The sequence below is a fragment of the Pseudomonadota bacterium genome (assembly GCA_016195085.1).
GTDB lineage: Bacteria > Pseudomonadota > Alphaproteobacteria > SHVZ01 > SHVZ01 > JACQAG01.
On record JACQAG010000075.1, the window covers coordinates 1 to 44,321 of the forward strand.

45 protein-coding genes are annotated in these 44,321 nt (G+C 64.6%); 23 read left to right on the forward strand and 22 right to left on the reverse strand.

Annotation, left to right across the window (positions count from 1 at the left end):
* Nucleotides 1-488: 488 nt before the first annotated feature.
* Complete coding sequence (locus tag HY058_20215) at nt 489-1,346, forward strand: hypothetical protein (protein ID MBI3499627.1); 858 nt, start codon at nt 489-491, stop codon at nt 1,344-1,346.
* Here HY058_20215 and HY058_20220 read toward each other — a convergent pair.
* Nucleotides 1,318-2,130, reverse strand: a complete 813-nt coding sequence (locus tag HY058_20220; protein ID MBI3499628.1) for a hypothetical protein — start codon at nt 2,128-2,130, stop codon at nt 1,318-1,320. The genes HY058_20215 and HY058_20220 overlap by 29 nt on opposite strands.
* Before the next feature lie 261 nt (nt 2,131-2,391).
* Nucleotides 2,392-3,192, reverse strand: a complete 801-nt coding sequence (locus HY058_20225; GenBank protein ID MBI3499629.1) for a hypothetical protein — start codon at nt 3,190-3,192, stop codon at nt 2,392-2,394.
* A gap of 156 nt (nt 3,193-3,348) precedes the next feature.
* Between HY058_20225 and HY058_20230 the strand changes: the two genes are divergently transcribed.
* Both HY058_20230 and HY058_20235 read left to right on the forward strand, forming a co-directional pair.
* Nucleotides 3,349-4,377: a histone deacetylase family protein gene (locus HY058_20230; GenBank protein ID MBI3499630.1), complete on the forward strand. Its 1,029-nt coding sequence runs from the start codon at nt 3,349-3,351 to the stop codon at nt 4,375-4,377.
* A 214-nt stretch (nt 4,378-4,591) separates the two neighbouring features.
* Entirely contained in the window at nt 4,592-4,795 is a 204-nt protein-coding gene (locus HY058_20235; GenBank protein ID MBI3499631.1) for a cold-shock protein, read from the forward strand.
* 65 nt (nt 4,796-4,860) lie between these two features.
* Here HY058_20235 and aspS read toward each other — a convergent pair whose 3' ends face one another.
* The 7 genes from aspS to rfbC form a co-directional block, all read right to left on the reverse strand.
* Nucleotides 4,861-6,639, reverse strand: coding sequence for an aspartate--tRNA ligase (gene aspS, locus HY058_20240; protein ID MBI3499632.1), 1,779 nt, complete (start codon nt 6,637-6,639; stop codon nt 4,861-4,863).
* Between the two features lie 273 nt (nt 6,640-6,912).
* Nucleotides 6,913-7,290 carry a type II toxin-antitoxin system VapC family toxin gene (locus tag HY058_20245; GenBank protein MBI3499633.1) on the reverse strand — a complete coding sequence of 126 codons (378 nt, stop codon included), beginning with the start codon at nt 7,288-7,290 and terminating at the stop codon, nt 6,913-6,915.
* Nucleotides 7,284-7,499, reverse strand: a complete 216-nt coding sequence (locus HY058_20250) for a CopG family transcriptional regulator (protein MBI3499634.1) — start codon at nt 7,497-7,499, stop codon at nt 7,284-7,286. The genes HY058_20245 and HY058_20250 overlap by 7 nt, the downstream gene beginning before the upstream one ends.
* 365 nt (nt 7,500-7,864) lie before the next feature.
* Nucleotides 7,865-8,737: a glucose-1-phosphate thymidylyltransferase RfbA gene (gene rfbA / locus HY058_20255; GenBank protein MBI3499635.1), complete on the reverse strand. Its 873-nt coding sequence runs from the start codon at nt 8,735-8,737 to the stop codon at nt 7,865-7,867.
* A complete protein-coding gene (gene rfbD / locus HY058_20260; protein MBI3499636.1) occupies nt 8,734-9,633 on the reverse strand; it encodes a dTDP-4-dehydrorhamnose reductase in 900 nt (299 codons plus the stop codon). The genes rfbA and rfbD overlap by 4 nt, the downstream gene beginning before the upstream one ends.
* An 18-nt stretch (nt 9,634-9,651) precedes the next feature.
* A complete protein-coding gene (gene rfbB, locus HY058_20265; GenBank protein ID MBI3499637.1) occupies nt 9,652-10,722 on the reverse strand; it encodes a dTDP-glucose 4,6-dehydratase in 1,071 nt (356 codons plus the stop codon).
* Between the two features lie 12 nt (nt 10,723-10,734).
* Nucleotides 10,735-11,307 (reverse strand): dTDP-4-dehydrorhamnose 3,5-epimerase, encoded by a 573-nt coding sequence (rfbC, locus tag HY058_20270; protein MBI3499638.1) that lies wholly within the window; start codon nt 11,305-11,307, stop codon nt 10,735-10,737.
* 138 nt (nt 11,308-11,445) lie between these two features.
* On the opposite strand from rfbC, the gene HY058_20275 reads away from it, so the two are divergent.
* From HY058_20275 to HY058_20285, 3 genes are all read left to right on the forward strand, one after another.
* A complete protein-coding gene (locus HY058_20275) occupies nt 11,446-12,366 on the forward strand; it encodes a glycosyltransferase family 2 protein (GenBank protein MBI3499639.1) in 921 nt (306 codons plus the stop codon).
* 102 nt (nt 12,367-12,468) lie between these two features.
* Nucleotides 12,469-13,113: a methyltransferase domain-containing protein gene (locus tag HY058_20280; protein MBI3499640.1), complete on the forward strand. Its 645-nt coding sequence runs from the start codon at nt 12,469-12,471 to the stop codon at nt 13,111-13,113.
* A gap of 11 nt (nt 13,114-13,124) precedes the next feature.
* Nucleotides 13,125-13,751: a class I SAM-dependent methyltransferase gene (locus HY058_20285; GenBank protein MBI3499641.1), complete on the forward strand. Its 627-nt coding sequence runs from the start codon at nt 13,125-13,127 to the stop codon at nt 13,749-13,751.
* Between the two features lie 67 nt (nt 13,752-13,818).
* On the opposite strand, the gene HY058_20290 is transcribed toward HY058_20285, so the two are convergent.
* Complete coding sequence (locus HY058_20290; GenBank protein ID MBI3499642.1) at nt 13,819-14,013, reverse strand: hypothetical protein; 195 nt, start codon at nt 14,011-14,013, stop codon at nt 13,819-13,821.
* Between the two features lie 102 nt (nt 14,014-14,115).
* On the reverse strand, nt 14,116-14,355 hold the full coding sequence (locus tag HY058_20295) for a DUF1127 domain-containing protein (protein MBI3499643.1): 240 nt from the start codon (nt 14,353-14,355) through the stop codon (nt 14,116-14,118).
* 115 nt (nt 14,356-14,470) lie between these two features.
* Here HY058_20295 and HY058_20300 point away from each other — a divergent pair, with 115 nt between their 5' ends.
* The 5 genes from HY058_20300 to HY058_20320 all read left to right on the forward strand — a co-directional run bounded on the left by HY058_20300 (nt 14,471) and on the right by HY058_20320 (nt 23,434).
* Nucleotides 14,471-15,868 carry a PLP-dependent aminotransferase family protein gene (locus HY058_20300; protein MBI3499644.1) on the forward strand — a complete coding sequence of 466 codons (1,398 nt, stop codon included), beginning with the start codon at nt 14,471-14,473 and terminating at the stop codon, nt 15,866-15,868.
* Between the two features lie 66 nt (nt 15,869-15,934).
* Complete coding sequence (locus HY058_20305) at nt 15,935-17,326, forward strand: CRTAC1 family protein (GenBank protein MBI3499645.1); 1,392 nt, start codon at nt 15,935-15,937, stop codon at nt 17,324-17,326.
* Between the two features lie 1,845 nt (nt 17,327-19,171).
* Complete coding sequence (locus HY058_20310; protein ID MBI3499646.1) at nt 19,172-20,314, forward strand: NAD-dependent epimerase/dehydratase family protein; 1,143 nt, start codon at nt 19,172-19,174, stop codon at nt 20,312-20,314.
* 420 nt (nt 20,315-20,734) lie between these two features.
* Nucleotides 20,735-21,865 carry a DegT/DnrJ/EryC1/StrS family aminotransferase gene (locus tag HY058_20315; protein MBI3499647.1) on the forward strand — a complete coding sequence of 377 codons (1,131 nt, stop codon included), beginning with the start codon at nt 20,735-20,737 and terminating at the stop codon, nt 21,863-21,865.
* A 324-nt stretch (nt 21,866-22,189) separates the two neighbouring features.
* Nucleotides 22,190-23,434 (forward strand): pyridoxal-phosphate dependent enzyme, encoded by a 1,245-nt coding sequence (locus HY058_20320; protein ID MBI3499648.1) that lies wholly within the window; start codon nt 22,190-22,192, stop codon nt 23,432-23,434.
* 9 nt (nt 23,435-23,443) lie between these two features.
* Here the strand turns inward: HY058_20320 and HY058_20325 are convergent, their stop codons facing one another.
* Nucleotides 23,444-24,427 (reverse strand): succinylglutamate desuccinylase/aspartoacylase family protein, encoded by a 984-nt coding sequence (locus HY058_20325; protein MBI3499649.1) that lies wholly within the window; start codon nt 24,425-24,427, stop codon nt 23,444-23,446.
* A 3-nt stretch (nt 24,428-24,430) separates the two neighbouring features.
* The gene (locus HY058_20330; protein ID MBI3499650.1) at nt 24,431-25,636 is read right to left on the reverse strand and encodes an aminopeptidase P family protein; all 1,206 of its coding nucleotides are present in this window, start codon (nt 25,634-25,636) and stop codon (nt 24,431-24,433) included.
* A 187-nt stretch (nt 25,637-25,823) separates the two neighbouring features.
* Here HY058_20330 and HY058_20335 point away from each other — a divergent pair, with 187 nt between their 5' ends.
* From HY058_20335 to HY058_20365, 7 genes are all read left to right on the forward strand, one after another.
* Complete coding sequence (locus HY058_20335) at nt 25,824-26,858, forward strand: extracellular solute-binding protein (GenBank protein MBI3499651.1); 1,035 nt, start codon at nt 25,824-25,826, stop codon at nt 26,856-26,858.
* 117 nt (nt 26,859-26,975) lie between these two features.
* The gene (locus tag HY058_20340) at nt 26,976-27,905 is read left to right on the forward strand and encodes an ABC transporter permease (GenBank protein ID MBI3499652.1); all 930 of its coding nucleotides are present in this window, start codon (nt 26,976-26,978) and stop codon (nt 27,903-27,905) included.
* Nucleotides 27,902-28,696, forward strand: a complete 795-nt coding sequence (locus tag HY058_20345; protein MBI3499653.1) for an ABC transporter permease — start codon at nt 27,902-27,904, stop codon at nt 28,694-28,696. The genes HY058_20340 and HY058_20345 overlap by 4 nt, the downstream gene beginning before the upstream one ends.
* Nucleotides 28,693-29,820 carry an ABC transporter ATP-binding protein gene (locus HY058_20350; GenBank protein ID MBI3499654.1) on the forward strand — a complete coding sequence of 376 codons (1,128 nt, stop codon included), beginning with the start codon at nt 28,693-28,695 and terminating at the stop codon, nt 29,818-29,820. The genes HY058_20345 and HY058_20350 overlap by 4 nt, the downstream gene beginning before the upstream one ends.
* 6 nt (nt 29,821-29,826) lie before the next feature.
* Nucleotides 29,827-30,627 carry an SDR family oxidoreductase gene (locus tag HY058_20355; protein MBI3499655.1) on the forward strand — a complete coding sequence of 267 codons (801 nt, stop codon included), beginning with the start codon at nt 29,827-29,829 and terminating at the stop codon, nt 30,625-30,627.
* Between the two features lie 10 nt (nt 30,628-30,637).
* Complete coding sequence (locus HY058_20360; protein ID MBI3499656.1) at nt 30,638-31,390, forward strand: FadR family transcriptional regulator; 753 nt, start codon at nt 30,638-30,640, stop codon at nt 31,388-31,390.
* Between the two features lie 76 nt (nt 31,391-31,466).
* Complete coding sequence (locus tag HY058_20365) at nt 31,467-32,243, forward strand: phytanoyl-CoA dioxygenase family protein (GenBank protein ID MBI3499657.1); 777 nt, start codon at nt 31,467-31,469, stop codon at nt 32,241-32,243.
* An 82-nt stretch (nt 32,244-32,325) separates the two neighbouring features.
* Here HY058_20365 and HY058_20370 read toward each other — a convergent pair whose 3' ends face one another.
* The 9 genes from HY058_20370 to ruvX form a co-directional block, all read right to left on the reverse strand.
* Nucleotides 32,326-32,658 carry an EamA family transporter gene (locus HY058_20370; protein ID MBI3499658.1) on the reverse strand — a complete coding sequence of 111 codons (333 nt, stop codon included), beginning with the start codon at nt 32,656-32,658 and terminating at the stop codon, nt 32,326-32,328.
* Nucleotides 32,659-32,663: 5 nt separating this feature from the next.
* Nucleotides 32,664-33,659, reverse strand: a complete 996-nt coding sequence (locus HY058_20375; GenBank protein MBI3499659.1) for a glycosyltransferase family 2 protein — start codon at nt 33,657-33,659, stop codon at nt 32,664-32,666.
* Nucleotides 33,652-34,365 carry a class I SAM-dependent methyltransferase gene (locus HY058_20380; GenBank protein MBI3499660.1) on the reverse strand — a complete coding sequence of 238 codons (714 nt, stop codon included), beginning with the start codon at nt 34,363-34,365 and terminating at the stop codon, nt 33,652-33,654. The genes HY058_20375 and HY058_20380 overlap by 8 nt, the downstream gene beginning before the upstream one ends.
* Nucleotides 34,366-34,369: 4 nt before the next feature.
* Nucleotides 34,370-34,567: a twin-arginine translocase TatA/TatE family subunit gene (locus HY058_20385; GenBank protein ID MBI3499661.1), complete on the reverse strand. Its 198-nt coding sequence runs from the start codon at nt 34,565-34,567 to the stop codon at nt 34,370-34,372.
* A gap of 57 nt (nt 34,568-34,624) precedes the next feature.
* Nucleotides 34,625-35,437: a transporter substrate-binding domain-containing protein gene (locus HY058_20390; GenBank protein MBI3499662.1), complete on the reverse strand. Its 813-nt coding sequence runs from the start codon at nt 35,435-35,437 to the stop codon at nt 34,625-34,627.
* A gap of 49 nt (nt 35,438-35,486) precedes the next feature.
* Nucleotides 35,487-36,869 (reverse strand): dihydroorotase, encoded by a 1,383-nt coding sequence (gene pyrC, locus HY058_20395; GenBank protein MBI3499663.1) that lies wholly within the window; start codon nt 36,867-36,869, stop codon nt 35,487-35,489.
* Nucleotides 36,815-37,780: an aspartate carbamoyltransferase catalytic subunit gene (locus HY058_20400; protein ID MBI3499664.1), complete on the reverse strand. Its 966-nt coding sequence runs from the start codon at nt 37,778-37,780 to the stop codon at nt 36,815-36,817. Before HY058_20400 ends, pyrC begins: the two co-directional genes overlap by 55 nt.
* 172 nt (nt 37,781-37,952) lie before the next feature.
* The gene (locus HY058_20405; protein ID MBI3499665.1) at nt 37,953-38,342 is read right to left on the reverse strand and encodes a VOC family protein; all 390 of its coding nucleotides are present in this window, start codon (nt 38,340-38,342) and stop codon (nt 37,953-37,955) included.
* A complete protein-coding gene (ruvX, locus tag HY058_20410) occupies nt 38,323-38,787 on the reverse strand; it encodes a Holliday junction resolvase RuvX (GenBank protein ID MBI3499666.1) in 465 nt (154 codons plus the stop codon). Before ruvX ends, HY058_20405 begins: the two co-directional genes overlap by 20 nt.
* Before the next feature lie 100 nt (nt 38,788-38,887).
* Between ruvX and gatC the strand changes: the two genes are divergently transcribed.
* From gatC to HY058_20435, 5 genes are read left to right on the forward strand one after another with little or no spacing between them, the layout of a single operon-like run.
* Nucleotides 38,888-39,175, forward strand: coding sequence for an Asp-tRNA(Asn)/Glu-tRNA(Gln) amidotransferase subunit GatC (gene gatC, locus HY058_20415; protein MBI3499667.1), 288 nt, complete (start codon nt 38,888-38,890; stop codon nt 39,173-39,175).
* Nucleotides 39,175-40,632: an Asp-tRNA(Asn)/Glu-tRNA(Gln) amidotransferase subunit GatA gene (gene gatA, locus HY058_20420; GenBank protein MBI3499668.1), complete on the forward strand. Its 1,458-nt coding sequence runs from the start codon at nt 39,175-39,177 to the stop codon at nt 40,630-40,632. Before gatC ends, gatA begins: the two co-directional genes overlap by 1 nt.
* Nucleotides 40,629-42,185, forward strand: a complete 1,557-nt coding sequence (gatB, locus tag HY058_20425; protein ID MBI3499669.1) for an Asp-tRNA(Asn)/Glu-tRNA(Gln) amidotransferase subunit GatB — start codon at nt 40,629-40,631, stop codon at nt 42,183-42,185. The genes gatA and gatB overlap by 4 nt, the downstream gene beginning before the upstream one ends.
* A 34-nt stretch (nt 42,186-42,219) precedes the next feature.
* Entirely contained in the window at nt 42,220-42,840 is a 621-nt protein-coding gene (locus HY058_20430; protein MBI3499670.1) for a glutathione S-transferase family protein, read from the forward strand.
* Nucleotides 42,837-43,982 carry a PLP-dependent transferase gene (locus tag HY058_20435; GenBank protein MBI3499671.1) on the forward strand — a complete coding sequence of 382 codons (1,146 nt, stop codon included), beginning with the start codon at nt 42,837-42,839 and terminating at the stop codon, nt 43,980-43,982. Before HY058_20430 ends, HY058_20435 begins: the two co-directional genes overlap by 4 nt.
* Nucleotides 43,983-44,321: the final 339 nt, after the last annotated feature.

A 44,321-nucleotide genomic window follows, 5' to 3' on the forward strand; every position in this document is an offset into this window, starting at 1 on the left:
ACACCGACCCAAACCCAGCGCCGCGCCTTCGATCTGCTCGCCCTCCAACCGACGCTGTAGTCAGGACCCGCAACCAAATGCGAGTCACATCAGCGCCTTGCTCGAAAAATGGGTAAAGTTCGGGCTAAGCCGCACCGCACCCGCAGAGCCATCGAATCAACGCAACTGCCGGATTTATGGGCAGTCTCGCAGCCGCCAAGGGCGCGCCGCGCAAGCAAGAGCCGGCGCCGCAAAGGCGATGTAGACCTCCTTGCTCCTACAAGATGTTGTGGGCAGGAACTTTGCGCGATCTATATATCGTAGTCTTGGCGCAATATTCAGTTTGTCGCGCATCCGTCCTATGTTGCTGGCAATTCCGCGCCGCTTCTGCTTGCGTATTCAGCGGCGCGGCTGAGGTATACTCGTGAAATTGCCGCGAATGCCGCAGGCATTTGCGAAGTGCGGACGATGAGCCTGTCCGGGAGGGAACGGGAGGCTTTGGGGAGGCGATGACGATCCTCACCTTTTTGGTCGATGAAGCGGGCGACCTTTGGAACGCCGATTCGACCGATTTCCACCACCGGCTCGGAGTGCGCAACCCCGATTTCGACGTCGCTGCCTTCGCGGTGAAGAATTTCGGCTGGGTTGAGATCGCCTATGGCACGCGGCGGATGACGGTGCGCCTCCGCCCGGCCACCGCCGAGCCCAATGCCGTCAAGTTTCTCAAGGACGTGCTCAAGGGCACGGACAAGCCGGAGGTCCTGCTGACCTCCTGGCACGAGTCCTGGAAGAAGGAGAAGTTCTCGAGCCCGGGTGCTGCCTTGGCGCGGCTCGAAGCGCTCTTGGCTCCCACGCACATCCGTCAGAACGCTCGATTCGGTGCGAGTAGGGTGCCAATCGAGCAGATATTCCGGGACAAGCAGTTAAGTCTCATTGAGCATTTTCAAATGTGGCGATCAAAGGGAGCCACGACCGAACTTCCTGATGCGATCCGCCTGGCGGTAACCGCCCGCGAAGGGCGTACCGGTCTGATCGAGCGATCGGACGTGTACGACTCTTATGTGACCCGACACGTTGGAGTCGCACTCCGCTTCCATAACGACGAAAGCCGCAGACGGCTTATTGGTCGGGATTTTCGCAACGCTCCGGATCCCGACTACGCAACGTGGTGCGGTTTGGCGTATGGGTCAGCGATTTTCGAGAACGAGCCCATCGTCGAAGATGTTCTCGCGCACGTCCGCGGCACCAATGGGATGCTGTTGACGATGAACTATCGCCGTCTCCTTACGAATTTTCGGACACCGAAAGGTGCAAATCTCGTCATGGTGTCGTCCCTGCTCATTCCGCAGCGACAAGCGGCCGCGTGAGCGGACCGCCCATCGCGATCTGACGAGCGTCGTCCAGCAATTCAGCGCGCGATGACCACGCGAGGACATCGTCCACCGCTCCGCAATATGGAAACGTCATCGTTACACCGGTCTGAACATTGGGCCAGCCATACGAGGCGACGACTCCTTTGCGCGCCAGGATCGTCTGAGCGAATGAAAAAATGTAGTCGGGAGACCATGTCGCAAGAATGATATTGCGAGTGATCCGTCCGAGGATCTGCGAAAGCCGCAATCCGTTCGGTCCGACGCCGCGATACCGGGGATGCACCCAAATGCCGCCGCTATGAGCGCAAATGCCGGTTATATTCATGGCGAATGGGCTCTCGATACGGCATCGTACCCCTGCATCGGCGCTTGGTGGGTTGTCGTAGAAGAGCGTCAGATTGTTTCCTGCTTCACGCAGGTTCGTGCCGGTGAAGTTGAATAACTTGCCCGATTGAGTGGTTACGATGTCGCCATGCTCGTCAAGGCCGGCAAGCCAAAGGCTGTTTTCGGGGCCAAGCTTGCAATGGATAGGGTCATACATGGGCGCAAGGCCCGCCTTGGTGTTCTGGTTGGCTTCCATGCAGACCTTGAAGAGGTGGAAATCGTGCTGCGGGTACAGGTGAATGCCATGGTCCCGCACCAACTGGTCCATGCGGAGGATTGATTGCGATAGGGCGATGTCCTGACCCGGCAGCGCCGAAAACCAATCGGGCAGGCGTACGGCCTGGGGCCTCTCGGAGACGATATCGGTAATTTGATGAGCGAATGTCTGAGACACGGCCTTCCCCCATATCTGGTAGTTCAGAAAGGGGAAAACGCTACCACTTGTGGGTGTACGTGTGGAGGGGCCCTGTTCGCAACCATGGTTGCCGCGGACCTTCAATGGTCCAGCAAGCTGTGCACGGCACGGAATTGAGCGAATCGGGCGCGTGCAAGGTCAAAGCCGAAAGGTGTAATCGCCACGCGAGGCCGTTAGCGCAGGGGATCGAGCGGGCGCGCGGTTAGGGTCTGCCGGCTCATTGCGAGTCGGCTCTTTGATTCAATCAAGCTGCCTGAGGTGACCATCCTCGACGATCGTGCGAGCGTCCTCTTGCAGCTCGGAGCGATCCATCCAATTCAGACACACGTCCAACTCCTCGCCCGCGAGTAGCTTGAGCTTCAGTCCAGGTTCGAAACGGCTATAGCCCAACGTAGAGAGCACGCCACGATCCACGAGAGTTTGCCGCGTCAGCGAAAAATAAAAATCAGCGTTCCATAATGCGAGGCCGACCATCCGAGTCAGGCGTCCAGTGAGCTGCGAGATGCGAATTCCATTGGACAATTCGCCTCGATGCTGTGGATGCCTCCAAACTGTGCCCGAATGGAACACGAAGCCAGAAATGCGACGTGCGATAGGTGAGTCTATGTGACAGAGGTCGCCGGCAGGAGCTTGCGCGGGGTCATCGTAGACCAAGCGCAGGCTTCGCGCTTCTGCCTCCAAATTTGTCTTACGCCAATCGAACAATTTGCCGCTATTCGTCGTGACCACACGGCCCGACGCATCGAAGCCGGCGAGCCAGAACGAGTTGTTCAGCACCAATCGGCAAAATCTGGTGTCATGCATCGGTGACAAGCTGGCGCGGTTGCCCCGATTTGCGTCGACGACGTCACGAAGCAAGGTGAAATCATGCTGTGGAAGAATGACGGCGCCGCGTTCACGTATCATCCGATCGAGGATCACAATGGCGCGGGAGACGATCCTGTCACCTTCTGGCAGAGCGGACAGCCAATCAACCAAGGATACCGATGCGATACGCCGATCATTCGATAGATTTGGCGCGACGATCGCGTTCTGAGGCATGCGTGACCTGTCGCCTCTGTATGGGTGGACGAGCCCAACAGGATTAGGTGATCTGGCCGAGTCGGGCATGCCCCAGGCGGCAATTGAGGCCACTAACCTTCCCAGCAATGACGATTGAACCCGTCGTCCCACATTGATCCTACCGGAGTCGGCTTAATGCAAATCTTCTTCAGCCCGACCCAGCAGCGCCACGCGCCGAAGACCTTCCTCTTGCGCGGGCGCCTGGTCGAGAGCCCGGAGCGGGCCGAGCGCGCCGATGCGCTCCTGGCCGCCGCGCGGAGCGCCGGGCATGAGGTGGTGCAGCCACGCAGCTTTCCTCGCGATGCCGTGGCGGCGGTGCACCGGGCCGACTATCTGGCCTTCCTGGAGACGGGATACAGCGCGTGGTCCGGCTTGCCCAACGCCGCGCCGGAGATCACCCCCAACATCCACCCCAATCGCCACATGAGCCGCCGTCCCCACGGCATCGTCGGGCTTGCCGGCTGGTATCTCGCCGACACCGGGACGCCGATCGGGCCGGAGACTTGGGTGGCCTCGCTGGCCGCCGCCGACACCGCGCTCGCCGCCTGCGAAGCGGTCATGGCGGGCGCGCCGGTCGCTTACGCCTTGTGCCGACCGCCCGGGCATCACGCCTATGCCGACATGGCCGGAGGCTTCTGCTTCCTCAACAATGCGGCGATCGCCGCCGAGCATGCCCGGAGGCGCCGCGACCGCGTCGCCATCCTCGATGTCGACGTGCATCACGGCAATGGCACGCAAGGGATCTTCTATGAGCGCGCCGACGTGCTGTTCGCCTCGCTGCATGGCGATCCTGCCGGCTTCTATCCGTTCTATGCCGGCTATGCCGAGGAGACCGGCGCCGGGCCCGGTGCGGGGTTCACCATGAACCTGCCCTTGGCCCATGGCAGCGGCGATGAGGTCTATATGCAGGCGCTGGCCCGCGCGCTCGGGCGCATTCGGAGCTACGCGCCCGGTCTCTTGGTGGTCTCGCTCGGGCTCGACGCTTCGGAGGCTGATCCCTTGGGTGTGCTCAAGATCAGCACCACCGGCTTCGAGCGCATCGCCGGCGCCATCGCCGGGCTCGGCCTGCCGACCGTGCTGGTGCAGGAAGGCGGCTATCTCTCCAGCGTTCTCGGCGCCAACCTCGCGGCGTTTCTCGCAGGCTTCGAGGCGGCCGGCGGCTGATCCCGCGCCTATTGGGCGAAATGCGTGGGAGCGCTGCTACTGGTAATCCTCCGCCCGCCATGCCATATTGGCTGCAGCTAGGCTTTGCTTCGGCTACTTGCCGTCGTCCGGTCCCCAGAGACCGCGCCGCTACAAGATATCCATGAAGCCAGACCTGCCTCGCGCATCGCGGATCTCGCGGAGCGCGAGTTTCTACATCTAAACGGAGGCCATCATGGCTATCGGTACTGTCAAGTTCTTCAACAATCAGCGTGGGTTCGGTTTCATCCAGCCCAAGGACGGCTCCAAGGACGTGTTCGTGCACGTAACCGCCGTCGAGCGCGCTGGCATGACTACGCTGACCGAAGGTCAGACAGTCAGCTACGACCTCGTGACCGAGCGCGGCAAGGTCGCCGCCGGCAATCTCAAGCCGGCCTGAACCAGCCTTAGGGCTGAAAGACGAACGGCGGCCTTCGGGCCGCCGTTTGCATTTGTGCGCCCGGCTCACGCCTTCGGCGGCGCCACCACGCGGATGTGCAACTCCTTCAGCTGCTGGGGCGAGACCTCCGAGGGCGCGTTCATCATCAGGTCCTCCGCCCGCTGGTTCATCGGGAACAGGATGACCTCGCGCAGATCGGGTTCGTCGGCCAGCATTCTCACGATCCGGTCGATGCCCGGCGCCGAGCCGCCATGGGGCGGGGCGCCGTAGCGGAACGCATTCAGCATGCCCGCGAACTTGGTCTCCACCGTCTGGCGATCGTAGCCGGCGATCTCGAAGGCTTTGATCATGGTGTCGGGACGATGGTTGCGGATGGCGCCCGAGGACAGCTCCACGCCGTTGCAGACGATGTCGTACTGGAATGCAAGCACGTCCAAGGGATCCTTGGTCATGAGCGCGTCCAGCCCGCCTTGGGGCATCGAAAAGGGGTTGTGGCTGAAGTCGATCTTGCCGGTCTTCTCGTCCCGCTCGTACATCGGGAAGTCGACGATCCAGCAGAAGCGGAACTCGCCCTTCTGGATGAGCCCCAGCTCCTCGCCGAGGCGGGTGCGGGCCGGGCCGGCGAACTTGGCGGCGTCCTCGCGCTTGCCGGCGGCGAAGAAGACGGCGTCGCCGTCGCCCATCCCGGTCAAGCCCTTGAGCTTCGCCAGGCGCTCGCCCTCGAGGAACTTCGCGATCGGCCCCTTGCCCTGGCCGCCCTCGAAGATGATGTAGCCCAAGCCCGGCGCGCCCTCGCCGCGCGCCCATTCGTTCATCTTGTCGAAGAAGGAGCGGGGCTGGCTCGCGGCTTTCGGAGCCGGGATCGCGCGCACCACGCCGCCGGATCCCAGCACCTTCTCGAAGATGGAAAATCCGCTGCCGCGGAACACCTCGCCCACCTCGGCGATGACCAGCGGGTTGCGCAGATCCGGCTTGTCAGAGCCGTACTTCAACAGCGCATCTCCATAGGCGATGCGCGGGAAGGGCGGCTTGGTGACATTGCGGCCGTCGGCGAACTCCTCGAACACGCCGGCCAGAACCGGCTCGAGTGCTGCGAACACGTCCTCCTGCTCGACGAAGCTCATCTCCACGTCGAGCTGGTAGAACTCGCCCGGAGAGCGGTCGGCGCGCGCGTCCTCGTCGCGAAAACAGGGCGCGATCTGGAAGTAGCGATCGAAGCCCGCCACCATGATGAGCTGCTTGAACTGCTGCGGGGCCTGCGGCAGCGCGTAGAACTTGCCGGGATGCAGCCGGCTCGGCACCAGGAAGTCGCGGGCACCCTCGGGCGAGCTCGCCGTCAGGATCGGCGTCTGGAACTCGATGAAGCCCTGCTCGATCATGCGCCGGCGGATCGAGGAGATGACCTGGCTGCGGAGCACGATGTTGCGATGCAGCCGCTCGCGCCGGAGATCGAGATAGCGATAGCGCAGCCGCGTCTCCTCGCCCGAGTCCTGATCGGCATTGACCTGGAGGGGCAGGAGCTCGGCCGCCGACAGGATCTCGAAGGCATCGATCACCACCTCGACTTCGCCGGTCGCGAGCCCGGGATTCACCGTCTCGGCCGAGCGCGCCACCACGCGGCCGGTCACCGTCACCACGCTCTCGACCCTTGTGGCTTCGACCGGCGCGAAGGTCGGCTTCGAGGAGTCGACGACGCATTGGGTGATGCCGAAATGGTCTCTCAGATCCACGAACAGCAGCTGGCCGTGATCGCGCTTGCGGTGCGCCCAGCCGGAAAGCCGGACGGTCTTGCCGACATCGGCCAGCGTCAGCTGGCTGCAATTGTGGCTGCGGTAGCGGTGCATGGGACTGGCCTTGGGTCTAGGGCGGGCGGAGTATGCACACTAGAAAGTCCCGCGCAACCGGCGGCTCGGTCTCGGCGCGCTCCGCGCAATGCCCCCACCCCGACCCTCCCCCGCCTGGCGGCGGGGAGGGAGTCGAAACGGACCTCCGCTCCCTCCCCCATGCGTTAGCGTGGGGGAGGGTTGGGGTGGGGGCACTTCGCATGTCGGCACCTAGCGCCGATCGGTCAGGACACGCAGCAGATCGTCGCCATAGTCGGATCTGCGCAAGGGCGATCAGCCTCCGGGCCTGAGCGCGTAGGGCGCGCGGACGCTCGGATCGCTGGCCGGAAAATCCTTCGTATTGCGCGTCACCAGCAGCATCGCATTCGCTTGCGCCGAAGCCCAGATCACCGCGTCAGGCAGCTTGATCTTGCGGGTCCGACGCAGATCCACCGCCGCTTCGGCGACGCTCCGGTCGAGGCCGATGATCTCGAACCCGTCGAGAAAGCGTCTGGTGGCCGCCTCGAGCCCGGCCTTGACGCCGGCCATGACCTCCATCCAGGTGATGATGCTGATGGCCTTGTCTTCGTACCGCTGCAGCTCCTCGCGCGCCTCGGGAACGGCATTGAGATAGTCGATCAGCACGTTCGTGTCGAAGAGCGCCTTCACCATTCTCCGCGCATCCGCTCCTGATACGCCAACCCATCGACCCTGTGGTTGCCCCACAGGCCGAAGGCATCTCGTTCCTGGGCGTGGCGGTGCTTGCCGAGATACTCGGCGATCGCCTGACGAATGAGGGCGGCGCGTGAGCGCTTTGCTTTCCGCGCCAGCTCGTCAAGCGCCCGGATCTCGCTCTCTCCGATATCGACCAACGCCTTCATGGGCCGCGCCTGTAATCTAATATGCGATATCTATATTATATATTACCTCCGCGCCCGCGAGAATAGGCAGGCGGGCCCCAGGACGTGCCGTAGCGCCGCCGGAAGGGCCGAGCCGCCTCGGGACACCGGGCAAAGCCCAAAAAACGTTCACTAATAAATAGTTAGGTTCCATGAAGCGGCGCTGTCCCAGCGTCCCAGTCCCGGGCACGCGCGGGGTGGGACAGCCATAGAGTGCACCCCGCCGGATGCCCCCACCCCGACCCTCCCCCGCCTGTCGGCGAGGGAGGGAGTCGAAACGGACCTCCGCTCCCTCCCCCATGCGTTAGCGTGGGGGAGGTTGGGGTGGGGGCGTTTGGTGGCGGCGCCTAGCGCCGATCGGTCAGGAGACGCAGCAGGTAGTCGCCATAGCCGGATTTGCGCAAGGGTTCGGCCAGGCGGCGGACCGCATCGTCGTCGATAAAGCCCATCAGATAGGCGACCTCCTCCGGGCAGGCGATCTTCAGGCCCTGGCGCTCCTCCACGGTGCGGACGAACTCGCTCGCCTGCAGCAAGGATTCGTGCGTCCCGGTGTCGAGCCAGGCGAAGCCGCGGCCGAGCTGCGCCACGTCGAGCTCGCCCATGGCGAGATAGGCGCGGTTGACGTCGGTGATCTCCAGCTCGCCGCGGGCGGAGGGCTCGATCGAGCGGGCGATGTCGACGACGCGGTTGTCGTAGAAATACAGGCCGGTGACCGCCCAGTTGCTCTTCGGCCGCTTCGGCTTCTCGACGATGTCCTGCGCCTTGCCGGCGCCGTTGAAGGACACCACCCCGTAGCGTTCTGGGTCCCGGACCCAATAGCCGAAGACGGTGGCGCCCCGCTCGCGTTGGCAGGCCTTTCGCAGGAGTGCGGTCAGCCCGTCGCCGAAGAAGATGTTGTCGCCAAGCACCAGGGCGACGCTGTCGCGGCCGATGAATTTCCGGCCGATGATGAAGGCATCGGCGAGGCCCCGCGGCTCCGGCTGCACCGCGTAGTGGAGCCGGATGCCCCAGCGCGCGCCATCGCCCAAGAGCCGCTTGAAGCTGCTTTTGTCCGCGGGCGTGGTGATGATGAGAATGTCGCGGATGCCGGCCAGCATCAGCGTCGACAAGGGATAGTAGATCATCGGCTTGTCGTAGACCGGCAGGAGCTGCTTGCTCACCACCTGGGTCAGCGGGTGCAGCCTGGTGCCGTGGCCGCCGGCGAGCACGATGCCCTTCATGCGGCACCTCGTTTGGGCAGGGCGAGAAGCAGGTCGAGCACGTCCTTGAGGCCCGCCTGCCACGGCCGGCGCGGCGGGGCGAAGGCAGCGATGACCTTGCTGCAATCCAGGACCGAGTTCTGCGGACGGCGCACCGGCGTCGGATAGGCGCTGGTCGGGATGGCCTTTACGGTCGGCCGCTTGCCGGTGACCATGGCCGCGCGCTCGACGATCGCCCGGGCGAAGCCGTGCCAGCTTACCTGGCCTTCGGCGGTGTAGTGATAGGTACCCCACCTTGCGGTGGCGGGCTCGAGGAGCTGTGGTGCGATCGCCAGCACGGCCCCAGCGATGTCGTCGGCCGCCGTCGGCGCGCCCACCTGGTCGTCGACGACGCCCCACTCGCTGCGCTCGCCCGCGAGCCGGAGCATGGTCTTGACGAAATTCTGCCCGTGGGCGGAGTAGACCCAGCTCGTGCGCAGGATCACGTGGCGGTCCCAGGCCGAGCGCACGGCCCGTTCACCCGCTTCCTTGCTGCGGCCATAAACGCCGAGCGGAGCCACAGGGTCGCCCTCGACATAGGCGCCCGCTTTGCTGCCGTCGAACACATAGTCGGTCGAGATATGGATGAGCGGCACGCCGCGGGCGGCGCACGCATCTGCGAGGTAGCCAGGCCCCGAGGCATTGACCGCTTCGGCGGAAGCCCGTTCGGTTTCGGCGCGATCGACCGCGGTGTAGGCGGCGCAGTTGACGACGATTTCCGCCGCGCAACGCCGGACGGCGGCGGCGACGGTCTCGGGTCGGGCGAGGTCGAGCTCAGCCCGGCTCGGATGCTCGACTGCAGCACCGGCGAACGGGCCCAAGCGCCCGAGCGCCTCACCCACCTGGCCGGTGCCGCCGGTGAGGAGAAGGCGGATCATGTCGGTCGCCGCATGGGTTCAGCCCGCGGCCCGGCGCTTGGATCCGAGACCGACGCGGGCGACCGCGCTGGCGCGCTCCAGGATCGGCCGCCACCACGCTTCGTTCTCGAGATACCAACGCACGGTGCGCGCCAGCCCCGATCGGAAGGTCTCGCGGGGCCGCCAACCGAGCTCGCGCTCGATCTTGGAGGCGTCGATCGCATAGCGCTGGTCGTGACCGGGACGGTCGGCGACGAAGCCGATCAGGCTCTCATGGGGACGCTGGGGCGATTGCGGCCGAAGCTCGTCCAGGAGCCGGCAGATCGCGCGCACCACCTCGAGATTGGTCTGCTCGGCGCTGCCGCCGATGTTGTAGGTCTCGCCGGGCCTGCCCTGCTCCAGCACCAGCACCAGGGCCGCGGCATGGTCTTCCACATGCAGCCAGTCCCGCACATTGTCGCCCTTGCCGTAGACCGGCAGGGTCTCTCCTGCCATTCCCTTGATGATCATCAGCGGGACCAGCTTCTCGGGAAACTGGTAGGGGCCGTAATTGTTCGAGCAGTTGGTAAGGAGAACCGGCAGCCCGTAGGTCTCGCCCCAGGCGCGCACGAGATGGTCGCTGGCCGCCTTACTGGCCGAATAGGGGGAGTTCGGCTGGTAGCGGGTGGTCTCCGAGAAGAGGCCGGCGGCGCCCAGCGAGCCGAAGACCTCGTCGGTGGAGACGTGATGGAAGCGGAAGCGCCGCCGATGCGCTTCCTCGAGCCCCTCCCAATAGGCGCGGGCTGCTTCCAGCATGGTGTAGGTGCCGACCACATTGGTCTCGACGAAGGCGGCCGGGCCATCGATCGAGCGGTCGACATGGCTCTCGGCGGCGAGGTGGATGACGGCGTCCGGCCGATGCTCGGCCATGATGCGCTGGACCGCCGGTCCGTCGCAGATATCCGCCTTCTCGAAGCGATAGGTGGGCCGCTCGGCGACCGCGGCCAACGCTTCCGGGCTCGCCGCATAGGTGAGCTTGTCGAGGTTGACGACCGCGTGGCCGTCGGCGACGAGCTTGCGCACCACCGCACCGCCGATGAAACCGGCTCCGCCGGTGACGAGGATCTTCATCGCCCTTGGCTCCTACGCGCCGATGCCGCGCCAGACGAAATGCCGGGGCAGCTCGGCCAGGCGCGGCAGCACCGCGTCCTTGGCCGACAAGACCGCGCTCGCCGGGTCCACCGGCCAGGCGATCTTGAGATCCGGATCGTTCCACATGACGCCCACCTCATGCTCGGGGCTGTAGAGCGATGTAACCTTGTAGATCACCTCGGTATCGGGCGCGAGGGTGCAGAAACCGTGGGCGAAGCCTTCGGGAATGTAGACCTGGTTCCAGGAATCGGCGCTGACCTCGACGGCCACATGGCCCCCGAAGCTGGGCGAGCCGTGGCGAATGTCGACGGCAACGTCGAGAATGGCGCCCTTGGTCACCCGCACCAGCTTCGCCTGGGCAAACGGATCGCGCTGATAATGCAGCCCGCGCACGGTACCCTGATCGGCCGAAAGCGAGTGGTTGTCCTGCTGGAAGACGACGTCGATGCCCGCTTCCGCGAAGGCGCGGCGGTTGTAGGTATCGGAGAAGAAGCCGCGGTTATCGCCGAATTTGCGCGGCCAGATGATCTTGACCTCCGGGATCGCGGTCGACTCGATTTTCATGGCCATGGGCACTGTGGCAAGGGACGATGTCAGAAGGGCGGCGGCCTATAGCATGGCGCATCCCGACGCGGCAAGCTGGCCACGCCGCATGACACCTCGTTTATGATGCGGGTCCAAGCACTTCGCCAAGGCTCGCTTATGTCAGCCGCGCCGCTCGAGGGCACCAGCGTCATCGTCGTCTCCTACCGCACCGGCCCGGCGCTCCGGGACTGCGTCGAATCCGTGCTCGCCCAGGAGGGTCTGGCCGAGCTCATCGTCGTCGACAACGGCAACCCGGCCGAGAGCCTGGCCTGGCTCGGCCAACGCGCCCTTGCGGACCGGCGGCTGAGGATCCTGAGCGGCCACGGCAATGTCGGCTTTGCCGCCGGCTGCAACCGGGGCGTGGCGGCGAGCGGGGGTGCGATCATCTTGCTCTTGAACCCGGACTGCGTGCTGGCGGAGGGAACTCTCAGCCGCGGCGCAGCGTTGTTGGCGGGGCACCCCGGGGCCGCCCTCCTGGGCGGCCGGCTCGTCAATCCGGACGGCAGCGACCAGCGCGGCGGCCGTCGGCACTTGTTGACGCCCGGCAGCGCGATCATCGAGGCCTTGCGGCTCGATCGGTTGATCCCCGGCGTGAAGCGGGTCAATCGCCACGAAGAGCCGCTTCCGGAGGCCGCCATCCCGGTCGATTGCATTTCAGGCGCGTTCATGCTGATGCCGCGCCCGGTGTTCGAAACGGTGGGTGGCATGGACGAGGGGTATTTTCTCCACGTCGAGGATGCCGATTTCTGCCTCAGGGTCGGGCGCCAGGCCGGATCCATCCTCTTCGCCCCGGACATCCTCGTCCGCCATCGCCAGGGCACCAGCGCCGCTCCGGCCATCCTTGTTGAGTGGCACAAGGCGAGGGGCTTTATCCGGTACTTCCACAAACATTTTCGCTCGAGCCACGGCCTGGCGATTCTCGCTCTCGTCGACCTCCTGGTTCTGGCCCGTTTCGCCGTCCGGGGGCTGGTTATGGGCCTCTTCCGGGCCATGGCGAGGCCTGGGCTCATCGCCCTTCCGTTGCTCGCGATTCTGTGATCATCTAATTGCCGGTGGGGTGGCAGAAGGTCGCTGCGCCAAACGATAATTAAAGCACGTCAACGCCCACGGAAACCCCATCAGCGGCCGGTCGCCACCATGTTGAACCTATCCGCAGCCCGCGCTGCCTATCGCCGGCTGTCGCCCCTCTACGATGTTCTCGAAGGGGCCATCTTCGAGCAGGGCCGCAAGCGCGCGGTCGATCTCGCCAACACCACGCCCGGCCAGCGCATCCTCGATGTCGGCGTCGGCACCGGGCTGGCGCTCCCGCTCTATCGGCCGGATGCGACCGTGGTGGGCATCGATGCCTCCCGTCATATGCTGGAATATGCGCGCCGGCGGGTCCGTCGGAAGCGTCTCGGCAATGTGGTGGGCCTGCTCGAGATGGACGCGCTCAGCATGGGCTTCGCCGACCACTCCTTCGATGCCGTCATCGCCATGCACATCGCCTCGGTGGTGGCCGACCCGATGCGGCTCCTGGCCGAGATGAAGCGGGTTTGCGTGCCCGGTGGCGACATCGTCGTCGTTAACCATTTCGCCTCCGGCGGCGGCGTCATGCGGATCATCGAGCAGGCCTGCCTGCCCTTCGGCGAGGTCTTCGGCTTCCGGCCGGATGTGCGCATGCTGCACCTGGTCAACGGCGCCCGGCTGCAGGTGGTGCAGGTGCGGCGCGTCAATCTTGGCGGCTATTGGCGGCTCATCCATTTCCGCAACGAGACGCCGTCCACCTCTGGCCTCGCCGACTGATTTCCTGACCGGTGGCTGATCACGCCGCGATTCGCCGGCTGTATGGCTGGGGCTCGGCCGTCTACGACCTCGTGTTCGGCTCGGTCTTGGAGCCGGGCCGGCTGCTGGCCGTCGATGCGGTCAATCTGAGCCGGGCCGCCCGCGTCCTCGAAATCGGCGTCGGCACCGGCCTCTCGCTTCCCCACTATCGCGCCGGCCTCATGGTCACCGGCATCGATCTCTCGCCCGAAATGCTGACGAAGGCGCGGGCGCGCGCGGCAACGCTGGGGACGGTCGAGGCGCTCCTCGAAATGGACGCGCAGAACCTGACCTTTCCCGATGCCAGCTTCGATGCCGTGGTCGCCATGTATGTGGTGGCAGTGGTGCCCGACATGAGGCGCCTCTTCCACGAGCTGAAGCGCGTGACCCGCCCCGACGGCGATGTCTACGTCGTCAATCACATCAGGGCGGAGACGGGCATCCTGGGCTTGGTCGATCGGCTCGCCCAGCCGCTCACCCGGCGCTTGGCGGTGCGCTCCGATCTGACCTTGAGTCATCTAGAGGAGGTGGCCGGAATCGAGCGGGTCCAGGTCAGCGACGCCAATCTCGGCGGCTACCTCAAGCTCGTGCATTTCCGCAACCGCGCCTGCCCGCGGTGAGCGGGACGGCCATCGGCGAGGAATCGGGTTCCGGACGGGACGCTGCCCGTCCGGCCCGATCTAGAAGCTAGGCGAAGAGATTGACGTTCTGGCCGCGCCCGCTGCCCGGCGGCGTTGGGCCAGGCGTGGCGGCAATCTGCGCGGCGTTGTCAGCCGCGCTCGTGACGAGTTGTGCCAGTGCTGCTTGAGATTTTTCAGCGGACTTCAGGGCAACGATCCCAAAAGCCGTGATATCCCCGGAACCGACGGGGGTTGTGGACATGGATTCTCCTTCCAACACCAGGGCCGCATTTTGCGGCCCCCAACGCCTAGCATGTCCTGGGCCCGGCCCGCAGCAAAAATCGCCTGCCGGCCGCTAGCCCGCCTAAACCCGCCAGAACGGCTTGGTGTATTCACCCCGGGCGGTCAGTCGATCGACGCCGATGTCGCGCAGCATGCGGTCATCCATGGTCAGGAGCTGATGGCGCTCGCGGGCCCGATCTTCCCATTGGATGAGGATCTTAAGGAACCAGCGCCCACATTGAAGCGGGCTGGGGAGCCAGCCGCGGTTGGGCGCGGTGGAACTCTCGGGCTGCCGTTCGACCGGTTTCAATATTGTAGGCATACAATCTATCCTTTTCATATATTGTCATCTAACAATATGCCAGAGGATCGCTCCGTTGAGGTATGACGATAGTGCATACTAGCCTTCGGCCAGTGACCGTCTTACGTTTGTAACCATGACAAGTTGGCAACCGAGCCTTTCTGGTCGGCCGGGACCGCGCTATCGCGCCATCGCCGATGCGCTCGCCGATGCGGTGGCCGAGGGCAAGCTGCAACCCGGAGACCAGCTCCCCACGCATCGCGAGCTGGCCCAAAGCCTGGGCGTGACCGTGCCGACGGTGAGCCGGGCCTACCGCGAGGCGGGGCGGCGGGGGCTGCTTTCCGGCCAGGTCGGGCGCGGCACCTTCGTGGCGCTCGCAAACGACCGGCGCTCGGCGGCCGCGATGGTGCGCTTGCGCGAAGAGGAAGCAGGCGAGATCGACCTCGACTTGAACCAGCTCCCCGCCGCCGGGGAGCAGACGGCCGCCTTGGCGGAAGTGCTGGCGGAGCTTTCAGGCGAGCCCGGGATCAGCGATCTGCTTCGCTATCGTCCCAATCTCGGCTTGACCCCGCATCGCCGCTCCGGGGCTGCCTGGGTCGCTGGCAGCGGCCTCAAGGCGCCGGTGGAGCGCGTGGTCCTGACCGGCGGCAATCAGCATGCTCTGGTGATCGTGCTGCGGGCGCTGGCGCGGCCGGGCGAGGTGGTGCTCTGCGAGGCTCTCGCCTGGCCCGGCATCAGGCGCGCCGCCGACTTCCTGGGGCTTCGCTTGGAAGGTGTGGCGATCGATGCGGAGGGCCTCGTTCCCGACGCCCTGGCCGAGGCTTGCAGACGCTTTCGGCCCAAGGCCCTCTATTGCGCGCCGACGGCGCAGAACCCGACGACGGCGACGATGCCCAAGGCGCGGCGCGAGCGGATCGCCGAGATCGCCCGGCGCTTCGATGTCGCCATCGTCGAGGACGACGTCTACGGCCCGCTCATCGAAGGAGCTCCGGCACCGCTCGCAAGCTACGCTCCGGACCACGCCTTCTACCTCGCCAGCCTGTCGAAGGGGCTCGCGGCCGGCCTTCGCATCGGCTATGTGCTGGCGCCTTCGGCCCATATCGGCCAGCTCGCCGCCGGCGTCGGCGCCACCACGATCACGGTCGCACCCTTGATGGCGGAGATCGCCGCCCGCTGGATCGGCGACGGCACGGCAGAGCGGCTGCTCGCCGCCCAGCGCCGCGAGATCGGCCGGCGCCTGGAGTTGGCGACGAGCCGGCTTGGGCCAGGCAACTGCCGGTGGGTCCGCTACGCCGCCCATATCTGGTACGCGGTTCCCTCGCCCTGGCGGCCGGCGGAGCTGGCCGCCGCCTGTCAGCGTCGCGGACTCAGGGTGACGCCGAGCGAGGTCTTCGCCATGGCGGGCGATGAACGGCCGAGCGGGCTCCGGCTCGCCTTGGGCGGCCCCTCCAGCTTGGCGCGCCTGGAAGCGGCGCTGGGCACGTTCCTCGATGTGGTTAATGCCGGGCCCGGCCAGGCATTGGGGACGGTTTAGCACCGGCGGGCTAGAGCCTCGGTGTAGGATCGACTCAGTCCCGTTCGCCCCGACCCGAGCGCCTCCATGTTCCGCGACGCCAGTGCTGAGCTCATCGATAACGCTCCGGCGCTGCGCTACGGCATCGCCGTCACCGACATCGACGGCGATGGGAAATTCGAGGCGGTGGTGGCGGGCCACGATGGTCCAAACCAAGTCTTGAAATGGACCGGCAAAGGCTTCGAGGACATCGCCGACCGGACCATCGCCGATGCCGAGCGGCAAGCCATCGGCGTCGCCGCCGGCGACATCGACGGCGACGGGCGCGAAGAGATCTACGTGCTGAACGCCGACAGCGACTCCGGCCCGAAGGAGCAAGGAGATCGGCTCTTCGCCTGCTTCGGGAGCGCCGGTGCGGCCGGTCCCTGGCTCGATCTGTTTCAGATTCCCGACAACCGGGCCGCCACCAATCAGATCGCCGGGCGCTCGGTTGCGGTCGTCGATCGGCTGGGCTCCGGGCGCTATGGCTTCGTCGTCGCCAATCATGGCGGTCCCTTTCGCCTGTTCGAGCTCACCGAGGGCAAGCTCGTCGATCATGCTGCCGTCGCCGGCATCGATCGCGTGACCGGCGGACGCGGGCTCGTCGCCGGTCCCATCGTCAGCCCCCGAATGGATATCTTCGCGGTCAACGAGAACGGCCCGAACTTCCTCTTCGTCAATCGCGGCGACGGCAGCTTCAGCGAAGAAGCCGAGCGGCGCGGGCTTGCCGACGCGGAGGAGCATGGCCGCGGCGTGACCGCGCTTGATCTCGACGGCGACGGCCGGCTCGATCTCGTCTATGGCAATTGGGAGGGGCCGCACCGGCTGTTCCTCCAGGATGCGAACGGCCGTTTCAAGGACACGGCACCGGCGCCCCTCGCCCAGCCGAGCCGGGTGCGCACCGTGCTCGCCGCCGACTTCGACAATGACGGCGTGGCCGAGCTGTTCTTCAACAACATCGGCCAGGCGAACCGGCTGTTCAAACCCCTGGACGGCGGCTGGGTGCAGATCCCGACCGGTGCCGCCGAAGAGGCGCGCGGCCTCGGCACCGGCGCTGCCGTCGGCGATTTCGACGATGACGGGAGGCTCGAGCTCCTGATCGCCCATGGCGAGTCCAGGACCCAGCGCCAGCGCCTCAGCCTGTTTCGCCCGTTGGCGGCAGCGGCGAATTTCCTACGGGTCATGCCGCTCACCCGCTACGGCGCGCCGGCGCGAGGCGCGCTCGTGCGCCTGGAGGCGGGGGAGACGGTGCAGGTCAGGCTGATCGACGCCGGCTCGGGCTATCTCTGCCAGATGGAGCCGGTGGCGCATTTCGGCCTGGGGCCGTTCCGCACTGTGGACCGGCTGACGGTGCGCTGGCCGGATGGCGCCTTCGCCGTCATCGAGCGCCCCCAGGCCAACCAGCGAATCGTGGTGCGGCATCCCGCCGCAGTCGGCTAGCCCGACACGGACGCTCAACCAAGCATTAACGTCTTGTGGGCCACCTCGCGGGGCCGCCGGGTCTCGCTGGTCGCCCGTCGAGCGCGCCCCCGAACCCGCCTGCCGATCACCCAACGGTCACCGGACCGCCTTGGTTCGGCCTTGATGTTATTGACAATGTGCGTTGCTTATCGGAAAACCCATGCAATTAACACAAGCTCTCCGCAATTCGACGGGTGCGCCCCCGGGGTCGGGGACCAGGGGGAACGCGGCGGGCAACCCGAGCCATTCCTTGTCAGCTCAGACGATCACTCTCTCCGCGCAGTGGCGCAGTCTCCCCGAGCGGCTCGGCCGGCTCACGGCCGATCACGCCTCGCTTGCGCTCCTCATCGCCCTCACCGGCCTGGTGCTGGCGACGGTCGGCGACTACGGCATCACCTGGGACGAGGACGTCCACAGCTACTATGGCAACCTCGTCCTCAACTATTACACTTCTGGCTTCCAGGACACCGAAGCGCTCACCTGGTGGAACCTCTATGAGTACGGCGCCGCCTTCGATGCGCTGGCCGCTCTCCTCAATCAGATCTCCCCCCTCGGCCTCTACGAGACCCGCCACCTGCTGAATGCCGCGGTCGGCTTGCTCGGCGTGCTTGGCACCTGGAAGCTGGCGCGCACCGTCGCCGGCCCGAGGGTCGCCTTCTGGGCGGCGCTCTTCCTCGCACTGGCGCCGACCTATTACGGGCACATGTTCAACAACCCGAAGGACGTGCCCTTCGCCGCCGGCATGGTCTGGGCGACCTACTATGTCGCGCGCATGCTGCCCTCGCTGCCGGCGCCGTCCTTCTCCCTGGTGCTCCGCTTCGGCTTGGTCGTCGGCGTCACCGCCGGCGTGCGCGTGGGCGGGCTCATGCTCATGGGCTATCTCGGGCTCGCGATTGCCGCCTGCGCGCTGTGGCGCGCCTCCGATGCGCGGAGCCTCGGCCGCTTCCTCGGCGACGGCGTCCGCGGCCTCATGCGGGCTTGGCTCCCGGCCTTGCTGGTCGCCTATCCGGTCATGCTGCTGGCCTGGCCTTGGGCGCAGCAAGCGCCGCTCGCCAATCCGTTCCAGGCGCTCTGCGACTTCTCCCATCACACATATCCGTGGAAGACGCTCTACAACGGCGATTATTACTGGGCCGACCAGACTCCTTGGTCCTACCTGCCGGTGCACATCCTCCTGAAGACGCCGGAGCTGTTCGTGCTCCTCGCGGCGGCGGCCTTCGGCTGGGCCTGCTGGCGCGTGGCGCAGCGTCGGTGGTGGCAGGACCGCACCCACGCCCTCGGCCACGCGCTGGTCGGCTTCGCCGTGCTGTTTCCCGTCGTCTACGCGGTGGCCATCCGCGCCATCCTGTTCGACGGCATGCGGCACTTCCTGTTCGTGATCCCGCCGCTCGTCGTGCTGGCGGCGGTCATGTTCGAGCATGGGCTCGCATGGGCACGGACCTGGCGCTGGCGCTACGGCGCCTACGCGGCGGTCGCTCTCTATTTCGGCTATCTCGGCTCGGTGATGATGCGGCTGCATCCCGATCAGTACGTCTACTACAACGCATTCATCGGCGGCGTCGACGGTGCCGAGGGCCTGTTCAAGCTCGACTACTGGGGCAACTCCTACGCCGAAGCGGTGCACGGGCTGGAGAACATCCTGCGCGAGAGCTATGGCGACGAGTTCGAGTCGCGCAGCTTCAAGATCCGGGTATGCGGCCCGAAGGTGCCGGCCAAGTATTATTTCCCCGCGAACTTCGTCGAGACCTTCGACGACGACCAAGCCGATTTCGCCATCGCCATGTCGAACTACGTGCCGAACGGCATCGACACCGCCGAGCGCGAATGCGCCCGCGCGCTCGCCGGCCGCGAGATCTATCGGGTCCAGCGTCTCGATACGCTGCTGTCGGTGGTGGTCGACCGGCGCGAGCTCAAGATCGGCCAGAGCCTCGCCTTGCGCGCCTCGGGCCGCCTCTCCAACCCCAAGCAGTGAGCGAAGACCCGCGCTTCGCCTGGTTCGCCGGCAGGCGGGCGCTCATCACCGGCGGGCTCGGCTTCATCGGATCGACCTTGGCGCACCGCCTGGTTGCGCTCGGCGCCCGCGTCACCGTGGTGGACAGCCTGATCCCGGAATATGGCGGCAACCCGTTCAATCTGGATACGCTTGCCGACCGGGTGCAGGTCAACGTCTCCGACATTCGCGACGTCTACAGCTTGAGCTATCTCGTCGCCGGCCAGGAGGTGCTGTTCAACCTTGCCGGCCAGACCAGCCATCTCGACTCCATGCACGAGCCCTTGGCCGATCTCGAGATCAATTGCCGCGCCCAGCTCACGCTGCTGGAGACCTGCCGCAGCCATTGCCCGGGGATCAAGCTCGTCTTCGCCTCGACCCGCCAGCTCTACGGCAAGCCCGACTATCTGCCGGTCGACGAGCGGCATCTGCTGCGGCCGGCCGACGTCAACGGCGTCAACAAGATGGCAGGCGAGTGGTACCACATCCTCTACAACAACGTTTATGGGCTGAAGGCTTCCGCCCTCCGGCTCACCAACACCTACGGTCCGCGCATGCGCATCAAGGACGCGCGCCAAACCTTCCTTGGCGTGTGGATCCGGCTCTTGCTCGAGGACAAGCCCTTCGAGGTCTGGGGCGGCGAGCAGCTGCGCGACTTCACCTATGTCGACGATGCGGTCGATGCGCTGCTCTTGGCCGCGACCGTGCCCGAAGTCGAGGGCCAAGCGCTCAACATCGGCGGCTTTCCCCCGATCTCGCTCAATCGCCTGGCAGAGCTCTTGATCGGCGCCAACGGCAAGGGCGAAGCGGTCCTGCGAAACTTTCCGGCCGAGCGCAAGCGCATCGACATCGGCGACTACTACGCCGACGATCGCCGTTTCCGCTCCTTGACCGGCTGGGCCCCCAAGGTCGATCTGGCGGAAGGGCTCAAGACCAGCCTCGACTATTATCGCCGCAATCTTCCGCACTATCTCTGACTAGGAGCCTGTCCGAGTAATCGAAACGGCGAAAGAATGATTCAACATCGCCCTCGCCTCCGGCAGATTCATTGCGCCATGCTCACCATGCGCGCAGCCAAGTTTCAATTTTTGAGCTCCGTCTCCATTACTCGGACAGGCTCCTAGCCCCTATTTCTCATACCAACCGGGTCAGCGATGGGCTCATGCGATCACAGGCAAGGAAAGGCGCGAAGAGCGATGCAGCGCATCGGTCGAGCGGCTTGACGCGGCATGTGATCGCAGGAGCCCATCCCTTCGGGTCGCCCGGCGAGGGGGCGCCCGACGTCGTCACGGGTCTCGACCGTAGCTTTGGCTACGCTCTTCGACCCGTTCCTAGCGGATCGCCCCCTCGCCGGGCGACGCTGATCCCGGTTGGTATGAGAAATAGGGGCTAGAGCCATGGCGGGCTTGAGCGTGCCGCAGAGCGATCCCAAGGCCGGCTATCTCGCCCACAAGGCCGAGATCGACGCGGCGATCGCGCGCACGCTCGACAGCGGCTGGTACATCCTCGGCCGCGAAGTGGCCGCCTTCGAAGAGGAATTTTCCCGCTTCGTCGGCCTCGCCCATGGCATCGGGGTTGCGAACGGCACCGATGCGCTGGTCTTGGCCCTGCGCGCCCTCGATATCGGTCCTGGCGCCACCGTCGCCACGGTCTCGCATACCGCCGTGGCCACGGTGGCGGCGATCGAGCTCGTCGGCGCTACCCCGTTGCTGATCGACATCGATCCCGGCCGTTACACGATGGACCCGGGCGAGCTGGAGACGGTGCTCGCGGGCGAAGGCAAGCGGATCAAGGCCGTCATCCCCGTGCATCTCTATGGCCAGCCTGCGGCGATCCAGGACATCCAGAAGCTGGCGGACCGCCTCGGTGTCGCCGTCATTGAGGATTGCAGCCAAGCGCATGGCGCCATGGTCGGCAACACCCAGGTCGGCCGCTTCGGCCGCATCGCCTGCTATTCGCTCTATCCGACCAAGAATCTCGGTGCCCTGGGCGATGGCGGCGTGGTGCTGAGCGACGATAAAGCCCTGGCCGGCCGCGTGCGCGAGCTCCGGGAGTATGGCTGGCGTGAGCGCTATGTGAGCGCCATCGCCGGCACCAACAGCCGGCTGGATGAGCTGCAGGCGGCGATTCTCCGGGTCAAGCTCAACCATCTTGCCGCCGACAACGAGCGGCGCCGGCGGATCGCCACGGACTACGATAGCGGCTTGGCGGGGTTGGGCTTGGGCTTGCCCGTGCGCGCCGCCGGCGCCACCCATGTCTATCATCAATATGTCGTCACCACCGCGGTACGAGCGCGGCTGCGCGAGCTCCTCAAGGAGCGCGGCATTGCCACCAACATCCACTATCCGGTTCCGGTGCACCGCCAGCCGGCCTATGCGGGGCGCGTCCCCTTGGGCCCGGCCCAATGCCGGCAGACCGAGCGTCTGGCCGAGAAGATTCTGAGTCTTCCCATGTATCCGCAGCTGAGCCGGGCGCAGATCGACCATGTGATCGGCAGCTTGCGGGATACGGTTCAACGCACTCAGTGATTGGAGCTAGCTAGGGCGCGGCACGGTCGTTATGAAGAGGCGCGTGCGCTCATCGAGGCTGCAATCACCGAGGGTCGGATTGTCGGCAGCGACGGCGATTTGACAGCATCAACGTGATGACGATGCGCAAATCCAAGAGCAAGAAATTTGGTGGCGTAGTCATCCACCCGATCCGGACAGTCGCAACCAATTCTTTGGCCGCCGTCGAGCGCGGCCCCCACCAAGAGTGCAAGCGGAGATCGACGCGCCATCGCTGAAGCGAGGCCTTGACAAGCATGGCGTGGTGTTTCCCTATTTGTCAGATCATTGTTTCAAGGATCGTCGATGGACGATTCCGCCGGCGATGGGTGGCAGCTGGTCTGCGATCTTTGCGAAGCGAGCTACCCGCTCGGTCCAATGAGCATGGGTTGTCCCCGCTGCGCAGAGCGCGGCGCGATTGGGGTGCTGAATTCGGTCTTTCGGCCAAGGACGGCGCCACCGCCGCTTGGTATCCGGCACGGCACCGGCTTAGGTCGATATCGCGACTTGCTGCCGTGCGGCGCGATGGACGGATGGCTCTCGCGCGGCGAAGGTGGGACGCCTCTCATCGAATCGCGCCACATTGGACCGCGACTGGGTCTTTCCAGGTTGCTATTCAAGTACGAAGGCTCAAATCCCACGGGATCCTTTAAGGATCGATATGTCTGCGTTGCGATCAATCTGGCCCGCGCCGCGGGTTATCACCGAATCGTTTCCTCATCCACGGGAAATCTTGGCGTATCGGTGGCCGCCTATGCGGCAGCTGCCGGAATGGAGTGTGTCATCGTCGTGCCGCGCGGCGCCCCACCGCGCGTTCTCGATGAGCTTCGTGGATTCGACGCGAAGGTGGTCGTTACGTCTGCCGAGCAGCGCCAGTGGGTCTTTGAGGCCATAGCGGGCCGGAAGGACTGGTTTCCGATCGCTGCTACGTTTCGTCGCTCCGTTCAAACGCCGGTCGGAATCGACGGGTACAAGACCTACGCCTATGAGCTAGCCGAGCAGCTTGGCGCGGCGCCCGCGGCCATGGTGTTTCCTTGTGCACGGGGCAATGGCTTGCACGGGGCATGGAAGGGTTTTTGCGAGGCGATGAGCTTCGGATGGATCGACCGATTGCCCGTCATGGTGTCATGTCAGCCCTCCGGCTCGAACTCGCTCGAAGTGTCGCTCCAAGGTGGCGCCAACGAACCTGTCGAGGTGCCGCGGCGGCCGAGCATAGCGTCTTCCGCCGCCGAGATCGTTTCGAGCAAGTTTGCGCTTTCGGCCCTGCGGGAGTCCAAGGGCGCGGCGCTCTCAGCCGACGATGTTGAGATTGTCGCAGCCCAGAAACTGCTCTGCGCCGAGGGCCTATTGGTCGATCCGGCATCGGCGCTGCCGGTCGCCTGCCTGCCGCGATTGCTGCAGCGGATCAAGGTGGAACCCGACGCGCCGATCGTTTGCCTGTTGACCGCTGCCGGGCACCGCTGGGCCGGTGTATCGGCGAGTGAAGGTGCTGGGGTCATCGCGGTCGAGGGTCCGGCGGACCTCGACAAGATCCCGGCCTTGATGGCTTAGGTGCCGCGCCTATTCCGCAAGCGGCGTCCAGATCCGAGCCAGCACATCCCCTGGGCGCACGCCCGCATGAAAGCGAAGCAGTCCGATCTTGCCGTCCACCGGGGAAAGGACCTCAGTCGCCTGAGCTCCATCGCGATCGAGGATGCGGCCGAGGCACCCTCCCTTGCCGACGCGGTCGCTCAATTCCACTTCGCGAACGAAGATACCAGGGGATTTTGCGACCACGTCATTGTTGCGCCAGATCGACGAGCGCGATGTTCCGATTGCGGCGGCGCCGGAATTCAGTAGCCCGCCATGCCGCAGAACGGCCCGCACCCGGTCTAGATAAAACCCGATGTTGCGCTCATGAATCTCGCCGCGCCCTCCTACCTCGGCTTCGATGACGGGGACACCGAGCTCGGCAAGGCTTCCTAATAGGAAGCCCGGCTTGCGCTTATTCGCGATCAGGTCCGTAAAGCCCGACGCGACGGCTGCAGCCCGCGATGCTTGCCCAAGATCACTGGGCTCGTCCAGGAATTCGATCCAGGGGCAGAGAAGATTGACGGAGCGCGCGCCGTGCATCGTGAGGACCAAATCCATGTGCCGGAACACTCCATGCAATAGGATGTGCGCCAGCCGCTCGGTTACGCCACCATCCGATCGCCCGGGAAACACCCGGTTCAGGTCGACACCGTCGATCGGCGTTGGACGCTGACCTGCGCCGAAGGCGGAAGGATTGGCATGTGTGATAACCACGAGCGTGCCGGCAATTGCGCCGGGGTCGACCTCCGCTAGGAACCGTCTCAGCGCAACGATGCCGTCATACTCGTCGCCGTGTACGCCGGCGACCAGGGCCACGCGTGGCTTTGGCGACGTGCCGGCGATCACGTGCACGGGCACTTCGACGGCCGCGCCGACTTCATGCGCATCGACACGCAAGAGGAAGCGGCGACGGTTTCGGGGTGGCGTGCCGAGGTCGACCGCGGCGGCCGAGGTGTAAATCGCCTCGGTCATGGCTCAGCCGGACACTGGAATTTCGCGTGGCGCGCGCTTGCTCAAGATTTCGCAGCCATGCTCGGTTACCGCAACGTTTTCTTCATGCAGCATGATCCGCCGTCCGCCATCCTCCGGCGCTATATAGGCCGCGCCCGGCTCGATATTAAGAATCATGCCGGCCTCTATGATCGTGTGATCGGTCTCGTTGATCGAAGGCGGTTCCGGCAGGACTAAGCCCATGCTGTGCCCCATGCGACCGACCTTCGTCTTGAGAGCGTCCGCTCCGCCCGAGGCAACCACGTCGGCCATGGCGCGCCAAACATCCGATACCGGTCGTCCCGGACGCACCGCTGCAATTCCCGCCTCGGTCGCCCGCCATACCAGCTCGTAAGCCCGACGGGTCGCATCGCTAGGCGGTCCAAACGCAAAATGGCGGTCAAAATCGCACCAGTAATGATCGAACTGGCAACCGGTATCTATGAACAGCACATCGCCCCGTCCCAGCACGCGGTCGGTCGGTCCCGTATTGGTGCGGTTGTACCCGCCCGGACCGGACAGCCCGGTCAATTTGAAGGTCTTCGTAGCGCCTCGCTTCATGATCTCGAGCTCGAGCTTCCGGCAGGCGCCCCATTCGGTATCCCCCTCGGAAAGCAGCGGCGGCAACGCCTCGAAGCCCTCCGACACGATGCGGCAGATCGTGCGCACCTTGGCGACCTCGGCCGGGGATTTGATCATCCGAAGCCGGCGCATCACCGGCTGCTCGGCATCGACAAAACGCACCGGCTCAACGAGCTCGCGAATGCGCAGGAAATCATTCACCGGGAAGCCCATCCGTGACTCCGGACCAAGCTCGGTTCCGACGCGGCCGAAGCGTTTTGCCGCGCTCCGCAGAGTGTCGGCCACAAGGCTCACGCCATCATCCGCCGGCCGGGGCGCCGGCCAAGTCCGGATGTCTTTCAGCCAGGTGGTCAGGCCGAGGCCGATCTCTGCGCCTTGCGCAACGATGGCGCAGGGCTCGCCCACCAGCGGCAGCACAAAGAATTTGGGCCTCGTCATCTGGAACGGCGAGAGGGTGATATCGCCGGTGAAGTAGCGGAAATTCCCTTCGGAGCTGACCAACAGAGCATCCATTTGTTGCTCGTCCATCAGCATACGCGCCCGTTCCAACCGCATCGCGTACTCCGCGGCGGGAAAGCTTGGCACGCTCGGGGCCTGGACTTCAGTCATCGCGAACACCCTTTCAATCCGGCAATCGGATCGTGGCATGCACCATCCAGACACGCACAGGAACCAGCTTGCGGAGACGCCCAGCGCTTGCATTGTCTGACGAATGGAGTAATGATCAAACCTGACCTTGGGCGCCGCTCCTGTCAAGGCACACCGATACGGCGCCAGAGACGGGGAGGATCGTCAAATGCAAAAAAAGCCATGCGGCTGGATTCTGTGTCGTGCATTGGCCCTGGTCGGTTTCGGCGCGGTGCTTGCTGGGCTCAATGTCGCCCACGCCGAGGAAAAACTCGTCCTGATGACCTGGGGCGGATCTTGGCTCGGGCATATCAAGAAGAACATTATCGAACCGTTTCAGCAGGAAACCGGAATCAAGGTCGAGCTGCGCCTGCAAGCGACCTCGCTTGAAGCATTGCCTATATTCCGTGCCGAGCGCGACAAGCCGACCATCGATGTTTGGACCGCGAGCCCGGTGTCGGCGATCTTTGCAGCCAAAGAGAATCTGCTGACGCCGATACCGAAAGAAGCGATCAAGAACGCCGCGCATATTCCGCCGGAGCTCGTTCATCCGGAATGGATCGGGTGGTACCGGCTGTTTTGGGGTCTCTGTTACGACAAGCAGCGGGCTCCCTTCGAGCTGAAGGAATGGAAGGACCTGTGGGACCCTCGTTTGAAAGGCGGGGTGGCTCTGCCGTCGGCTGTGTACTCTCAGGCGAAATTCATTACGCTTGCGGCCTGGTTGGCGGGCAGCGACGAACGCAATGTCGATCCGGCCTTCGCATTGTTGAAGCAGCTCAAGCCGAATGCCGGCGGCTACTACACCGGCGATCCGGAGGGCTGGCGCTACATGGAAGCGGGTGAGCTTCCGGTGATGGGGTTCTGCCTGGCCGGCGCATACATTCCACGCTCGAAGGCGAATCCCAATTTTCGATTTGTCGCTCCCAAGCCGACGCTGGCAAGCGTCGACACCTTCAGCTTAATGAAGGGGCCGAACCAGGCAAACGGGCTGAAGTTCATCGATTTCGCGCTCGGCAAGAAGGCTGAAGAGGCATTTTCCCAGGACGCGGTCGTAATGCCGGCGAACCGCACGGCCGAAGCGCCTCCATCGATCAAGCAGGTCGCGCCGCCGGAGGACAATTTCCGCTATGTCGACGAGGCTCATGTCTCAACGGTGATCAACACTTGGGTGGAGCGGTGGAATCGCGAGATCCAGGGGCCATAAGCGGGCGTTTTGCCGCGCTCCCGGCCGGGTCTCGCGAAAACTGGAATGGCGGCGTTTCTGGCGTAGCGCGGACGCGCTGGGATGGGCTGAACTGCCGAGCACGCGAGATCCGCTGCCATGGGCTTTGCCGGAATGCACGCAACGGCCTCAGCTGAACCGGAGGGGCAGATTGCTCCCCGTCGGGCGCCACGCCGGCCGGTCAGGTTCCGCCCGGCGGGGGTTCCCTATCTTCTAAGCCTGCCGGCCGTGCTGCTGACCGCCATGCTCCTGTTGTCGATATGGAACTTGGTATCGATGAGTCTTGGCACCGACGGCCCGTCCGGGTCGTTCACCCTCGATTATTACGCCAAGGCCATTCTTGATCCGTACTATCGCAACATCTTCTGGGTCTCGCTGTCTCTTGCGGCATGGACGACGGTCGTCTGCGCCCTTCTGGGATATCCTGTTGCTTATTACATGCATTGTGCATCCCCGGTCGTCCGACGCCTCGTCCTGATCATCTTGGTGGTCGTCAGCTTCAGCGATTATGTGCTGCGCATGTACGGCTTGATCCTGGTGATCGGACGAAACGGCCTTCTCAATCAATTGCTGGTGGCGAGCGGCCTCATTGGCGCGCCAGTCAAAATGATGTACTCGCAGCTCGGCGTCGTGATCGGGATGGTGATGGGCAATATTGTCTTCATGATCCTGGCGATCGGCGGCTCGCTCGAGCGTCTGGACGGCAGCTTGTCGCATGCGGCCGCCTTGCTTGGGGCCAACCGTGTTCAGACGTTCCTGCGGATAACCCTGCCACTCTCCATGCCAGGTGTGCTCGCAGGCGCCGCGATCGTGTTCTTGCTTGCAATGGCCTCATACATGACTCCGGCCATGCTTGGCGCTGGCTTCGTCAAGATGATTGGAAATTTGATCTATGAACAGGGCGTGGCCATGTTCGACATGCCGTTTGCCTCGGCAATCGCCATGATCGTGCTGGCGTTCTCGATCCTGCTGATCGCATTGCTCAACCTAGTTCTTGATCGCTATGGGCGACGGTTCGGAACCCGATGACGCAGGAGCGCCATTGCGGATTTTCTACCTGGCTCATTGCGTGGACGATCCTTGCGGCCCTTGTCTTGCCGCTGATCATCATCGCCGTGCTGGCGTTCAGCCCGGAAATGGCGCTGATCTTGCCGCCGCCGTCATTCTCCACCAAATGGTTCTTCGAACTGCTCAAGCGGGAGCAATTCGTTACGGGAATAACCTACAGCGCGGAACTGGCCGTATGCAGCGCCGCCATAGGCTTGTTCGTCAGCCTAGGCGTCGCCTACGCGATCGCACGCTACCGGTTCCCAGGTCGTGCCTTGATCCACGGCCTGGTGATGTCGCCATTGATCATCCCTGAGATCGTGACGGGACTTGGACTGTTGATCTGGTTCAATCAGATTGCGCTTCGCTGGAATGATGCACGCATCGTGCTGCTGCACATCCTCTTGATTCTGCCATTTATGGTTCGGGTGCTGACTGCGAGCCTGCAGCATAGCGATCGGAACCTGGAGGATGCGGCGCGGCTGCTTGGAGCCCACCCGGTCATCGCCTTCGCACGCGTCACCCTGCCGACGATCAGGCAGGGGCTCGTCGCCGCCCTGGTATTCGCCGTTGTCGTATCGTTTCACAACTTTACCGCAACGCTGTTTCTAATAACCAACAAAGAGACTTTGCCCATCACGATCTTCGGATATATCCGCGCGGGCGGCAGCGATCCGGCGACCGCGGCGCTTTCCACGGTGTTGATCGGAGTCACCAGCCTCATCGTTCTGGCAGTCGATCGTTGGATCGGCATAGAGCGCGTATCCCGATGAGCATGATCAACCCAGTCCGCCTGCGCCTCGATCGCATTTCCGTGCAGCTGAGCGGGCACCGGATCATCGAAGATCTGTCGCTCTTGGTCGAGCCAGGGGAAATCATCTCCCTCCTCGGCCCGAGCGGGTGCGGCAAGACCACGACGCTGCGCGTCATCGCCGGGATCATACGGCCCGATTCCGGCGACGTGTGGTTGGACGCCAGACGGGTGACCAACCTGCCATCGCATCAGCGCAATGTCGGGATGGTTTTTCAAAACTATGCCCTATTTCCTCATATGTCTTTGATCGAGAACGTGCTGTTCGGATTGAAGATGCAGTCGGTTCCGACCGAAGAGCGCCACGTCCGCGCGGCTCGAATGCTGGAGTTCCTCCAACTGTCGGCATTCGCCAATTCCTATCCCGATAAGCTCTCCGGTGGCCAGCAGCAACGTGCGGCGCTTGCACGAACCCTCGTGGTGCAGCCGGCAGTGCTCCTCTTGGACGAGCCGCTCTCGGCGTTGGACCGCCAACTACGCGACGCAATGCGAACAGAGCTGCGAACGCTGCTGAAGCAAGTTGGGATTACGACGATCATCGTGACCCATGACCAGGAAGAGGCGCTAACGCTCGCCGACCGCGTTGCCGTGATGCGCGATGGGAAGATCGAACAGATCGGCGTCCCACGTGAAGTTTACCACCATCCCGCCAATCGTTTTGTCGCCAGCTTTATCGGCCATACCAATTACATTCCTGGGCAGGTTCTCACCATGGACGACCATGTGGTGACGGTCGGAGTTGGCGCATCGATCGTCAAGGCGTACGGCGCCAAGCCATTGCCGGTCGGTGGGCGCGTGGAGTTGGCGATCCGTCCGGAGACCATCTCTGTTTCCGCCGACCGGAGGCGTCCTGAGACGGGACACAATTGCGTCACCGCGCGGTTGTGCCGTGAAGTATTCATTGGCGGTTCGACGCACCTGCACTTCGAGCTCGAGGACCGGACTCCGGTGGTCGTGTCTACAGTCTCCTTGGATAATTCGGCACCGAATGCACGGTCCGGTTCGGAGTTTTGCCTTTCATGGCCGGTGGAACGCAGCGTCGCGTTCGCGGCCGACGGGGCGGCCAAGACAGCAGATTCGAGGTGATTATCGATGCCCTTCGACCCATCATCGTTGTTCGATGTCAGAGACAAGGTCGCCGTCGTTACTGGGGCGGGCGGAGGCATCGGCGCGGCGTTGACGCATGGTTTCGCAGCGCTCGGCGCAAAGGTGTTGGCAGTTGATATCGCCGAGCCGAGCCAGTTGCCGGAGAACGCTTTTTACCACCGGGCCGATCTGCGCGATCGTACTGCGATCCCAGCAATCGCGGGCGCCGCTCAGGAGCGGTTCGGGCGAATCGACATTCTCGTCAACAATGCCGGCGTGGTCGGGCGGGCTCGGGCCGAAGAAATGCTCGCAGCCGATTGGGACAATACCCTCTCGATCAATCTAACGGGAACTTTCCAGCTGTCCCAGGCGGTCGGCCGGATCATGATCGCCCAAAGGTCCGGAAAGATCGTGAATGTCTCTTCGCGGTGCGGATTCGTCGGGATCCCCTTCATCAGCGCCTATAACGTCAGCAAGGCGGGAATCGTCGCACTTACACAAACCCTGGCCATCGAATGGAGCCTCTACAACGTCCAAGTTAATACGGTAGTGCCGGGCTTCGTTCGTACAAAGATGAACGAGCGATGGTTAGCCGATCCCGTCTCCGAGGCGTTGTATGCGCGCAAAATTCCCCTCGGCCGAATTTCGGAGCCAGAAGATCTGTTGGGAGCGGTCATATTTCTGTCGAGTGCGGCGTCTGACTATGTCACCGGCGCAACCTTATTCGTCGATGGCGGAAATTACGCAAGCGGTGGTGTGGGCGCGGAGGCTCGCGATCACGGGCTGAAGCAAATGCAAGGTAATTGAGGTGAGGGCGATGAAGCTGGAACGGATCAAACGAATAAAGACGAGCGACGCCGTCACTGAACGAATTGCGGCTCTGATAAGAGACGGTCAATTGAAGCCGGGTGACCGATTGCCCCCGGAAACCGAGTTGATGCGTCAGCTCGATGTCGGTCGATCCAGCATACGCGAAGCGATCCGCGGCTTATCGATGCTGGGGGTCGTATCGGCACGGCCGCGCCATGGCACTGTGGTGACGTCGCCGACGGCGACCATGCTCAGCGAGCAATTGGCCAGCTCAATAACACACTGGGCAATTCGCGATCTGTTTGAAGTGCGTGCCGTTCTCGAAGGCTACGCCGCGGGAGAGGCAGCGCAACGCGCAACGAAGCAGCATCTCGAGGAGATTGCCGAGGCGACGGCTGGCATGGAACGCAAGATTGCAAAAGGAAAAATATACTTCCGGGAGAACCAAGCCTTTCATCTTGCGATTGCGATGGCGGCACAGAACGGCGTTCTGTTCTTCTGCCTCAAGAGCATCATCGGCGGATTGCGCGATCTTCGCGTGCAGATGGTTAGACGCGTGCCCGAATTTCCAGAACGCGATGTATCGGAGCATCGGGCAATCCTGGCAGCGATCGTTCGGCGTGATCCAAAACATGCGGCCAGGCTGATGACAAATCATCTGAGGTCACAGATTAAGCTCCTCGAGGGGCGCGGCCAGACCGTTGCGGAGCCTAGAGTCGGCGTGCTGCAGCAAGGCGCAAGGGCCCGAGTCTTCTTGTAACCACTCCTGATGACGATTTCGCGGCTCGAGATGAGTCCCGTAATCATCAGACGATTGCTTAACTGCGGAGGCGCCCATGGGTAAGCTGCTGAGCGACCAACAGGTCCAGGGGTATCATCGCAACGGCTTTATTGCTCCCGTTCCGGTGCTATCGGCGGCGGAAGCCGCGCAGTTTCTCAGCCGGTTCGAAGCATATGCAGGCTCCCGCGAAAAACGCAGGGGCAGCGCTTACGATGACGAAGAAGGGCGCGAATTCTTGCGTCAACCCCACCGGAGAGCCCGATGGGCATATGAGCTCGTCAACCATCCTCGGGTGCTGGATGCCATTGAGGATATCTTGGGTCCGGACGTGATGGTTTGGGACGCAAAGCTATTCCCAAAGCCTCCACACAGCCTTTCCTATGTCGGCTGGCATCAAGACGGCACATACTCTACGGCCGCGCCGAGGGAACATAAGGTGACTGCGTGGATCGCACTGACCGATGCGACACCCGAAAACGGTGCCATGCAGGCAATACCCGGGTCGCACAATTGGGGACAGCTCGAGCATGTGCAATCGATAGACGATCACAATCTGCTGCGCTATGGGCAGTCGATATCGACGCCATTTGACGCGTCGACAGCTGTCGATTTGTCGCTACAAGCGGGTGAGATGTCGATGCATCACAACATGCTGATACACGGCTCGCCGCCCAATCCATCGCCAACCAGCCGGATCGGACTCAGCGTCAATTACATATCGCCGGATGTCATCGATAAGCCTGATCCCGAACGCAGGGTGATCCTTGCACGTGGCAATGATCGCTTTGGCCATTTTCAGCTTTTTGATTGGCCGGAGGGTCGGCGAGCGTAGCGGACCGGGGTTCTCGACGGGTTAAAGGCAGGTTATGCCCTTGCAGCGCAATCCGGCCTGAAGCTCCGGCGCGCTAACGTGGTCAAGCCCGCCAGTAAAGCAGCGTGATCCCGCTCATGATCAGCACGACGCCGGCGATCTGCGCCGGCACGATTGGCTCGTGGAACCATAGATGGGCCACCAGCAGCACCAGCACGTAGCTCGCCGATACGCTGGGAAAGGCGACGGAGACCGGGATGCCGCGGAGCGCCAGCGTATAGAGGAGGCCGGCCATGCCGTATGCGCCGAGACCCAGGATCGTCACCGGACGCATGAATTGCTCGAGGATGCTGCCGGCATCGGCGCCGGTCTTCAGCAGGAGCTGGCCCGCGACGCCGAAGAGGATCGCCGCCGCCAGCAGCGCATAGTGGATCATTTCGGCTAGGCTCTTCGGCTCGTGGATGCGGGTTCGGAGGCGAGCAGGATCTCCCCCGAGCGCACCGGCGACGGCCGGCGGTAGACCTGGTGCACCACCGCCTGGGGCTTGCGGTTGAGGGTGAGATAGAGCCGGCCCAGATACTCCCCGAATACACCGAGGATCATCAGCTGCATGCCCGACAGGAAGAGAACGACGACCATCAAGGAGCGCCAGCCCGGCGGGGTGTTCTCGAGGAAGGCCTGGAGGATGAGGATCACCACGCCGACGAGACCCACGCCCGACATCAGCATGCCGATGAGCGCCGAAATCCTGAGCGGCATCACCGAGAAGTTCACGAACATGTTGAGCCAGAGCCGGACCAGGCGCCGCAAGGTGTAGTTGCTGCGCCCGATCGCGCGCGGCAGATGCTGCACCTCGATCCGTCCGATCGATTGCGTGACCTGCATGATCAGGCCGTCGATATAGGGAAACGGCCCCTCGTATTCGACGACCTTCTCGGTGACGAAGGCGCTCATGCAGCGAAAGCTGGAGAGGTAGAGATTCTTCGGCTTTTCCAGAAGCCAATCGGCGCACCAGTTGGTGAAGCGGCTGCCGAGATTGCGCCAGGGCGCATGCTCCTTCGAGGCGGAGTAGGTGTAGATCACCTGCTGGCCGCTCGCTTGCGCGAACTCGAGCAGGCGCTTTACCTCCGAGGGCGGGTTCTGCAGATCGTCGTCCATGGTGATGATCCAGTCGCCCCTTGCGTGCCTGAGCCCGGTCATCACCGCATTATGCTCGCCATAGTTGCGCGAGTGGTCGACGAGCGTCACCGGAACCGTGGCCTGGTCGACCAGCTCCAGGCACACCTCGCGGCTGTTGTCGGGGCTGCCGTCGTTGACCAGCACGATCTCGTGGCCGCCGGCGATGTCGAGCCCCTGGATCGCGCGCACGAGCTCGCCCACCGAGCTCGAACCATTGTAGACGGGCACCACGACCGAGAGCGCGAATGGCCTAGCCATGCTTCACCCCGACCGCCAGCACCGAGCCGCCGAAGGGGAGCACGAGGCCCAAGCGGATGAGCCAGTTCTCGAACAGGACCGCGCCGCGAAAGCAGGCTTCGAGGACCGCCGGATAGGCGCGCACATCGCCGCCGCCGGGAAACAGCAGCCGACGCAGCACCATCAGCGGAAACAGGATCATATTCCAATAGGTGGTCTCGACCCGGGCGAAGCCGGCCCGACGCAGCAACCCCGCGGCCCGGCTTCTGGTATAGCGCCGGCTCTGCTGCACCCGGCGATCATGCTCCGAGCCGAGCCAGGCATAGGCAGGCAGGTTCACCACATAGATGCCGCCGGGCCTGAGGCAACGATGCGCCTCGGCGACCGCCTCATCCTCGGCCACGCGGTCGTGGGCCAGCACGTCGGCCGAGACGATGGCGGCGAAGCTTTCGGCGGCGAAGGGCAGGCGATCGACGCTGCCGACGCAGACGGGCTTCTGAGCCTTCGCCGAGGCCAGGCTGGCGGCGATCGGTTCGATATCGAGGCCGTATGCGGTTCGGCCGGCAAGCTGCCTGAGCAAGCCGCCGGTGCCGCAGCCGGCATCGAGGATGGGAGACGCTCCACCGCCGCCGAGGTCGAGGGCCGTCAGCAGATTGGCGTGGAGGCCGCGGTACCACCACATCCGCTCCTCGACCGCGTGCATACGCTCATACTCGCGTCGTTCCATCGGCTCAGTCCGTCTTGCCGGGGTCGTTCGGCCGATCCTTTTCGCCGCGCTCGCGCTTGAACTTGGCCACGCCGCGTCCGAGATCGCGCATGAGGTCGGGCAGCTTGTTCGAGTAGAAGAGCAAGATGATCACCAGGAGAATGAGCAGGAACGGCAACGGGCCCATCATGAACACCTTTCTGCCGTCCGATTGGGGCGCCATCGTGGCTGAACCGCGGCCATCATACGCCAGCAACGGCGATGGCGCAGGCAGCCGGCCTCAACGGTACCGACGATGCTGCTCTTCGAGGAACGCCGACGGCCGCAACCCCCAGCGGCGCTGCAGCTCGATGAGCTTGCCCGAGCGATGCCAGTCGGTGACGATTCCGGAGATGAGCTTGCCGTAAGGGCCATTGCGCTCGTCCAGCGGCACCCCGATGCCCCAGGTCCAAGGCTCCTCGGACGGCAAGGGCAGCTCGAAGCCGGACCAGCGCTCGCCGCGGGTGAGCCGGGCCGCCAAGGTGGTCTCATCGAACACCCAGGCTTGGCAGCGTCCATCCAGGAGCGCGCTCTCGATCTCGGCCGTGGAGGCATAGGGCACGAGGTTGGCTCCGTAGACCTCGACCGCGCGGCGGTTGAAGCTGGCACCGCTCAATCCGCAGACCGGCCGCCCCTTGAGCTCGGCCCACGCCTTGAGGCCAAGCTTCGCCGGCGCCAGGACGGCGATGCCGGAGGCATAGTAGGGCGGGTCGATGACGCCGATCTCGGCGCGGCGGGCCTGGGTCACCGGCATCGAGGCCAGGATCATGTCGATCCGCCCCGCCTTGAGCCACGGCACCCGGTTGCCGGCGGCCACCGTCTGCAGGCGCGGCGGCACGCCCAGCCAATCGGCAACCGACTTGGCGAGGTCGATCTCAAATCCCACCGGATTGCCGCTGTTGTCGATATAACCGAAAGGCTGGAAGCCGGTGTTGACGCCGATGACGATCTCGCCCTTCTCGGCGATGCGCGTCAGGCTGTCGCCGGCGGCATCGAGACTGAGGGCCACGACGCCGCAAGCGACGGTGGCCGCGAAGGCGAGCAGCCTCGACATGGGCGGACGCTACTAGGCGAATCGCCTCTTTGCAAGCGGCCTCAAGCTCTTAGCGAGAGGCCGCGAGCTCGCGTAGGGCCGTCGGAGCGCCGGAAGCGGCATGGACGACGCGGCCGCCGACCAAGGTCGCCAGCGCCATTCCCTCGGTCGGCCTGCCGTCGAAGGGGCTGTTCTTCGACTTGCTCTTGAAACCGGCGACATCGATGCGGTGCGGCCGGTCCGGGTCGATCAGCACGAGATCGGCACTGGCTCCGCGTCCGAGCCGCCCCTTCGCCAGGCCGAGGCGGAGGGCGGGGTTGCAGGTGAGCTTGGCCAGCGCTTGGCCGAGGCCGAGATGCTTGTTGTGGACGAGCTCGAGCGTCAGCGGCAGCAGCGTCTCCAGCCCGATGATGCCGGCGGCCGCCTGGGCGAATGGCAGCCGCTTGGAGTCCTGGTCGTGCGGGGCGTGATCGCTGGCGATCGCATCGATGGTGCCGTCGGCCAGGCCTTCGACCACGGCCCGGCGATCCCATTCCGAGCGCAAAGGCGGCGACAGCTTGGCGAAGGTCCGATAGTCGCCGACCGCGGTTTCGTTGAGAGCGAAGTACGGCGGTGCGGTATCGCAGCTGACATCGAGACCTCGCCGCTTCGCCTGACGGATGGCCTCGATGGCGGCCGCGGTCGAAACATGCGCGGCGTGGTAGCGCCCGCCGGTGAGCTCGACCAGGCGCAGGTCGCGCTCGATCATGATCACTTCCGCCGCCGCCGGGATCCCCGGCACGCCGAGGCGGGTCGCGATCTCTCCCTCGTTCATGCCCGCCTCGGTGCCGAGGCTCGGCTCCTCGGCGTGCTGCACGATGAGCTGGCCGAACGTCTTGGCGTAGCTGAGCGCGCGGCGCATGACGAGGGCGTTGGCGATCGTGCGCTCGCCGTCGGTGAAGCCGACCGCACCGGCTTCGCTCATCAGCCCCATCTCCGTCAGCTCGTTGCCGCTCAAGCTCTTGGTCGCGGCGCCATAGACGCGAATGTCGGCGAGCCCGATCGTGCGCGAGCGGCGCTCGATGAACTGCACCAGGGAGACGTCGTCGATGATCGGGCTGGTGTTGGGAAGCTGCACCATGGTGCCGATGCCGCCGGCGACGGCAGCCGCCCCGCCCGACTCCATGTTTTCCTTGTGCTCTTCGCCCGGCTCGCGCAGCTGAACGCGCATGTCGACGAGCGCCGGCGCCAGCACCTGGCCGCCCCCGTCGACCACCGTCATATGCGAGGGCGGTTGTTGGGGCAGGATGTTCTGTCCGAAATCGGCAATGAGGCCGTCGGCGACGACGAGCTCGCCCATGCTGTCGAGCTTGGTGGCCGGATCGATCAGCCGCACATTGGCGAAGGCGAGGATCCGGCTCACGGCTGGTTGCGTCCGGGCTCCGCCACCCGGCTGGACAGCATGTCGAGGCATGCCATGCGCACCGCCACACCCATCTCGACCTGCTGGCGGATGAGCGAACGGTCGATGTCGTCGGCGACCTCGCTGTCGATCTCCACGCCGCGGTTCATCGGTCCGGGATGCATGATGAGGGCGTCGGGTTTGGCCAGGGCGAGCTTCGCATAGTCGAGCCCGAAGAAATGGAAATACTCGCGGATCGACGGCACGAAGCTGCCGCGCATGCGCTCGGTCTGCAGTCTGAGCATCATGATGATGTCGGCGCCCTCGAGACCCTTCTTCATGTCGGTGAAAGCCTCCACACCCAGGCGCTCGATCTCGGCCGGCAGCAATGTAGGCGGGGCCACGACACGCACCCGGGCCCCCATGGCGTTCAGGAGATGGATGTTGGAGCGGGCGACGCGGCTATGGGCGACGTCGCCGCAGATCACCACCAGGAGACCGCCGATGCGCCCCTTGTTTCGGCGGATGGTGAGCGCGTCCAGGAGTGCTTGCGTCGGATGCTCGTGGGTGCCGTCCCCGGCATTGATGACCGAGCAGTTGACCTTCTCGGACAAGAGCTTGACCGCGCCCGAATCGGGATGGCGCACCACCAGCACGTCCGGATGCATGGCATTCAGCGTCATCGCCGTGTCGATGAGCGTCTCGCCCTTTTTGATCGCGGAGGAGGCGACCGCCATGTTGAGGACATCCGCGCCAAGCCGTTTGCCGGCGAGCTCGAAGGAGGTGGAGGTGCGGGTCGAGGTCTCGAAAAAGAGGTTGATCTGGGTGCGCCCGCGCAACACCGAGCCCTTCTTGTCCGGTCGGCGGTTCTGCTCGACATAGCTCTCGGAGAGATCGATGAGCCCGGTGATCTCGTCCGGCCCCAAACCTTCGATGCCCAGGAGATGGCGGTGCGGGAAGCGGAACTCCGGGCGGGCGGTCATGAGCCGCGACTATAAGGCGGGAGCCCAGAGGCGCAACAGGGCGCGTCGCAAGCCCGGTTGCGTCTGTTGCCCCCACCCCAACCCTCCCCCACCGAAGACGGCGGGGGAGGGGGTTCGATGGCGAATCGTTAGAGCCCTCCCCCGCGGATGCGGGGGAGGGTCGGGGTGGGGGCTATGCCGGCCGCCAGCCGATCTCGACGCGATTGCCGGCGGGATCATGGGTGAAGAAGCGCTCGAGGCCGTCGGCCTGCGGTTGATCCTCGGTGACGGCGAAGCCGGCGGCCAGCACGCGGGCGCGCATCCCTTCGAGATCGGCCACGCGAAAGCAGACATGGCGTCGGCTGCCCGCACCTGCCGCGCCGGGCTCGATCGCGATGTGGAACTGGGCGTTGCCAAGCGCGTACCAAGCGCCCCCGCGGCGCTTCAACGCCTCCGGCTTGGCGATCTCGCCCAGGCCCAGAACCTGGCCGTAGAAGACCTTGGCTGCGGCCTCCAGCTCCGGGGGCACGGTCACCTGCACATGGTCGATGGCGATCGTCGCTTCAGCTTCGCTTGAGGGCATCGAGCGCTCCCTGCAGGATGTAGGCGGCGGCGAGCTTGTCGACCAGCTCGGCGCGGCGTTGGCGCGAGGCGTCGGCATCGATCAAGGTGCGGGTCACCGCCGCGGTCGACAGGCGCTCGTCCCAGAAGGCGATCTCCAGATCGGCGCGCTCCAAGAGGTTGCGCGCGAACTGGCGTACCGACTGGCAGCGCGGTCCTTCCGATCCGTCCATGTTGAGCGGCAAACCGATGATCAACGCGCCGACCTGGCGCTCGGCGATCACCTCGGCCAGCGCTGCCGCATCGGCCTGGAATTTGCGGCGCTTGATGGTGGTGACGGGCGTTGCCACGGTGTGCGAGCTGTCCGATAGCGCCAGCCCGATGGTTTTCGTGCCTACGTCCAGGCCTAGGATGCGTTGGCCCGGCTTCAACAATGGCTTGAGGTCGGCGGGGTTGCGGATCGCCATGGCGGATGATAGTGTCCGCGCCGCTTTCGGACCCAGCATTTTCCTGGCTTCCCGGGCCGGACCAGAGCGGCGGGTCGAATCCTTCGCAGAGAATTGGTCGATGCCCCTCGATAAAGCCACCGTCCGCAACGTCGCGACGCTAGCGCGCATTCGCGTGGCCGATGCGGAGCTCGAGCATTTGGCCGGCGAGCTCGACCATGTCCTGAAGTGGATCGAGCAGCTAAACGAGGTCGATGTGAGCGGCGTCGAGCCGATGACCAGCGTCGTCGCCATGAAGCCGACGCTGCGCCAGGACGCGGTCGCCGATGGCGGCAAGCCCGAGCAGATCCTGGCCAACGCGCCGGAGGCGACGCAAGGCTTCTTCGTCGTGCCCAAGGTTCTCGAGTGATGGGCCCGACCGATCTCACCATCGCCGAAGCGCGGGATCAGCTGCAGGCCCGCACGCTGGGTGCTGTCGAGCTCGCGGAGGCGCATCTGCAGGCGATGGCAGAGGCGCGGGTGCTGAACGCCTTCGTGACCGAGACGCCGGAGCGGGCGCGGGCCGACGCGAAAGCCGCCGAGGCGCGGCTGGCGAAGGGCGAAGCGCGGGCGCTCGAGGGCATTCCCCTCGGCATCAAGGATCTCTTCTGTACCAAGGGCATTCTGACGACCGCCGGCAGCCATATCCTCGACGGCTTCAAGCCGCCCTACGAGTCGACGGTGACCCAGCAGCTCTGGCAGGCGGGCGCGGTGATGCTGGGCAAGCTCAACATGGACGAGTTCGCCATGGGCTCCTCCAACATGACGAGCTATTACGGGCCGGTCAGGAACCCCTGGAGCCGGGCGGGCGACAATCGTCCGCTGGTCCCCGGCGGCTCCTCCGGCGGCTCGGCCGCGGCGGTGGCGGCCCGCATCGTCATGGGGGCGACCGCGACCGATACCGGCGGATCGATCCGCCAGCCCGCCTCCTTCACCGGCACGGTCGGAGTCAAGCCGACCTATGGCCGCTGCTCGCGCTGGGGCATCGTCGCCTTCGCCTCCTCCTTGGACCAGGCCGGACCGATCGCCCGCACCGTCAAGGACGCCGCCATACTCCTCGGCGTCATGGCCGGCCACGACCCCAAGGATTCGACCTCGGCCCACGCGCCGGTGCCCGACTTCGAGGCGGCGCTGGCGCGCGGCGTCAGAGGACTTAGAATCGGGATCCCGAAGGAATATCGGATCGACGGCATGAACGAGGCGATCGACGCGATCTGGCGGAGCGGCATCGATTGGCTTGAGGCGGCCGGCGCCACCACGCTCGAGGTGTCGTTGCCGCACACCAAATACGCGCTGCCCACCTACTACGTGATCGCGCCGGCGGAGGCGTCTTCAAATCTCGCCCGCTATGACGGCGTTCGCTTCGGCCTGCGCGTTCCGGGCAAGACGCTCGACGAGATGTACGAGAACACCCGCGCCGAGGGTTTCGGCAAAGAAGTGCGCCGGCGCATCATGATCGGCACCTATGTGCTGTCGGCGGGCTACTACGATGCCTACTATCTGCGCGCCCAGCGCGTGCGCCAGCTGATCGCGCGCGACTTCACCGAGGCCTACAAGAATGTCGACCTCATCCTGACGCCGACGGCGCCGACCGACGCGTTTGCCATCGGCGAGAAGATGGACGATCCGGTCGCCATGTATCTGAACGACGTGTTCACGGTTCCATCCAGCCTCGCGGGCTTGCCGGGCATCTCGGTGCCTTGCGGCCTTTCCGCCGGCGGGTTGCCCTTGGGCCTGCAGGTGCTGGGTCGTGCCTTCGATGAGGAGACGCTGTTCGCCGCCGCCCGCGTGCTCGAGGACGCCGCCGGCTTCGGGGCCAGGCCATGAGCCTCTTCAAAGGCGAGACCGGAGAATGGGAGGTCGTCATCGGGCTCGAGGTGCATGCCCAGGTGATCTCCAAGTCGAAGCTGTTCTCCGCCGCGGCCACCGAGTTCGGCGCCGAGCCCAACACCCAGGTGAGCTTCGTCGATGCCGCCTTTCCCGGCATGCTCCCGGTGATCAATCGCACGTGCATCGAGCAGGCGGTCAAGAGCGGGCTTGGCATCAACGGCGAGGTCAACGAGATTTCAGTCTTCGACCGCAAAAACTACTTTTATGCCGATCTGCCGCCCGGCTATCAGATCTCCCAGTATTCGCGCCCCATCGTCAGCGGCGGGCATCTCCTCCTCGACATGCCCGACGGCTCGCCCCGGCGCATCGGCATCACGCGCCTGCATCTGGAGCAGGATGCCGGCAAGAGCCTGCACGACCAGCATCCGAGCCTGAGCTACATCGACCTGAACCGCGCCGGTGTGGCCTTGATGGAGATCGTCTCCGAGCCGGATCTGCGCACGGCCGAGGAGGCTGGGCTCTACATCAAGAAGCTGCGCTCGATCCTGCGCTACCTCGGCACCTGCGACGGCAACATGGAGGAGGGGAGCCTGCGCTGCGACTGCAACGTCTCGGTCAGGCGTCCCGGCGCCGCGCTCGGCACCCGCACCGAGACCAAGAACGTGAACTCGGTCCGCTACGTCATGCAGGCGATCGAGTACGAGACGCGCCGCCAGGTCGAGGTGCTCGAATCCGGCGGTGCCATCAAGCAGGAAACCCGGCTCTTCGACCCGGGCAAGGGCGAGACCAGGCCGATGCGCTCCAAGGAGCACGCCCACGACTATCGATATTTCCCCGATCCGGACCTGCTGCCGCTCGAGCTCGACCGCGGCTGGATCGAAGCGATGCGCCGGTCCCTGCCGGAGCTGCCGGACGAGAAGAAGGCGCGCTTCGTCAGGCAATATGGATTGACCGACTACGCGGCGTCTGTACTCGTGGCGGAGCGCGAACAAGCGGACTACTACGAGCAGAACAATCGGCCGATTCTTAAGGCAGTTGGTGGTATGTCTCTCGACGTCGATAAGGTATTCAGGTCGGGATCAGATTATACGGTCATAAATGACGTACCGAACAAAGATTGGGTCATATCAACTAGCACTGCGACAGCGAATGTCGTCACATCTGAAATATTTGGGTTGATGAATCGCAAAGCGATTCCAATCACGCATGAGACGATCCAGCGGTTGGATATCATTGGCCTCGAAAAGCTGAAGTACGACGGAACCATCTCCGGGCGGATCGCCAAGGAGGTGTTCGAGGCCATGGTCGAGACCGGCAAGCCTGCTTCGGCGATCGTCGAGGAGAAGGGCCTCCAGCAGGTCTCCGATACGGGCGCGCTCGAAGCGGCCGTCGCCGATGTCATGGCGAAGAACGCCGACAAGGTGGCGGAATATCGCTCCGGCAAGGAGAAACTGTTCGGCTTCTTCGTGGGCCAGGTGATGAAGGCAACCGGCGGCAAGGCCAATCCGGGCGTGGTCAACCAGATCCTGAAGGCCAAGCTCGCGGGCTGAGCGGCCGCGCCAAGGAGAGAAGCGGAGAAGCGAGATGGCGACCCAGACCTACACCCTCTACGGCGCGGCCTTGTCGATCCCCTCGGTCAAGGTCGGCATGGCGCTGGCGATGACCGGCACGCCCTACAGCTATAAGCATGTCGATCTGCGCACCGGCCAGCACAAGACGCCGGAATACATCGCCATCAATCGCTTTGGCCAGGTGCCGGCCTTGAAGCATGGCGAGATGACTGTCGTGCAGTCCGACGTCATCCTCGAATATCTGGGCGAGAAGACGAAGAAGTTCTGGCCCAAGGACAAGGCGGCGCAATACCAGGTCAAGGAGTGGCTCGCCTGGGAGCTCGACCTTTGCGTGCCCGGCATCGCCATGCCCCGGGCGCTCACCCGCTTCCAGCAGGGCGATCCGGTGGTGATCGAGTTCATGCGCAAGCGCGGCGAGCGGGCGCTCGGCATGCTGGAGGCGCAGCTCTCCAAGACCGCCTATCTCTGCGGCTCGGAGCCGAGCATGGCCGATATCGCCTGCGCGGTCGACTTGAGCTATCTGGACGAGGCGGGCCTCAGCCTCGACAATTTTCCAAGCGTGCGTTCCTGGCATGCCCGCATGGCGGCGCTGCCGGGCTGGAAGAATCCAAAAGAGGCGCTGCCCACCTCGTGACCTCCAAGAACACCCATCCGGCGACCCGTTGCGCCCAGGCGCTGGGCGCCATCGATCCGACGACCAAGGCGCTGGTGCCGCCCTTGCACGCGGCCACCACCTTCGAGCGCGAGGCCGATCTCGGATACCCCCAGGGCTTCAGCTATTCGCGCAACGACGGGCCGACGCAGAAGGCCCTGGAAGCGGTGCTGGCCGATCTCGAAGGGGCTGCCGACGCGCTCGCCTTCGCCTCGGGCATGTCGGCGGCGGCGGCGGTGTTCTTGGCCTTGAGGCCCGGCGACCACGTGCTGGCGCAGCAGACGATGTATTGGGGTTTGCGCAAATGGCTGCTCGAGGTGGCGCGGCCCTGGGGCCTCGAGGTCGACTTCGTGCCGGCAGGCGATGTCGGCGCGATCGAAGCCGCCATCAAGCCCGGGCGCACCCGTTTGGTGTGGCTGGAGAGCCCGGCCAACCCCACCTGGGAAGTCGTCGACCTCGCCGCCGCTTCCCGCGTCGTCCATGAAGCCGGCGCGTTGATCGCCGTCGACTCCACCGTCGCCACGCCGGTCCTGACCCGCCCGATCGCGCACGGCGTCGACATCGTCATGCATTCCGCCACCAAATATCTGAATGGCCACTCCGATGTGCTCGCCGGCGCGCTCATGACCCAGCGCAACGACGCTTTCTGGGCGCAGATCAAGGAGGTGCGCAAGGGCTTGGGCGGCATCTTGGCGCCGTTCGAGTCGTGGCTCTTGCTCAGGGGCGTGCGCACCTTGTTCGTGCGGGTCCGGCAAGCTTCGAAGAGCGCCGAGGCGATCGCGCTCCACTTCGAGCATCATCCAAAGGTCACGGCCGTGCTCTATCCCGGCCTTGAGAGCCACCCCGGACACGCGGTGGCGAAGCGGCAGATGGTTGGCGGCTTCGGCGGCATGCTCTCGATCCGGGTGAAAGGCGGGGAAGCCGGCGCCGTCAAAGTCGCCGCAAGGCTGCATGTCTTCAAGCGCGCCACCTCGCTCGGCGGTGTGGAGAGCCTGGTCGAGCACCGGGCCTCGATCGAAGGGGCCGGCAGCCCCTGTCCTCCGGATCTGCTCAGGCTTTCCGTCGGCATCGAGGATACGGGCGATCTCGTCGCCGATCTCGATCAGGCGCTGGCGGGAGTCTGACGAGGCCGATCCGTCGCCAGCGCCGGCGAATGCGGCGCGGGGCAGGCGTGGCTGGCGACATTGCATTTGCAAGACGCCATCCCCCCAACACCTGCCCCGGCCGTATGCAACATCAAATGGAGAGGCTTGTTCAGCTATCGCGTCTAGCGCATGGGCCACTCTCCTCTGTCGTTGCGGGTCGAAAATCGCCGCACCGCTTCTAGGCCGAACTTTACCCTGTGTTTTGCGATAAGCGCTTGAGCTGTTTGACTGTCTGCGGCTTTTCGGCTGCTTTTGTGTCCATGTAGATAGAGGGATATTACTTGACATGGCGCCAGCTTGGTGATTCAAGCTCGTCAT

Excerpts from the sequence above, each read along its gene's own strand:
- HY058_20215 (MBI3499627.1), top strand. The coding sequence starts at position 489 with ATGACGATCCTCACCTTTTTGGTCGATGAAGCGGGCGACCTTTGGAAC.
- HY058_20225 (MBI3499629.1), bottom strand. The coding sequence starts at position 3,192 with ATGCCTCAGAACGCGATCGTCGCGCCAAATCTATCGAATGATCGGCGT.
- HY058_20230 (MBI3499630.1), top strand. The coding sequence starts at position 3,349 with ATGCAAATCTTCTTCAGCCCGACCCAGCAGCGCCACGCGCCGAAGACC.
- HY058_20235 (MBI3499631.1), top strand. The coding sequence starts at position 4,592 with ATGGCTATCGGTACTGTCAAGTTCTTCAACAATCAGCGTGGGTTCGGT.
- aspS (MBI3499632.1), bottom strand. The coding sequence starts at position 6,639 with ATGCACCGCTACCGCAGCCACAATTGCAGCCAGCTGACGCTGGCCGAT.
- HY058_20245 (MBI3499633.1), bottom strand. The coding sequence starts at position 7,290 with ATGGTGAAGGCGCTCTTCGACACGAACGTGCTGATCGACTATCTCAAT.
- HY058_20250 (MBI3499634.1), bottom strand. The coding sequence starts at position 7,499 with ATGAAGGCGTTGGTCGATATCGGAGAGAGCGAGATCCGGGCGCTTGAC.
- rfbA (MBI3499635.1), bottom strand. The coding sequence starts at position 8,737 with ATGAAGGGCATCGTGCTCGCCGGCGGCCACGGCACCAGGCTGCACCCG.
- rfbD (MBI3499636.1), bottom strand. The coding sequence starts at position 9,633 with ATGATCCGCCTTCTCCTCACCGGCGGCACCGGCCAGGTGGGTGAGGCG.
- rfbB (MBI3499637.1), bottom strand. The coding sequence starts at position 10,722 with ATGAAGATCCTCGTCACCGGCGGAGCCGGTTTCATCGGCGGTGCGGTG.
- rfbC (MBI3499638.1), bottom strand. The coding sequence starts at position 11,307 with ATGAAAATCGAGTCGACCGCGATCCCGGAGGTCAAGATCATCTGGCCG.
- HY058_20275 (MBI3499639.1), top strand. The coding sequence starts at position 11,446 with ATGTCAGCCGCGCCGCTCGAGGGCACCAGCGTCATCGTCGTCTCCTAC.
- HY058_20290 (MBI3499642.1), bottom strand. The coding sequence starts at position 14,013 with ATGTCCACAACCCCCGTCGGTTCCGGGGATATCACGGCTTTTGGGATC.
- HY058_20295 (MBI3499643.1), bottom strand. The coding sequence starts at position 14,355 with ATGCCTACAATATTGAAACCGGTCGAACGGCAGCCCGAGAGTTCCACC.
- HY058_20300 (MBI3499644.1), top strand. The coding sequence starts at position 14,471 with ATGACAAGTTGGCAACCGAGCCTTTCTGGTCGGCCGGGACCGCGCTAT.
- HY058_20305 (MBI3499645.1), top strand. The coding sequence starts at position 15,935 with ATGTTCCGCGACGCCAGTGCTGAGCTCATCGATAACGCTCCGGCGCTG.
- HY058_20310 (MBI3499646.1), top strand. The coding sequence starts at position 19,172 with ATGCGCCCGCGCGCTCGCCGGCCGCGAGATCTATCGGGTCCAGCGTCT.
- HY058_20315 (MBI3499647.1), top strand. The coding sequence starts at position 20,735 with ATGGCGGGCTTGAGCGTGCCGCAGAGCGATCCCAAGGCCGGCTATCTC.
- HY058_20320 (MBI3499648.1), top strand. The coding sequence starts at position 22,190 with ATGGACGATTCCGCCGGCGATGGGTGGCAGCTGGTCTGCGATCTTTGC.
- HY058_20325 (MBI3499649.1), bottom strand. The coding sequence starts at position 24,427 with ATGACCGAGGCGATTTACACCTCGGCCGCCGCGGTCGACCTCGGCACG.
- HY058_20330 (MBI3499650.1), bottom strand. The coding sequence starts at position 25,636 with ATGACTGAAGTCCAGGCCCCGAGCGTGCCAAGCTTTCCCGCCGCGGAG.
- HY058_20335 (MBI3499651.1), top strand. The coding sequence starts at position 25,824 with ATGCAAAAAAAGCCATGCGGCTGGATTCTGTGTCGTGCATTGGCCCTG.
- HY058_20340 (MBI3499652.1), top strand. The coding sequence starts at position 26,976 with ATGGGCTTTGCCGGAATGCACGCAACGGCCTCAGCTGAACCGGAGGGG.
- HY058_20345 (MBI3499653.1), top strand. The coding sequence starts at position 27,902 with ATGACGCAGGAGCGCCATTGCGGATTTTCTACCTGGCTCATTGCGTGG.
- HY058_20350 (MBI3499654.1), top strand. The coding sequence starts at position 28,693 with ATGAGCATGATCAACCCAGTCCGCCTGCGCCTCGATCGCATTTCCGTG.
- HY058_20355 (MBI3499655.1), top strand. The coding sequence starts at position 29,827 with ATGCCCTTCGACCCATCATCGTTGTTCGATGTCAGAGACAAGGTCGCC.
- HY058_20360 (MBI3499656.1), top strand. The coding sequence starts at position 30,638 with ATGAAGCTGGAACGGATCAAACGAATAAAGACGAGCGACGCCGTCACT.
- HY058_20365 (MBI3499657.1), top strand. The coding sequence starts at position 31,467 with ATGGGTAAGCTGCTGAGCGACCAACAGGTCCAGGGGTATCATCGCAAC.
- HY058_20370 (MBI3499658.1), bottom strand. The coding sequence starts at position 32,658 with ATGATCCACTATGCGCTGCTGGCGGCGGCGATCCTCTTCGGCGTCGCG.
- HY058_20375 (MBI3499659.1), bottom strand. The coding sequence starts at position 33,659 with ATGGCTAGGCCATTCGCGCTCTCGGTCGTGGTGCCCGTCTACAATGGT.
- HY058_20380 (MBI3499660.1), bottom strand. The coding sequence starts at position 34,365 with ATGGAACGACGCGAGTATGAGCGTATGCACGCGGTCGAGGAGCGGATG.
- HY058_20385 (MBI3499661.1), bottom strand. The coding sequence starts at position 34,567 with ATGGCGCCCCAATCGGACGGCAGAAAGGTGTTCATGATGGGCCCGTTG.
- HY058_20390 (MBI3499662.1), bottom strand. The coding sequence starts at position 35,437 with ATGTCGAGGCTGCTCGCCTTCGCGGCCACCGTCGCTTGCGGCGTCGTG.
- pyrC (MBI3499663.1), bottom strand. The coding sequence starts at position 36,869 with ATGCCTCGACATGCTGTCCAGCCGGGTGGCGGAGCCCGGACGCAACCA.
- HY058_20400 (MBI3499664.1), bottom strand. The coding sequence starts at position 37,780 with ATGACCGCCCGCCCGGAGTTCCGCTTCCCGCACCGCCATCTCCTGGGC.
- HY058_20405 (MBI3499665.1), bottom strand. The coding sequence starts at position 38,342 with ATGCCCTCAAGCGAAGCTGAAGCGACGATCGCCATCGACCATGTGCAG.
- ruvX (MBI3499666.1), bottom strand. The coding sequence starts at position 38,787 with ATGGCGATCCGCAACCCCGCCGACCTCAAGCCATTGTTGAAGCCGGGC.
- gatC (MBI3499667.1), top strand. The coding sequence starts at position 38,888 with ATGCCCCTCGATAAAGCCACCGTCCGCAACGTCGCGACGCTAGCGCGC.
- gatA (MBI3499668.1), top strand. The coding sequence starts at position 39,175 with ATGGGCCCGACCGATCTCACCATCGCCGAAGCGCGGGATCAGCTGCAG.
- gatB (MBI3499669.1), top strand. The coding sequence starts at position 40,629 with ATGAGCCTCTTCAAAGGCGAGACCGGAGAATGGGAGGTCGTCATCGGG.
- HY058_20430 (MBI3499670.1), top strand. The coding sequence starts at position 42,220 with ATGGCGACCCAGACCTACACCCTCTACGGCGCGGCCTTGTCGATCCCC.